The following is a 56,818-nucleotide window of genomic DNA, read 5'->3' on the forward strand; positions in this document are numbered from 1 at the left end:
CATAAATAACTATAGTAGCCAGCGGAATAACCCCCAGCAAAAATATGTGAGAAATAGCTACTACGGTAACGAGGGGCAATTTGAGGGATTAAACCCATTTTAGTTAACGAATTTTTCTCAAATTCAGCGGCATTATGAATGTCATTGTTTTTCAAGGTATGCCAATCTAAATCAAGATATGTCGCCGCCATATACTCAACGGTCGAAAATCCTTGATTGAATTGGCTTGCCGCTTGGATTTTGTCCACTAACTGTTGCGGAATAACTTCACCCGTTTGATAGTGTTTAGCGAATTGAGCCAAGACTTGAGGTTGAGTCATCCAGTTTTCCATAACTTGTGATGGAAATTCTACATAATCTCTTGGTACGTTAGTACCTGATTGAGAACGATATTTAACATTGGATAACAATCCGTGTAAAGCATGTCCGAATTCATGGAATAGGGTACTTGCCTCGTCAAAAGTTAATAAGGCCGGTTCACCTACCGCGGGACGTGGATAGTTTAATACGTTTACTATGATAGGTTTAGATTCCACACCATTCATCTTGTATTGTTGACGATAAGCATTCATCCAAGCTCCGCCACGTTTTGAACCGCGAACAAAGTAATCCCCCATAAAGATCCCGATTAAACTGCCATCTTTATCATAAACCTCCCAAGTGCGCACATCTGGGTGATATTTAGGTAAGTCGCTGCGCTCTTTAACTGTGATACCAAATAGACGGTTAGCTGTGTGGAAAACGCCATCAAGAGTGCTTTCTAATGAGAAGTAAGGCTTTGTTTGCTGTTCATTAAAGTCATATCTTGCTACTCGGATTTTATCTGAGTAATACCACCAATCCCATGCTTCAAGCTTGAAACCGCCATTTTCACTGTCAATCACTTTTTGTAAGTCGCCAGCTTCTGTTTTCGCTTGTTCTAAAGCAGCAGGCCAGACTTTATTTAAAAGGTTATAGACATTTTCAGGGGTTTTAGCTGTTCGATTTTCAAGTACAAAATGGGCGTGCGTTTCGTAGCCCATTAATTTTGCGCGCTCAGCACGTAAAGCTGCAATTTTAGCTAAGGTTGTTTTGTTGTCGTTAGCATTATCGTTATTGGCTTGTGAGATGTAGGCTTTGTATATTTTTTCACGTAACTGTCGATTATCTGCGTAGGTTAAAAAAGGTGTAATCGATGGGCGATGAATAGTGAATAACCATTTTCCATCATGACCGAATTTACTGGCTTTTTGAGCGGCGGTGTTAATCGCATCATCGGGTAAGCCGGCTAAATCTTTTTTGTTATCGATAATTAATTGAAAGGCGTTGTTCTCTGCCAGTACATTATCGCCAAAGACTAAGTTTAATTTACCAATTTGTTCGTTTAAATCACGCAGTTTTTGCTTGTCTTCAACCGACAAGTTTGCGCCACCACGGGTAAATGATTTATAGGTATCTTCCAATAACTTGGTTTCAGCCACATTCAAATTCAATGAGTCTTTTTGTAAATAAACAGTTTTTACACGTTGAAATAACTGATTATTGAGGAAAATATCATCGCTGGCAGAAGATAACATTGGCGAGACTGTTTTTGAGATCTCTTGTAATTCAGGATTGGTATGCGCGCCAGTGAGGTTATAAAACACACTGATAACCTTGGTAAGCAGATCTCCTGAAAACTCCATGGCCTCGATAGTGTTGGCAAAAGTAGCTGGTTGAGGATTCTGAGCAATTTTTTCTATTTGCAGCTTTTGTTCGGCAATGCCAGCCTCAAATGCGGGTAAGTAATGTTCCGGCAGGATTATATCAAAATCTGGGATACCAAAAAAAGTATCATACGGTTTGAAAAAAGGATTATTCGCTTGTGCAAAGACCGCTGTATTTTCAATGCTAGTGTTTGATTGTGTTGAATTTGTATCTAAGACTGGATCTTTAGTTGAACAGGCACTTAATGCAAATGCCAAAGAAACCACAGTTACAATTGGTTTGAGGGTGAATCCCTGCATTATTATTCCCTTCTATAATTTGAATTTATTTTCAGGGATTATTTTAAAGCTTTTAGAATTTTTTTGAGGTTTAGTTTGTAACAAAAAAAACGATGTAATACACAATTGCATTACATCGTTTAGAAATAAGGTCATATTAATATGACCTTAAGTCATCAAGATCAAGGTTTTAAAATGACTTTTACAGTGCCATCTACATCAGCTTCATCAATATAACCAATAGCATTTGGGTTTGAAGCAACAGCGGCTTTCATCGCAGCAGCCGATGCAACTGTCGCTGGTGGGTTACCTTTACCAGTAAACACCTGCTTAGACCAAAATGCTTTTAATTGTGCATCAGATTTACCTGTAACTGTGCTGTGAAACTCTGAGCGAGTACCATTACCTTCATCTAATTCATAGACAACTAAACTATTATCACCTTTGCCTAAAAATGCTTTTTTAGCATCAGACATCGACATATCACCAGCAGCATTGTTACCAATAACCACAACACCTGCAGAGGCCGTAAATGCAACACCTAAACTGAGCGCGAATACAGATAGTAATTTTTTCATATCATCGCTCCTTTTTTAAAATACTGCATCGAATTTGACGGTGTACACTAAAGTATCATCGAATTGGAATTGTTTAGTGAATGGATTGATCACAGGGTTAGTGTCTAAGCCTCCATGTGTGTCACCAAAGTCTGTTGCATAGGTTAAATCAAATTTTATTGCAACATTATCAATGGCATCCCATCGTAAACCCAAACTGTAAGCTGTACGTTTCTCATTTAAGCCAAGAGAAAGTGGTAGGGCTAATTGTGGTGGCAGATTAGAACGGACATCGTCATCAGTGGTTTTAACATAGGCAATAGTAGCATAGGGGGTAAACGACTTAATTCGATACCCAACCGTTAAATAACCTGATTCGTGGTCAGATAATAAACCATCAATTTCAACGGTAGTCCATTCAGCAACAGCAATAATAGAACCATTGTCGAAACTGCCACCCAAACCGTTGAATACAGCTTGTTCATTATCAATCATTAAACCATTGGCTTCGCCGTCTAAGTCGGTTTGACCATATACGGCTCGGAAAGTCCATGTAAGATCTGTCCAAGAAACATTGGCACCCATGATGTTTGATAAATCGAGATCGCTATTGGGAACGGTTGATTCACCACCAAAACCTTGTAGGGTTAATGTCGAATCTTCAAATTCAAAATCGTATGAAATATCACCACCTGTGTAGGATGAGAAAGGAACTTGGTCATAGACTTCAGTAGGTGGACGAGCAAATGGCTGTGCATAACCCACATCTAAGTAATCAGAATACATAAACAAGGGGACGCGCAGTTTACCACCACGAATTTTGGTTCCATTATCAAAACGATGAGATAAATAAGCCCATTCTGCTTCGACATCCCAATCATTTTCGCCTTTCATCATCAACTGTAAAACAGCCTGAGTCTGGTTACTGATATTGAAAGTACCTTGAAAACCAATTTTGCTGTCTTGAGAAAAGTCAGCGCTAGAAGAGGCTCCGTTATAACCAGCATCATTATCAGAGCTGATGTAAGCACCACTGATAAAGCCGTTAAAGTTAAACTTTTCGGTTAAACTTTTGGTTTGTTGAGCTTGTAAAGCCTGAACTTGTTGCTCTAGTTTTGCTACTTTTGCATCGGTAGCTTCATCTGCAAACGCTGCAGCTGGTACTAATGCAATAGAAATCGCTATCGGGAGCGCTTTCACGTTAAAGTGCATAGGGGTTACTCCTTTATCATCACTCAAAGTGCCCAAAGGGCTTATTTTTATGTTTAGCTATACTTATATAGCTAATTTTTTGATAACTCACCAATTTATTAGCGAGTTAATGGAACTTTTTATTCACAAATTGATTCGCTTTTATCTAACATTTAATCAAACTATTCATGCCGCATTGATAGTCAACCTAATAGTAAGTTTTTGTAAATAATTGATTAATTTTAATTGTTAGTCAGTATTGTTTACTAAATTGTGGGCAATGTAATGCTGATGCCGACATTTTAGAAGTCATGAAAATATACGTGCACTTTTTTATCGACCAATTAGTGTATTTACTTTAATTGTAATTAACAAAAATAACACTTAATTAATATTCATTATGTTGGCAGATGATTTAGCAAGGAGACATTTACGCTGGTTAACACAAGAGGGATCACTTTTGAAATATAGCGGATTGTATATACTGGGCTAGCCATTTTACCTGAGATATGATGTCAGAGAGTATCTAGATAAACACTCTCTGACATTTTATTTCAAGGCTTAGTAACCTGATGCCGCAGAACCGGCTCTTCGAGGGTCGGATGAGCCATATTTTCCTTGTTCTGTCATCATAATAGATTGGGTGCTACCAATAGATTGTTGCACTTTCACCTTATGACCTTTGGCCTCAAGTAAGTCGATTGTGTCTTGATTTAAACTACGCTCAACCCATAAATAGTCAGGTAACCATTGATGGTGCACTCTTGCTGCAGCACTGGCTTCTGCAATGTTTAGTTGATGGTCAATCACATTCATAATGATCTGTAATGTTATATTAATAATTCTTGACCCTCCTGGACTACCTGTCACTAAAAAGGGTTTACCGTCTTTCATCACTATGGTTGGGCTCATGGAGCTAAGTGGGCGTTTATTCCCCTTAACCGAGTTAGCTTCCCCACCAATAAGGCCGTAACCATTGGGTACACCTGGCTTAACCGAAAAGTCGTCCATTTCATTATTGAGTAAAATTCCAGTGCCTTTGGCAACCAGCCCTGAACCATAACTAAAGTTAAGTGTGTAAGTGTTAGAAACCGCGTTGCCCCACTTATCAACTACTGAGTAATGGGTGGTTTGTGGACTTTCAACTCCATTGATTTTACCGGGCTTAATTTCGCTACTCGGGGTGGTTTTATTCAAGGCTATCTTGTTTGCTATGTTATGGGCATAGTCTTTGTTAATCAGGTTTTTGATGGGGACATCGACAAAATCTGGATCACCTAAAAACTCACTGCGGTCGGCATAGGCATATTTCATTGACTCAGCCATAACATGTAATGTTTGCGCGGTATTATGGCCAAATTTATCAATCGGGAATTGTTCCAACACATTAAGCATTTCAATGATGTGAAGCCCACCTGATGATGGCGGCGGCATAGATACTACCTCATAACCTCGATAAGTACCGCGAATAGGTTCTCGCTCAATGACCTTGTAATTTGCGAGATCCGTGAGCGTCATGACTCCACCTGCTTGCTGAACAGATGCCACAATTTTCTCGGCCGTTTCACCTTGGTAAAATCCTTTACTTCCAAGCTTTGAAATCAGTGATAAAGAATGGGCCAATTCAGGTTGAAGTAATTTATCACCGACCTCAAAATTGCTGCCATCTGGACGGTAAAAAATAGCTGTTGAACTTGGCCATTGGGAGATCCTATTTTTAGTGCCGGCCAACGAATTGGCAAGATCCGATGTTATCTCAATGCCATTTTTAGCCAGTTCTATAGCCGGAGCAACAATTTGCTGTAATGACATGGTGCCATATTGCTTTAACGCCAGTTCCATTCCCATAACGGTTCCAGGAACCCCAACGGCTAAACCGTGTTCTCGACTTAATTTATCAACAGCATTGCCTTTTTCATCAAGAAAAATATCTTTGTGTGCTTTACCGGGTGCGGTTTCGCGATAATCAATGGCTATGGTTTTGTTATCTTTTGCAATGTGAACGAGCATGAAACCACCGCCGCCAATATTACCCGCTCGTGGCAGGGTAACCGCAAGTGCAAAACCGACAGCGACAGCAGCATCAATGGCATTACCACCTTGCTTAAGGATATCAACACCAATTTGACTTGCGATAGCTTCTTGACTCACAACCATGCCATTTTTAGCAAAAATCGGCTGGGCCGTTGCCATTTCACTAAAGATGGAATCTTCGTTAGCGGCGACATGCGAAGGGTAAAAACTGGCTGTGGTAAAACTCAAACCTATAACAGCTGTCAGTAATAATGGGCTAAATTGGGTTGTTGGATACACGGGTAATCCTTAAGACGTTGCTTAGATAATTCGACTGTGCCATAGCTACAATAAAATTGGTATGCTGTAGCGGCAAATTGGTTAAAAAATAGGAGAAAAGCATTGCAGCAAGTATTTAACATAGCTGAAATCCATAATATTGATGAGATTGGTATAGCGCATTGGCAGCAATGTTTTAGCGATGATAACCCTTTTACTCGGTTTGAGTTTTTACAAGGGCTAGAAAGGACAGGTTGTGTGGGAGGCGCTTCGGGATGGAAGGTGAGTCATCTTGTTATCAAAGATGAAGTAACCCATAAAATTTGTGCCATTATGCCTATGTATGACAAAACCCATTCATGGGGTGAATATGTATTTGATTGGGCGTGGGCAGAAGCGTATGCGCGAAATCAACTTGATTACTATCCCAAATTAGTTACCAGCGTGCCTTTTATTCCAGCCACAGGGCAACGATTTGGCTTTCACATTGACGTACCTCAATCGGCTCGAAAAACAATATTGATTGCTATTTGTGAATACCTTGAGCAAAAAATGCTTAAACACCATTATTCATCTTGGCATGGCTTGTTTATCAATCATGACGAACAGGCGTTATGGCCGCAAAGTATTGGCATCACCCGAAAAGGTACTCAGTTTCATTGGCTTAACAAAGGGTATAAGAGTTTTGATGATTTTCTAGCTTCGATGACATCCAGAAAACGTAAAAATATCAATAAAGAGCGGCAAACGTTAGCAGCACAACATTTGAATTATACGTTTGTCTCAGGTGATGATGCTACCCTGGCACAGTGGCATCACTTTATACAATGTTATCAGTTAACCTATCAAAAACGTTCTGGGCATCAAGGATATTTAAATGAGGCGTTCTTTTTGGGGTTACGCCAATCGATGGGAGAAGTGATTCGATTATTGATTGTGACCGATAGCCATCAACAAATGCTTGCAGCAGCGTTATTTTTTGTGTCTAAAAGCCACTTATATGGTCGTTATTGGGGCACATTGGTTGAGGTTGATGGGCTACATTTTGAAACTTGTTATTATCAGGGAATAGATTATGCCATTAACCACAAGTTGTCAGTATTTGACGCCGGAGCACAGGGCGAACACAAAGTTGCAAGAGGATTTGAGCCCATAGCGACTTACTCAAAACACCTTGTTGCTCATTCAGGTTTTAATGAGGCAATTGGTCATTACTGTCAGCAAGAACAACAAAATATCACCCTATATATGTCACAAATTGCTCAGCAATTGCCCTTTAAAAATAAAGCTTAACGTCAGGAGAATAATTCTTTAAAAGGTGAGTGCAGTACATACCGTAGTGAACCGCAACAAAGGTCGATGAATAAAGTTTCAAAACTTATGTCATAGTTATAAAAAGAGTTAAAGCCATTAACCCAATGCCAGCCATATTCCAACCGATATCATTAAACTGCCCGCGATACGATTCATCCAGCGGATGTTATTCCCTCTAGATAAAAATAAACGCAGGCTTTTGCCTCCACTTGCATAAGCGAGCATAGACAAGGATTCGGTAACCATTATGATGCTGAGTAACACCAATAACTGCGGTGCTACTGGCTTATCAACACTGATAAATGGCGGCAATAAAGAAATCATGAATGCCCAACCTTTTGGGTTAGCTATTGCCGTAATGAATCCTTGGCTGATTAAACTGAACCTGCTGCTATTCACTTGCTGACCTTCTATCACGGCCATTCTGCCTCTAGCGCGCCACATATTTATACCGATATAACAAAGATAAGCACCACCAATCCACTTCAAAATATCAAACACCTGTGGATAGTTAAGCATAATACTGGCTACGCCTAATACAGCCGCTATGGCTACAATGGCCACGCCAACTAATTCACCTATCATCATCCATAAAGTACGGCGCACACCAATACTCATGCCCAACGTCATAGCTAACGTCATGCACATACCTGGGGTGATAGAGACAAAAAAGAAAGTCGGAATAAACACAGCGAGCAAAGCTAAATCAGGCATAAATACGGTCTAAGTTATAAAGTAAGATGTGAGTGTAATCGCCTATATAAACAAAAACCAGCACATGGCTGGTTTTTGTAAAACGTAGCATCGTTTTGATGAGCTTATAGCACACCACGACGAACTTGATCACGTTCGATAGATTCAAATAACGCTTTAAAGTTACCTTCGCCAAAGCCTAGGTTATTCTTACGTTGAATGATTTCGATAAAAATAGGCCCAAATAGATTTTTAGTGAAGATTTGCAATAAGTAACCTTCATCATCACCATCAACTAAAATCTGATGATGCTTGATACGTTCGCGATCTTCAGTCACTTGAGGTAATTTATCGAAAATCGTGTCGTAGTATTCAGGAATGATATCTAAGGTTTTAATTGCAGTGCCTTCCATAGCATCTAAAGATGCCACAATGTCGCGGCTTCTGAAGGCTAAATGTTGAACACCAGGACCATTATATTCGCCTAAGTATTCATCAATTTGGTTATTGTTGTTGCCTTTACCTTCATTGATTGGAATGCAGAAACTGCCATCCGGTGAACGTAGTGCATAGGATACTAATGCTGTTTGTGCACCGCTGATGTCAAAGTAACGGACTTCAGTGAAACCAAAAATATCTTTGTAGAAGTTAGCCCATTTATCCATAGTGCCTTTATAGACATTGTTGGTTAAGTGGTCGACTTCCATAAACCCTTTTTCAGGTGTAATAATAGGCTCTTCTAAGTCAACAAAATCAGTAGCATAAATATTATTATCTGCACCAAAGGTATCGATAAAATAGATCAGACTGTCGCCAATGCCATAAATAGCAGGGTAGGCCATGTCTTTTTCTGATTCTGCAGCAGGCTTTGCACCACGTTCAACAGCCAGTTTAAATGCTAACTGTGCATCTTCGACTCTCCAACCCATTGAACAAATTGCTGGGCCGTGTGACTTGGCAAATTCAGCTGAGAATCCAGCACGACTTTTGTTCAATAAAAAGTTAATGTCGTTTTGCTTGTAATAAGTGATGTCGTGATCTTTGGCTTTCTTTAACATAGAAAAACCAAAATCAATAAACACTTGATGCATGAAATCGGTATCTGGACTGGCAAATTCGGTAAATTCGATGCCTAAAAGTCCCAGTGGGTTTTGTTCGCTTGCCATGTTGTTATTCCTCGTTATATTTTCAACTCGCATTTACGCTGGTTATTTAGTTTTCTAACCAAGAGCGGTTGTAGTCTTCACTCATGCAACTTTTAACATGGGAAGTAAGATTAAGTGGGGCGAAGGTATCGACCATCACTGCGTATTCGTATGTGTCTTTCTTGCCGATAGAAGCTTCTGTTCGACCCGGCTGTGGTCCATGCGGCACACCTTTTTGATGTAAGGTCATAAAACCAGCTTCAATACCTGTTCTACTCATAAAATCACCATCGACATAATATAAGACTTCATCGCTGTCGATATTATTGTGGTAATAAGGTGCAGGAATTGACTTCGGATGGAAGTCATATGGACGCGGTACAAAGTTGCACACCACAAAATTATGCGCCGTAAACACTAAATGATCTGAAGGTGGTAAATGGATTTTACCTACTTTGGGTGCATACTCTTCGATATTAAATGCCCATGGATAAACACAGCCATCCCAACCTACAAGATCAAATGGATGCCATTCCAAAGTCATTTGCTGATATTTATCACCAAACTTACACACCAAAGGAAATTCACCTTTTTCAACAATGGCGTTGGCTAATTCTGGAACGCGAATATCACGCTCACAATATGGCGCTGATTCAAGTAATTGACCATATTCATTACGGAAATGTTTAGGGACTTCCACCATTGAAAATGACTCAATGACAAACAAACGCACATTGCTGTAATCATTGAAGGTTAATTGATAGGTAGTACCACGAGGGATCACCAAGTAATCCCATTTCTTCACCTCAATAACGCCATATTCGCTGAGTAACTGGCCTTCACCTTCATGAACGAATACCACTTCGTCAGCATAAGCGTTGCGATAAAATTCATCAGTACTATCGGTCACTTTTGCCGTGTAGAGAGCCACATCACTGTTATAGAATATTTTGTTACGGCTACTAAAAAAATTGCCTTCACAGTCTGCAATGCGCGAGTCTAACTTATAATTTTGAATCAGTGAATCTTGCCACTCTTGACCATGATCTACAGCATACGGCACCACATTAATCGCTTTAGTCGGCATATTGTGATGGTATTTATTGGAATAAATGTTTGAGAAACCATGGGTTGAGAATAATTCTTCACGGTAAAGCTCGCCATTGTCTTTTTCGAATGCGATATGGCGCTTTGTAGGGATCTCGCCTTGTTTTACATAAAATGGCATAACAGCTTCCTTAATCCGTTTGTACAACGTTCCAATCTCATCTAACGCATGATTAGCGAAAATAATGTGATCTATGTTGCATAGATTCATTCAATTTAGTTGCTCGGATGAACAAAAAAAAGAATAATAAACCGCTAGACTCAATCAAATTATTAGATTGTATTTAAATTGGTACAGCTGTGGCAGCTATTCGGTACAAAAAATGAATTTTCATCGAAAAAGGAAGGTTTTATGCGCATAGATGTAGATGCATTTAAGGTTTTACAGGTATTAGTCGAAGAAGGTAGTTTTGCTAAAGCGTCTGAAAAACTGCATAAAGCGCAGTCTGCGGTCAGTTATCAGGTTAAAAAATTGGAGCAGCATTTAGGCGTGAGTCTTTTTAATCGTGATCAGTATCGTGCAGAATTAACCCCTGAGGGACGAGTGATCCTGGCTGAAGGGCAGCGCTTGCTTCAACATTTGGCCAATATCGAGCATCTTGCCAGTCGCTTTAGTGAGGGCTGGGAGCCAAAGTTAGAGTTGGTCATTGATGGCGCATTGCCTATGGAGCCCATCATGACAGCATTGAAGCGCATGGCCGAGCATAAAGTACCTACTAAAATACAATTGAATATGGAGTTTTTGGGGGGAGTACAACATAGGTTTGAGCGCGATAATGCTGATTTAATGTTAGTAAAAGACTATCTCGCTGGCCCCAATTACCATCCCAAAGCATTGCCGACGATTACCAGTATTTTGGTTGCTAGCCGACATCATCCTCTTGTCACTGTTAACAATGTCAGTTTGACTGAGCTGCAACAACACGTAGAGTTGACGATTCAAGATTCTTCTCCGCAAAGATTAATTCGTGATGAAATGCAATTTGGTGGAGATAAAGTCTTTTATTTATCGGGGTTCATTATGAAAAAAAATGCCCTGTTAAAAGGACTTGGTTTTGGTTGGATGCCAGAGTTTTTAATTCAAGAGGAGTTACATGCATCTGAGTTAAAGCCAGTTGATTTTGTTGGTGGTAACCGATTTAGTTTTACGCCACAGTTAGTGTCAACACTGGAACGACCATTAGGTCGAGCCGGGCAGTTATTTACTGAGTTGATCCTTGATGAGTTCACTCGCTTTGAGTTTCAGGGTTCTAAAGAGTTTAATACAACAGGCTTAGGATGATTGAGATAAAGTCTTATTCAAATGGATTCAATGCCAAAGGTAAAATCAACCTAATTAACCGTGCAAATGCTTGCAGAAAGTTTATCAACAAGCTTTGAGCGTACGGATCTGAAATACAACGCTTGACATATTATGTCGACAACTTTAAGTTGTTTAGACAATCGATTTAGTCATCTTATGTTAAAGGAGTGACCAATGAGTAAGCAGTGCCATGAAGTGGATTTTGAAATCATCGGCTCAAGTATGCAGTTAGTTGAGATTGAACTCGATCCTCAAGAAACTGTTATTGCTGAAGCAGGTGCGATGAATTACATGGAACAGGATATAGCCTTCGAAGCAAAAATGGGTGATGGCTCAGAACCTGAGTCCGGATTTTTTGGAAAAATACTCGGTGCAGGTAAACGTGCCTTAACTGGTGAAAGTATTTTTATGACTCACTTTACAAATGAGGGCCAAAGAAAACGCAAAGTTGCTTTCGCAGCACCTTATCCTGGTAGTGTACTGGCAGTTGATTTATCAAAACACCAAGGTGAAATTATTTGCCAAAAGGACAGTTTTTTAGCTGCGGCATTAGGCACTAATGTCACAATGAAATTTAATCGTCGATTAGGCGCCGGATTTTTTGGTGGTGAAGGTTTTATACTGCAAAGCTTAAAGGGCGACGGTATGGTGTTTATTCATGCTGGCGGCACCTTGATTAAAAAAGAATTAAAAGGAGAAGTGTTGCGTGTAGATACGGGCTGTTTAGTGGGATTTTCACCTGGAATTGATTATGACATTCAACGTGCTGGCTCATTGAAATCTATGGTCTTTGGTGGTGAGGGGCTGTTTTTAGCCACGTTACAAGGTCACGGAACTGTTTGGCTACAATCATTACCTTTCTCGCGTATGGCCGATCGAATTATTGCTCATGCACCTTCAAAAGGTGGGATAACACAAGGCGAACAGTAATCTGCATTTATCCTATTACTGCTAAGGACTTGTTTAATAACTACTCATATGACTGACATTATGATAAGTCATATGAGTTGTTTTTTAACGATTTATAGCATCTTTTGCTCTCAAGTCGCTATTAATTTAATGCCTCATAGATTTAAAAGTTTATCGACTTAAAGACATAATATGATCAAATTCATCTGCTGTTACTGGCTGCACACTTAACCTAGCTCCTTTTGCCACTAATACCATATTAGTTAACTGAGGATCGGCTTTAAGCTGTTTTAGGGTTATTGGGTGCTCAAATTTGGCCATAAAATGTAATTCAACTTGAATCCATTTGGGATTGTTTAATGTAGATTTTGCATCAAAATATGCCGAAGCTTCATCAAACGCACTTATATCTATCGATGCAGCTTGGCTTATTTCTGCCAAACCTACTATTGCGGGTTCTTTACAGCTTGAGTGATAGAAAAACACTAAATCATTTTGCTTTACACCATCACGCAAAAAGTTCCTCGCTTGATAGTTACGAATTCCTTGCCAAGCGGTTTTTTGATGTTTACTCGATTTTAAGTCATCAATACTAAATTCATCAGGCTCTGACTTCATCAACCAATAATTCATAAATTTCACCAAAAAATGAGTCTGTACTATGCTTAAGGTATTAGTACTTTATATCTGCTTTGAGTAACTGACTATAAAAAGTTATCTGTTGCAGTTTTATAAATGTTTTTATGATTATATCACTGAGCCATCAAAGATATGTTACTAAGGAAGCAATGGTTTTATTCCACAGTCTAAACAAACTTGCTTTTAGAGCATGTATCATCTTAGCGCTGTTTCCGCATTCGGTAACGGCTGATACGCTTGAGCTTTCAACACTTGAGTGGCCGCCGTTCACTGGAGTGAATCTAATTGAAAATGGCGTCACTAGTCAGATTGTGCAGCAGGCACTTAGTTATGAGGGCCATGACTTAAAGGTGACGGTATTGCCTTGGAACCGGGCAATTAGAGTCGCGAAAAAGGGGGGCAATAGTGGTTATTTTCCCGAGTATATTAATGCCACCAACGATTTTATATTTTCAAACTCACTTGGTAATAGTCCAATAGGCTTATTAGAGCGGAAAAATAATCCAATAAAATGGGATATCGTATCAGATTTAAACAAATATACCCTTGGCGTCGTGAAGGGGTATGTTAATACCGAAGAAATAGACAAAATGATTGTAAATGGACAGCAACCTTTTGAAGCCGCAAGTGATGAACGGCAAAATATTCTAAAATTAGCTGCTGGTAGAATTGATGCCATAGTGATTGATTACAATGTCTATCAATATCTTCAACATGAGCCTAAGATTGCAGATATTGCCGATTTACTTCAAATGAATACAAAGCCGTTAGAGCTAAAAAGTTTACATATTGCCTTTAGCAAAACTCGCAAAGGCCGTGAATGGTTGGACATTATTAATAGAGGCTTATCTCAGTTTGATGCGCAACAGATGATGGATGCTTACCTGATAGAATCAAGTAAGCATCAAAACCATTAATATTGTTCATTAGGAACAACTGTTTGACCAATAGGGGTTAAACTTAACAAAGCCAGCTTTAGGTGCTGAATACCAAATGGAATACCAATAATGGTAATAAAACAAGCTAAGGCGTGGGTTAGATGACCGATGGCTAACCAAATTCCGAAGAATAAGAACCAAATAATATTACCAACCATTCCCATAGTGCCAGTGCCTAAATCATGCTCACCAGTCAAATGCCTTCTATTAACGGTTTGCTGACCAAAAGGCCAAAATGCCATTTCACCTATCACGAAACAAGCACGACCAAATGGAATACCAATAATACTGATAAAACACAATATTCCTGCCAACCACCAAGCGAGTCCCATCACAAAACCACCTAGTACAAACCATGCAATATTAAATATCAGCCTAAAAATAGCCATGTTAGTTCCTTTTTACAGTTTCAATTCAATCAATGTTTATTGAAAGCAGTAATTGTGCCAATATTTAAGCGATTGATATTATGGTTATATTAGTATTTCTCTAACTCTAGTCAGCCAAATGAAATGAGCAATTAGACTAAATATGGCGGTTTTTAACTAAAGTTAGCTACAATGTCGTTATTGATGACACCATGATTGAAATTGATGCTAACTAACAGCCGCACAGACGTAATGTACTTTACTGGAAGACAAGTACATATTAAACGAGATGATTTGCTGCATGCAGATTTTAGTGGCAATAAAGCCCGCAAATTTTATCATTTTTTAATTAATGATTTTCCAGGTGTTTCTCATATCGTGGGCTCAGGTTCCGCGCAGGCAAATTCATTATATTCTCTGTCGGTTTTGGCAAAAATAAAGGGCTGGAAATTAGATTATTATGTGAGTCATATTGCTGATTATTTAAAGCAACAGTTGAGCTTGTCGTCAGGGATCAGATCTAATTATTCTCAAGCAATTAAAAATGGTGCTAATGTCATTGAAATTGATTGGTCTTCAAATCGGTATCATGCCTGTCATCATTTAGATGATGCCATTAATGTATTGAAACAAGATTGTCTTAGAAAAAGTAACTTTCAAGAAACCTTATTTATTCCTGAAGGCGGGCGTTGTGAATATGCTAAAACGGGGATTTATATACTAGGTAAAGAAATAGTAAATTGGGCCATTTCTCAAGGTATTAATAAGCTATCAATATTTTTACCATCAGGAACAGGTACTACAGCTTTATATTTGCAAGAGTACTTTGTCACACAAGCACAGAAAACCACTTTAGATATTCAGGTGTTAACCTGTAGCACTGTTGGAGGTGATAGTTACTTAATAAGTCAATTTAATGAGTTATCTTCAAATAGTCAACTTCACCCCCAAATAATAAGTGATGGTAATAAATACCATTTCGGCAAGCTTTATCTTTCATTATTTCAACTATGGCAACAGGTATTAGATTCAAGCGGAATAGAATTTGATTTACTTTATGATCCCATTGGATTAAATGTGCTTAAACACGCTATTGAGTCTGGGGAGCTAAAAGACCGTGAAATACTTTACATCCATCAAGGTGGCTTATTAGGCAATGCGACAATGTTGCCCAGATACTTGAGAAAGCAGGCCTTAACTAAAAATGATTCAGTAAAGATAAATAGGTAAGGTTGTGATTTGCAGTGTTTTTGACTGGAATGGAATAGTGTATCGAATTAGAGATATTTATCAGTTTGCTCTGTTGTTAATAAACGTACGGTAAATGAGAGGAGAATACCGTTAGCCAAGTTTATTAAATAACAGAGCAAATGATGTACGCAAAGCGTAGAGGTTTACTTATTAGAACTGATTAACCATTTCATAAAATTCAACGCTTCGATGCGTTTTGAAAAGGTTGTTTTGTTTTTACCTTGTGAATCAGTAAAAGCAATTGAATTCTTATTTGATGAAATAGAATTAACTGGGAAGTTAACTGTAATTTCGTGTCCATTAAATTGGTATGACATTATCATACTCCTTCTATTATAATTTTCTCACCCTTGGGTGATGTAAGTTTTAACAATAAAATTCCTTAACATTTTTCGTGTTGCGAAAGATTTAAGTTAGCTTAGTTAACTTACCCTATCAATCCTACACTAATCAAGTATTTATATGAGTAATCTGAGGGTTTAATCATAATTTTAGATTAAATATAGTTCATCATTTTACTCAAATAGTTAACATTTATAAAAAAGTTAACTACTTGATTGGACTAGTTGACCATAGGTTTATGACAAGCGAATGACAAAAATAACACTAATAGTTAAATATATTTTTATATTTAATCTTCACAGCAAAAGTATTTTTGTAGCTTGTGATGGTTTACGAAAGGAAGTTGAGCAGACTCACGATAGGTAAACAAAATAAACAAGGTAATTAAACTTTCGCAAGCATATACTGAGTTTGTATGGTTGGCAACAAATATTTATAATTTATTTATTGCCAACACTTTGCAGTTAAAATATTTACCTATATTAGCCAAAGAAACAACCTAGTTAGTAAAGTAACTCACCAATAGGGTTTAGTAACTTACTGAATCCTTTCGTAAAATATAATGGCGCATCGACTATTGTATAACATAGGCAACCAGTCATTGTTTTTGGTGAATGCTGATGATTTTCATCTAGTAGCATGAAATCACCGGGTCTGTAGGTATTATATTCATCACTGAATTCACCTGCTAGTAGTAGGGTAAGTTCTGAACCTTTGTGTGTGTGTTCAGGGATCTCGCCTTGTGGTGCAATGTGCAACAAGCTTGCTCTTGCGTGTTCCTCACCAGTATTGAGACGTAACCGACTCACTTTACCAATGCCTTGCCACTGTGCATTGATTTGATGTCTAAATGCACGGGGTAAGGGATAAGATTGGTCTTTGACTGTGACTTCTGTTACCCCTTCATTGACGGGTGCTGCGGGTTTAGCATCCAGCTCATCTAAGGTGTTTTGCATCATCTGCGCTAACAAGAAAGACATTTTTGAGTCTAAATCAACACTAATATTTGGCTCGACATGATTATCAAATACATCAGCAGATTCAGATGCAGTCATAAGGTTCAGTTTATGCTGACATGTGCCACACAGTTCCGCGTGGGCTGATATTGCCAAAGACATAGATAAAGGAAGCTCACCTTTAATGTGGAGAGACAATAATTCTTGTTGTGGATGGTACTTAATCATAATGTTTCTCCATAAATCCCTTTAACTTTTCTAAGCCTAATCTTAATCGTGATTTGACTGTGCCTATGGGGATGTCGAGTTTGTCAGCGAGTTCTTGTTGGGTCATTTCCTGCATATAAATACCTTGCACAATTTGTCTTTGTAGTGGAGGTAGTTCATCTACATGACGAAGTAGTGTGCCAGACAATTTGAAATCATCTTCGTTACTTTCGGCATCGTCCGACTCAAAAAGAGGCCAGATATCGTCACCGAAAGAATCTTCTTTGTTGTGCTGAACTTTACGAAGCATGTCGAAGCACTGATTTCGCATTACCGTGAACACCCAAGTACTGACAGCAGCTTTATCTTCACTGTATAAATGAGCTTTTGTCCAAACACGTGTCATGGTTTCTTGCACTAAATCCATTGCAAGGCCTTGTTGATGCAATCTTTGATTACCAAATGCGCTTATCTTTGGGCCGAAATGGTTGAACAGTTTGGCGAAAGATACTTTACAGCGTAAGTTGGCTACCTTAAGCATTAACTCTGCTAATTGTTCTGCATCGAGTTCATTTTTATTAGACAATTGTATTGCACCGTTATTTTTAGCAAGTCTTGCTTTATCATAACGATTTTGCGCAGTTTGTGATTGAAAATTTTCCATTATCTTCACTCGCGTCGTATTATTTGCCGATAGTGAACATATATACGTCGTTCAAAAATAATCAGATCACTTTTTATGGGTTATTTTTTCTGTAAACCTTAAACAGTTAACTTTAGCTTGGGATTGGAGTTACTTGATGATATTGCTTAGGTAATCCTGGGCCATTTTATGGTCATGATTATTGATGCAATGGTACTTTTCCGCGGCACTTAAAGGAATTATCTCTAACCATCGCTGGCATACCCATGAAATATCGTTAAAGTGTTCATTTTGGTATTGGGCCAGATGTTCAGGATATTGGTTTAAAATATCTCGCAAGGTATCACTGAGCATTTTTTCAGTTGTCTGATTTTGATTGCTTTTTTTACATTCGGTTAAGCTAATAACTGATTTTGGCCAATCATCTATTATCTCTATTGTGCCTCGCTTTAATCCGTCAGCTTCTATGATAAAATCTTTTAAATGGAATTTTTTCTCGCCCTCAATACTGATCCCAAGAAGACCATCATCTAAGGTTTCAAAGTCGATAATTTTACATAGCGTGCCAATTGGTAGCATTTGTTTTTTGTCATCGCTTAACATACATAAACCAAAGCCACTGTTTGTTTTAAGTGATTCAGTGACTAGGCGTTTATACCTAGGTTCAAATATTCGTAGTTGACTGAAACCATGGGGCAACAGGCACATCGACAATGGGAATAGTGGGATAATCATAATTCGCCTTATATCATTCAATTGCATTAATAATTAATACGAATTGATGGTGATGTTTGATCACATTATCCCTGTTGATTTACCCATATGATATTGCTAGTTAGTATGCCTAATTTCTCCATTTTCATGACAAATCTTTGTTTCGTTTCAGGGGCAATTTGTTTGTTACGGGACAGAATCCATGCATAGCTATTATCGGGTCCGATAACCAATGCGTCTGTATATAGTCCATTGGCATCTTGGGTGGCATCATGAATTTGATACGCGCCGTAAAATGGGCCAAAAAAAGATACTTTTAATAAGCCTTTGTCACTGCCCTCAATAAAATAGGCTTTGCCATTCGCTTCTTTCCAAACTTGTTTATCTACATAGTAACCACGGTTTGTGACGATCACTTTGTCGCCATCTAATTGATAACTTGCGGTAACCTTATCCATGCCTCTTTCGAATGAATGATCTAATCTAGCGATTTCATACCAAGTACCAAGGTAATTATTAATTGTAAAATTATCTACAACGTCCACTTTTTCATCAATCATGGTGCAAGAGGTTAAAGATAATGCTGTGAGTAAAGTCAGTATGAGTCGCATATATGCCCCGTGAAACAATTAATGGTCTTAGAAAACTAAGCTAATATTATACTTTACGTATAAAATTGCCTTGTAGATCTTAGTTAGATGAGATTGCTACCCATGTTTTTATTTGTTTTTTGTTTATAATAGTCATTAGACGCGTGCTGACTAATGCTTGATGGATAATATTTAAAGATTGGTGGTAAGTTTAATGAAGAAAATGCTCGATACAGTAGATCAACGTACCAATCTAGTAGGTGAAAACCGGCTGGAGTTACTCCTTTTTCGCATCAATTCCACTCAACTATTTGCTATTAACGTTTTTAAAGTCAAAGAAGTTGTTAAAGTTCCGCCTTTGAGTGCCATGCCAGGTAGTAATCACAGTATCGCAGGTGTCGCTAATATCAGGGGCACGTCTATACCTGTGATCAATTTACGTGGTGCTATTGGTTTCTCTCCTTTACCTATTACCGACGATTGCAATCTGATCATCACAGAATACAACCGCAGTATTCAAGGGTTCTTGGTTGGAAAAGTTGAGCATATTGTTAACATGACCTGGGGGGATATTATGCCCCCGCCAAAAACCGCAGGCAAAAATAATTATTTAACGGCTATCACCCGCCTTGAAGATCAAGGGCAGTCTCATTTAGTGTCCATTATTGATGTAGAAAAGGTATTAGCTGAAATTATTAATTATGACATCCGCTTATCAGAAGGGGTGTTAGATGAGGCATTAGCGCCGGAAATGCCAGGCCGTAAAATATTAATTGTTGATGACTCAAGTACTGCCAGAAAACAGGTGAGAGAGACATTAGGACAATTAGGCATTGAGATCATTGAAGCGTCCGACGGTTTACAGGCGTTGAATTTGCTTAAATCCTGGGCCAATGAGGGCAAAAATGTTGCTACTGAATTATTAATGATGATAACAGATGCTGAAATGCCCGAGATGGATGGTTACAAACTCACGGCAGAAGTGCGCTCAGACCCACGGATGGCATCATTATTTATCACACTCAATACTTCATTAAGTGGCAGCTTTAATAATGCCATGGTCGAAAAAGTGGGTTGTGATGCGTTTATCTCTAAGTTTCAGCCTGATTTACTGGTGACCGAAGTTCAAAATAGGTTAAGAGACATTCTGTAATAATGTTAAAGCCTGATTTTAAGCCGAATTTATTACTTTAACTATATGTCTAAATCCTCAATGAGTTCATTGAGGATTTTTTGTTGCATCGATTTGGTGATCCCAATATTAAGTCTGGCAAGCTTAATTGCATGAGCAAACTGATCTTTCCCCAATAAGGTCACTAACTGCTGAAGGAATGTGGCATCTAAAGCCAAGACTTCACTGTAATGTTTTATCCCTTGGTTAAGATTATTAAATTGCAGACTATCAAATTCAAACCTCAATGTGTTACTACCCGCAAATAATGGATCCTCGTCAAATTGAAGCCCATCAATACTCAGTATCCAGCCAGGGGCATTAATCCTTTTTTGAGCAATTTGGTACATCATCCAGGCACTTTTCTTGAAACCACCAAAAATCTTACATTCAAATTCAGAATCTTCAAGTTCTTGTTCGGTCCAATTGATACCAATTGCGAGGTCTTTACTGTAACGCTGCATTAATTGATCTTTAACCGCTTCTCGACATTCCCAAATAGAGGTCAATAATTGTTTTTTTGCGAGTAATGAACATTCTTTGCAGGCTGGTACGGTTAACGATGGGTGAGGGGTATGGGCCATACGCCAATAGGATAATTCGGCGTTGCAAGGCTCATCACAAAACCAGCACATATGGCGTTTTTCAAAAGGAATATCTACGGTTATTGGACTTGTCATTAAAAGCGGCTTAGTAGTGGAGGGACGTTAACGCGCTGAGCGATACAACTAAACTCATTCGAACTCAACGCGCTATTGCTCAGCGTTATTCTTTTTCGATATCAACTAAGCTTTTAGCCAGTACAATAGGGTCGATTTCAAGACATTCTTGATCGCTTTCCCAATCAACACCTACTAATACACCATCGTCGTTTAAATCGCTCACCCAATACTCAAGGAAGTCAATCAGCGTAATGCTAACCGCCTTATATTCAGACCATTCTTCAGTACAATGAATTTTTGCCGCTGACTCTGATGACCAAAGTGGCATAACGTCAGTATCTTCATATTCTGACGAATCACACACAACCCATCCTTCACCAGTTTCGTCTTGAAGGCCCCAAACGATTTGGTGTTCTTTTACACTTTCGATGAAGCTTGTTAACGCTGGGCTTAGTTCGGACATGATTATTCTCTTTAATTGGAATTAAAAACGTTTTCATTATACTGAATACCCGTCGTAGCTCAAGGTAGGATTAAGAAATGACGTCTGCATTGTTTATTAACACACCTTTTAACACAAAATCAGCCTTTTTATGGTGATAACCCTCTTGTGAAGTTGAGGCTGATCAGTCACGATTATCCCATACTAACTTTCGTGATTAATTGGGTGCATTTTGAGTCGTAAACGCGTTTATTTATCCATTCCAGCCTTATTGTTCAGTATCAGTTTTCCTCATCAGGTTATGGCTAACGAAGATTTTGCCCAATGTGTGAGTCAATTACAGGTAACTGCAAAGCAAAAGGGGATCTCTCAGCAAACAATTGACTCTACAGTGGCAAACCTATCTTTCGTGCCTAAAGTCATTGAGCTTGATAATCAGCAACCTGAATTTACCACTACCTTTAAAGATTATTATGGTAAACGGGTCACCGATTGGCGAATCAAAGAAGGGCGAAAACTGTTTGCCAAGCATCGTAAGTTGTTAAATCAATTAACGGCACAATACGGTGTACCAGGCCAATATATTGTTGCTTTTTGGGGACTTGAAACCAATTACGGTAGCTATAAAGGTAAGATGTCGGTGCTAAACTCGTTGGCAACGCTTGCCTGTGATCCTAGGCGCAGTGAGTATTTCACTCAGGAGTTAATGCAAGCATTAACGCTAAAAGAGCGATACCAATTTGTTGATGAAGACATGGTTGGCTCATGGGCTGGGGCGATGGGACACACCCAATTTATGCCAACTAACTATCTTAAATATGCCGTTGATGGTGATGGTGATGGTAGAGCGGATTTATGGAACAGCACAGCTGATGCGTTAACTTCAGCCGCGAATTTTTTACAGCAACTTGGCTGGCAAGCCACCGAACGTTGGGGCCGTGAAGTCAAGCTGCCCTCCAATTATGATTTTGCGTATATGGGCAGTAAAGACAGCCAACCTTTAGCAAAGTGGGCAGCGTTAGGTGTTAAACAAGCTAATGGAAAACCACTATCCACACCTGATATGAAAGCCGCTTTATATGTACCCGCGGGACATACAGGACCTGCCTTTTTAGGCTATGAAAACTTCAATGTCATTATGCGCTGGAATCGCTCTGAATTTTACGCCGTGTCAGTTGGCCAACTTGCGGATCAAATTAATGGTGGCAGTGGTATTGTTAAAGCCTTACCTAATCACCCGCGCTTAAATCGTGAAATGGTCAGCGCACTGCAGCAAAAATTACTGGATGCAGGTTTTGATGTTGGCAAACCAGATGGTATTCTAGGCCGTAACTCAGTAACAGGGCTACAAGCATACCAACGTCAACAAGGCTTGATTGCAGATGGTTACCCAGATAATGCCACCTTCGAAAGATTAGGGATTAGCTTAAACAAATTGCCGACACAATAAGCATTTGTTAAGCTCTTGCGACTTTTTATTGCTTAGTACAGATTATTAGCACTGTATTCAGCAACACCAATTAAATTTAAAGGATAAGCAATGAGCATTAATGACAATATGGTTGTGCAGTTTAATTACACTCTGCGCGATGAAAAAGGCGAAGTGCTTGAGTCAAACGAAGGCCGCGATCCTATTGCGTACCTTCATGGCAATGACAACATGATGCCTGGTATTGAAGATGCCATTACCGGTAAAGCTGTGGGTGATAAGTTCACCGTTACGCCACCAGCAGCAGATACCTACGGAGAGCGCCAAGAAGGTGCTGAGCAACGTGTATCTGTGAAACATTTAGTTGGCGCTAAAGTGTGGAAACCGGGTATGGCAGCGGTTATCAATACAGATCAAGGCCAACGTCAAGTCACCATTTTGAAAGTCGGTAAGTTTATGGCAACTGTAGATGTAAACCATCCATTAGCTGGCCGAGAACTTACATTCGATATTGAAGTGGTTAGTGCTCGTGATGCAACTGATGAAGAAATTGCTCACGGTCATGCGCATGGTGTTGGTGGTCACCACCACTAGTCAGATATCTTTTACACTCCATCCGTGAATAGGGTGGAGTGTTCTCTCGCTTGTCCTCTAATTAAGTACTCCTATGATCCTCGAATTTTCTCAAGGCAAACTCATTATTACGCCTAATGAAATACAGTGCCGCCTTTTTCTAAATCACATTATTTTGAGCGCCGCAGTTGATGATATTAGCTGCTTTCATCATGGCTTAGTTATCGCTGCTGATGCTGGCACAGTGAAGTGGACGATCAAATTAGATACGCCACAGCAGTTTGACCTGTTATTACAAGAAACGGGCATTCAGGCTCAGTAGATAACAATTTACCCATTAATTAAGGAATCACATGACTCAATCAACTTTGGATGCCATTTTTGTTGAACCAAGCAATACGGCCACATCATGCGTGATCTGGTTACATGGTTTAGGTGACTCTGGTGCGGGGTTTGCGCCTGTAGTGCCTGTCTTAGGCCTACCCGCAGGCCATGCTATACGTTTTATTTTCCCCCATGCGCCTGAGCAGGCAGTTACTATCAATGGTGGTTATATCATGCGTTCTTGGTATGACATTAAAAGTATGGATTTACATGACCGTGCTGATATTGAGGGTGTTTTGGCATCTGAGTTACAGATTAAGCAACTTATCGACCAACAAATTGCCTTAGGGATCCCTGCAAATAGAATTATCTTAGCGGGCTTCAGTCAAGGCGGGGTAATGAGCTTGTTTACTGGGTTACGGTTTGAGCAATCCCTTGCTGGCATTATGGCGCTTTCTTGCTACTTGCCTGGTGGCGAACATTTACCTGAGCAGTTATCTGTCGCCAATAAGCAAACGCCCATTTTACAAAATCATGGTGATCAGGATGAAGTTGTGCCGTTATTTGCCGGTAAAATGGCATTTGATGCATTAAATAATGCCGGCTACAACACAAGATGGAAGACCTATCCCATGGCTCATAGTGTTTTACCTAACCAATTATCTGAGATTGGTCAATGGATAAATAATTTATTGAATTAACATGCGCTAGCTATAGATTGGGCTTGTTCTGTATATAAGACAGTCTGCAGTATTAGGTTAAATAAATAAATAGTACGGTATTTAAAGGCTTAATCCTGTTTATGGATTAAGCCTTTTTTATTGGCCACTGTTAATGATTCGCTTGAGGTTTTACTTGTTTTATTTTGCGGATAATATGCATTCTAACTCTTTGTTAATATTGCACTAAATGTCATTTTTTTGTCATAAAGTTGTCACGTTGCAGTCCCATTCTTTGCTATTATTTTCGGGTGAATTAAAAAGTTCGCTTATCAAATTTAGATAAATAAATACAAGATAACTAATAAATGGGGTTACAAATGTCTAAAATGTTAATGAAAGGGCTCTTGGCATCTGCCGTGCTTGCGGCGCTAGTTGGGTGTAACAGCGATAATGATGTAAAAGTCCCGACGACCTGTGCTGAAGCAGGATCTGAATGTAAAATCTTTACTGTATTGCATACTAATGATAACCATGGTCGTTTTTGGGAAAACAAAGACGGCGAATATGGCATGGCTGCTCGCAAGGCATTAATTGACCAAATCCGTGCACAGGTTAGCGCCAACGGTGGCGAAAGTATTTTGTTATCTGGTGGTGATATCAATACAGGTGTGCCTGAGTCAGATTTACAAGATGCGATCCCTGACTTCATTGGCATGAATGAAATCCGTTATGACGCAATGGCAGTGGGTAATCATGAGTTTGATAATCCATTAGCTGTGCTTGACTCACAACGCTCTATTGCTAACTTCCCAATGCTTGCTGCCAATATTTATCATGCAGATGGCACCACACGTTATTTTGAACCATACAAAGTCTTTGACATTAATGGTGTGCGTATCGCCGTTATTGGTTTAACAACAGAAGATACCGCTAAACTGGGTAATCCTGAATTCATCAGCGATATCGTATTTACCGATCCTAAAACCGAAGTGGCGAAAGTCATTGCTGAAATCAAAGCTAACAATGAAGCTGACTTAATTTTTGCTACGACTCATATGGGGCATTATGAAGATGGTAAACATGGTAGCAACGCTCCAGGTGATGTAGAGCTTGCTCGTGCATTAAATGAAGGCGATTTACACGCTGTTATTGGTGGTCACTCACAAAATCCAGTGTGTATGGAACCGGGCACAAATGAATACGCTGACTTCAAACCAGGTGATGATTGTGCACCAGATATGCAAAATGGCACTTATATCATGCAAGCCCATGAATGGGGTAAGTATGTAGGTCGTGCGGATTTCGAATACTTCAATGGTAAATTAAACCTAGCAAGCTATAAATTGATCCCTGTTAATTTAAAGAAAACCGTGGAAGATACGGCAGGCAATAAAACTAAAGTGTATATTGGTGAAGAAATTGTACCAGATGCAGATTTGAAGCAATTACTGTCTTATTACCAAGAACGTGGTCAAGGTCAATTAAGTGAAGTCATTGCTGAAACCGATGCTCGATTAGAAGGCGACAGAAGTATTGTGCGTGGCGAACAAACTAACCTAGGTCGTTTAATTGCTGAAGCGCAACGGACTAAAGTCAATGCTGATTTCTCAGTCATGAACTCTGGGGGCGTGCGTGCTTCAATTGATGCTGGTGATATCTCTTACCGCGACGTATTAACTGTCCAACCATTTGGTAATATGGTCACCCTAAATACCTTAACGGGCGCAGAGGTTGCTGATTATTTAAGTACAGTGGCAACGTTCCAGCGTGGTTCAGGTGCTTATGCACAAATTACCGGGGTTAAAATGAGCGTGGACTGTGCTGCCAATACTGTTGATATCAGTGAAATTAATGGTAAAACCTTCGCCGCAGACAGTAGCTATACCTTTACGGTACCAAGCTATAACGCTGCAGGTGGTGATGGTTATCCAAAACTTGAGTCAGTGCAAACAGGTTATGTCGATGCCGAAGTACTTTATACTTACTTGAAAGGTAAAGGCATGATTGTTGCTGCAGACTATGCTCCTGTTGGCGATATTATCTACACTAACTCTAATAGTGTTTTAGGCTGTGAATTAAACTAATTTAGCCGTTTATCGCGTATAACAATCTAAGAACAATCCATTAATTGAGTGGGTTGTTCTTTTTTTTGCAATTTTTTATTGATTACTCTTGAATTTAACCTCGCAACCCACATATCTAATTTGTAGCAAGATGACACACTAGAATGCTCAATTGAGGTTTTAACATCTTGCAACCCATTGCGCCGAAAGGGCAATGCACACATGCCAATACTGGCTTAATTATTTACATATTGCTTTAGACAAGGATATGATTATGCGTAATTTTTCTATTTCTCCAGATTTAACTCCTCTTTACCGCAGTGCCATCGGGTTTGATCGTTTAGCGCAACTTGCTGAACATGCCGCCGCCAATAATGGTAACAATGGCTATCCGCCATACAATATCGAATTATTAGGTGAAAACCGTTACCGCATTACCATGGCCGTGGCTGGCTTTAGTATGACTGAACTTGATATTACCAGTGAAGGCGAAAAACTTTTGGTTAAAGGCAGTAAAGCGAACCAAAAAGATGAACGTAAATATTTGCATCAGGGTATTGCCGAACGCGGCTTTGAGCGCACATTTCAGCTGGCCGATCATGTTAAAGTGATAGGGGCTGAATTAGAAAATGGGTTGTTGAATATTGATTTGGAACGTGAAATTCCAGAAGCAATGAAAGCACGTAAAATTGAAATAACTCGAGCTCGACTTATCAGTGATTAAGCTTGTTTGATTGTTGTCAATCTTCCCCCCATTAGATGATTATTTTCATCAGGGTTTAGTCAACAGACTAAACCCTTTTTCATTTGTTTCTTGCCAGTAATACTGCGCCATCGCCTTTAGTGGCTAAGGTGTCATTAGGGTTATACAGCGGACAATTGGTCATCGATAAACAACCACAGCCGATGCATCCCTCGAGTGAATCTCTTAAGTCTTCCAAGGCACTAATTTGGGCATTGAGTTGGTTTTTCCATGTTTGCGACAGTTGACTCCAATCATCTTTATTGGGCGTACGTTGATTTGGTAAATGACTGAATGCCTTTTGGATATCTTGCAAACTAATACCAAATTGCTGCGCAGCTTTAATGACCGAGACTCTTCTTAAAACATCACGTTGATAACGCCGCTGGTTACCTTGATTACGTAATGATTTTATCAATCCCTTTTGTTCGTAAAAGTGTAACGTCGATACTTTTACCCCGCAGCGTGTCGCTACTTGTCCGACAGATAAGTCATATTCGTTGAGCATAAAAGTCCTTAATAATTTATTTATAAAATAACTAAAAAACCGCTTTACCTCAAGTTAACTTGAGGTTTTATGCTGTATTCCGTGATTGAATCCATTTATTAAAAAAGGAATACGTATGTACTTAGAACATTTGAATATAGTCGTTAAAGATTTACAGCAAACATTGGCATTTTACCGAGCTGCTATGCCTCATTGGCGGGTGAGAGGTGGAGGAGAGTCCACATGGTATGGTGTACCGCGTAAATGGCTGCATTTTGGTGATGATAATCACTATTTGTCATTTAATGATTCAGGTACCGGTAAAGTGCGGGAATTAACCTCAAATGAGCTTGGTGTAGCCCACTTTGCCTATGTGGTGAATGATTTAGATGGTGTGATTGGACGCTTAAATGAAGCTGGTTTTGAGGTAAGAATTTGGGGCGGTAATGAGCCCCATGCTAAAAGCGTCTATTTCATTGACCCGAACGGTTATGAAGTTGAGTTTGTTCAATATTTAACGGATATACCCAGTGAACGAAATATCTATCAATAATCAAATATTGGTTGATTAAATATAAATAAATAGGCCGTGTTTATCGCAGCATTATCATAAATTTTTTAGCAACCCGTTGGTAAACCCTATATGTTAACCATTTAAATTTATAATCGAGAATATTATGGCGTTTAACGATAGGTTTCGGCTGAGTGCCCATGCTGTGATAACCAATAGTCAAAAGCAAGTGTTGCAGGTCAGGGCAACTTATGGTGACAAAAATTGGGGTCTACCTGGTGGCGCGTTAGAGTTAGGTGAAACGATACATCAAGCTGTTAAACGCGAATGCTTAGAAGAATTAGGCTGCGAGGTGAAAGTTGATTACCTATCGGGTGTGTATTATCACAGTGCGTATCAATCTCAGGTGTTTATTTTTAAATGCACACTTGTTGAACCTACAGCCATTAAGCTAAGTGATGAACACAGTGAATATCAGTATTTTGATTTATCAGCTTTGTCGTCGGTGCAGTTATGTCGAGTTAAAACCTGTATTGAGTTTGATGGCGAAGTTGATAGTCGAGTTTTTTAAATAGCAGATAAACATGATTCGATTACGTTAACTAGTCTATTAAAATTAAAAATAAACAAAGCCGATAGACATCAGTGTCTGTCGGCTTTATATGAACCACAAATAGATTAATTACCTTTTTATCCATGCGGATAGGATGTTTCAAGCTATGCCGTTAAATTATGCGTTAATCATGCCTTTTAATACAATATCATCGTAAGTCACAAACCCTTTGATGTTGTTGTCCTCTAATACTGGCGCTTTATTGATGTCAAAACGTTCAAATAGTCTTGCGGTATAACGTACGTCCATATCGGCCGAGACAGAAAAAACTGGTTTGATCATAATTTCGTATACGTTGGTTCGATCCGGTGATTTGTCTTTAGCTAATACTTTTCGCGCGATATCACTCATCAAGACTAAACCGTACTCGTCATGTTCAGTACGCTTGTTTACCACTAGCACTTTGACATTTTTAGCGACAGCAGTCGCAATCGCCTCTGAAACCGTAATCGTGCCCTCTACCATGGCATAGTCTTGGTTTAACACATCGCGGTTTCTGACAGGAGTTTTAGCGTTCATATCTGATCCTCAATTTCTTTTGTCAGTTCTTGTACTTGATGGGCAACCCCAACAGCGTCTTCCACATCAATTTGAATGGCAATACCACGACCTTTGTTGGTGTCAAATTTACCCACTTGGGCGATAGTTTCTAAAATGTGGCGTGACATGTGTTCTTCAACTAACCATAAAATAACATCTCGCTGTACATCTAAACCTAAGCCCATAAAGGTTTTTTTCTTGATTAACCCTTCACCGCGAGCGTGATTAATTACCGTTGCGCCAGTAGCGCCGGCTTCACGGGCCGCATCTAAAATTTCATCAGTACAGTCGTCATCAACAAAGGCGACAATTAATTTAAAGCGCATCTGTATGCTCCTCTTGCTGCTCAGCGACAGCTTTTCGTTTAGAGATATATTCGACTATTTGGGCATAGGCCATCACGGAAATAATCGGAAATAAACTGGCAAAAGCGATAAGGCCAAAGCCATCAATTAAAGGGTTGCGACCATCCACATTAGTGGCTAAACCTAAGCCTAATGCGGCAACAAGCGGCACTGTAACGGTGGAGGTAGTGACTCCTCCCGAGTCATATGCCAATGGAATAATCATTTTAGGGGCGTAAAAGGTTTGAATGACCACAATAATATAGCCGCCCATAATGTAGTAATGAATGGGATCGCCCACCACAATACGAAAACAACCTAAAGAAATCCCGAATGCCACCCCAATAGCGACCGAAATACGTAACCCTTGAATGCCGATGGTGCCACCTGATACTTCGTTTGCTTTAATCGCCACCGCTATTAGCGATGGCTCGGCAATTGTCGTACTAAACCCAATTGCTGCGGCAAAGATATATACCCATAAATAGTCTTGCCAGATAAAAGGGGTTGGCTCGCCATCAGGATGTAAAAATTCTGGCGTGGTTAATTGATTTGCCATGCTTTCGCCGATGGGAAATAAGGCCAGTTCAAGTCCGACCAAGAAAAATGTCAGTCCAATAATGACATACACAAAGCCCAGCGCGACTTTACGCCAGTTAGGTATAGGGCGTTTAAGTACCCCTAATTGAAAACCAAATAAGATAACGGCAATGGGCACAACGTCTCTGGCTGTCAATAATAAGGTTTCCAATAACTGATAAAACATCTTGGCTCCTTATAAAAATATCATTCCATAAACCATCACAAAAATCATCGGTGTGAGGCTGGCAAAAGCAATTAAACCAAAACCATCCAGCATGGGATTACGCCCTTTAATGACTGTGGCTAAACCCACACCCAGTGCAGTAACTAAGGGGACGGTAATCGTTGACGTAGTAACGCCGCCGGAATCGTAAGCGATACCGATTATGCTGGGTGGTGCAAACGAAGTGAGGATCATCACTAAAATATAGCCACCAATGATAATGTAATGAATTGGCCAGCCTTTTAAAATTCGAATTACGCCGAGTAAAATGGCTAATCCCACAGATATGGCTACCGTTAAGCGTAATCCCATGGCGTAATCAGCTAATGACGTTTCATCATTAGCGATCGCACCCGATTCGGCAGCAACCTTTGCGGCTTCATTGGCTACCGCGGTGAGAGCTGGTTCGGCTAGAGTCGTACCAAAACCGAGAGAAAATGAAAATATTACCAACCAAAAAACACTGCCTTTACGGGCTAGGGCTTCAGCAAGAGACTCTCCAATTGGAAATAACCCCATTTCAAGGCCGAATACAAAAAAGGTCAACCCAAGCACAATGAATACCAAGCCAATTAAAATTGAGCCTAATTGATCGGGCGCTTGTTTTAGGATAAAAATTTCGAAAAAACCAACAACTAAGATAATGGGCACCAAATCTTTAAAACTACTGAACATTGAGGTTAAAAGCTTCAACACTGCAGACATCTATCCTCCATAAAAATCAGTATGTAATTTATTCAGTGTGCCTTACAAATTGATAATCTCAACAAATTGTTTACAAAAGTCGTCATTTGTTTGATGTTAATCAATAAATATGCAATTGGTGTGAGATAGGTAACTTTGTTGATTATTCACATTTAAATCATTCAGGGTATTATCACTATTAGGCCTACAAAGGAGTTTCGTGATGTGGAAAATATTTAACAGTTTGATTTTAGCTGGTGTATTGGGATTCAACAGTCCTGCTATGTGTGCAGAAAGCAGTATTGAAAATGGCACAGACAATAGGGAAATAAAGAATACCCTAAGCCAGTCAGATGGTTATTTACAGGTGCTAACATTAAAAAATGGCATGTCAGTCGTCATTGAAGAAGGGCGCTTAGAGCCGCGCTCAATCGGTAGCATCAGTGTAAAACTGTATCGTAATTTAGACGTCGGTGACTTTGCTTCTGCAATGACCTTTATGCGTGACGGTACGATCATCAGCACAGCGTTAACAGACAATCTTGATGGGGGGAGCCAAATCAAAATTACTACCGTCACCGCAGGTAGTGGCCAATATCAGGCTATCCATCAAATCTGTATCACGGCTGAGTTAGTTGGGTTCTGTCAGGTTGCACCATGAATAACGTTCTCATTGCAGGCGTCGGAATGACGCGATTTTGCAAGCCTGGTCAACATCAGCCTTATCGGGTCATGGCCGCCAAGGCGATTAACTCAGCTTTAGCTGATAGTGGTTTATCTGCAGGCAATATTCAGCAGGCATTTGGTGCTTATATTTATGGTGACAGCACCTGTGCCCAACATGCCTTTTATGATGTGATCCAAAGTGGCATACCAATTATTAACATAAACAATAATTGCTCTAGTGGTTCCACTGCTCTGTATTTAGCCAGACAGGCAGTGTTATTGGGGGAAATCGATTGTGCGTTAGCATTTGGCTTTGAAGAAATGCAACCTGGTGCTTTAGGTTCGCATTGGCAGGACCGTGAAAGCCCATTCATTAGAATTGATCCCGTATTATCGACATTTAATGCGCCCGATGGTCCAATTGCCTTGCGTGCTTTTGGCGCGGCGGGTAAGCACTATATGGATAAATACCATGTGTCGTCAAAGCTGTTTGCTCAGGTGGCGGTAAAATCTCGTCGTCATGCCATCAATAACCCCTACGCATTACTCAGAATGCCACTGTGTGCTGATCAGGTGTTAGCCGACAAGGTTATATATGATGGGTATTTAACCCGTCTAATGGCTTGTCCGCCTACTTGCGGCGCAGCAGCAGTAATTGTATGCAGTGAGCGCTTTGCAAAACAGCATAACCTTGCAGCAGCGATAAAGATTTTGGCTCAATCTATGGCCACCGACACTGAGTGTTCATGGCAAGATCCTATTAATGCTGTTGGCAAGTCAATGACAATGATGGCCGCCGAAAATGTGTATAATGCAGCGGGTATTGAACCGCAAGACATTGATGTAATAGAATTACATGACTGTTTCACCCCAAATGAAGTGATCACCTACGAGGCATTAGGCCTGTGTCCTGAGGGGGAAGCTGAGCAGTTTATCAACTCGGGTAATAATACCTATGGCGGTAAATTTGTGATTGGCCCGTCTGGTGGACTTATGTCAAAAGGCCATCCCATTGGGGCAACGGGTTTAGCACAATGTGCAGAACTTGTGTGGCATTTACGCGATCAAGCAGGTGATCGTCAGGTGCCAGGCGCGCTTAGCCTTACAACATAATGTGGGTTTAGGTGGGGCGGTTGTGGTGACGTTATACGGTAAGTGATGTTGCCGTAAATATTGGTAAATTATGCCTTTTTAGTGATAAGTTTAGTGACTTTACACAAATAAATACAGAATGGAATCTACATGAAACATAAAACTCTTCAGTTCAACTCGAATATTATTGCTGCAAAAATAAGAATGTGTGTTTACGGCAGTATTTTAGTGTCGAGCATGGTTTCACCTTTGGCACAAGCGGCTGATTTTTCATCAAGTTATCAAGCTTATCAACAAGCCGTTGCAGCAAAAGATGTTGAGCAAACATTAGTGTATGCACAGCAAGCTTTTGATTTAGGCAAAGTCAGCTTTGGTGAACACCATATAGATACAGCGAAGTTACTCATGAACCTTGCCAATGTGCAACGTGATAGTGGTGATAACGTTTCCGCAAGCCAGAACTATGACAAGGTATTGGCCAGCTATCTTGCACATTATGGAGAAGATAGCCTTGAAGTGTTAGATCCTATGTTACTAGCTGCAGAGTCAACAACCAATGACAAAAAGGCCCAAGCACTTTTTGAAGATGCCATTAATGTGGCAAAGTCATTAAATGAGCCTCTAGTATTAGCTGAAGTTTATACGGCTGCTTTTAAGCACTTATATAAAACCACTGAATATAATCACACCATAAAAAATTATGGTTTAAAGGCGTATGACATTTACAGCAAACATCTTCCTGAGGATGCAATTTTGCGGGTTGATGCCACTTATCTCGCTGCATCAATCCAGTTTGCTGAAAAACAATATGACGCTGCAGAGCGGTTATTTCTTGAAGTGATAAAACAGTATCAAGCCCTTGATTATAGTCATCCATCAGAGTTGCATGCCCACGCTGTTTTGGTTGAGTTGTACGAGAAACAAAATAATAGCCAACAAGCCACGGCACACTGTATTGCGATTGGTAAAATGAAACCTTGGTCAGATGATCAGGATCAAGTGCCTTTATTTAGACATCACCCTAATTATCCCAAGTCCTATGCAATAGACAGAAAACAGGGATGGGTTGATATGGCGTTTACCATTGATGTAAATGGCTTTGTTAAGTCGGCATCGGTAATAGATTCTAAGGGCGGAAAACGTTTTGAAAAAGAATCGCTAGAGGCCATTCAAAAATGGCGTTATGCCCCTAAGTTTGTTGACGGTAATCCGGTCGAAGCACAAGCAAAAGTACGTCTTGATTTCACTATTGCTAACGGCTAAAACACCATGTAAAAAGTGAGTAGCGAGAACAGCATACACACCAAGCCAGCCTCGATGAGTCGCTGGCTTTTTTGTAGCTGATTTTTACCTTGCTTCAGTACAGTGACTAAATTTTGTTGGTTGTAAATTCTGCATGTTAGTAGGTCAGTTTGTGGATCAACTAACAATTGTAAGTTATATTTTTTACCATTTTTCAATAAGATATCGTGACTACTTAAAATGCCGAAATTGAATTTTTGCGATACCACCTTGCCATTAAGCAATACTTTTTCTAAGCCACACCAGTTGCTGGCTTGCAATTCAAAATTGTCCTGATTTAAAAGATAACTGAATTTAATCATGGCATCGCTCCATTGCATTTTACTCTTCCAAAAGTGTATTAATCTAAGCAGAGTAAAGTGACAGTTTCCAGTACCAAAAGATGAAGGTTTTAAGAATATGGGCTAATTGATTGGTGGCTAAACGAAAAATATTTTTAACTATTTTTTCTTGCAAAATGGCTGGCTATACACTTATTTGAGATTGCGGAGATTGGCCTCTATTTAGTCGTTTTCACTATAAGCTCTGAGTAAATCCTTCCAGGTGATAATGCCGACTAAAGCACCATTATCTAATACGGGTAAACTGCCAATGCCGTGTTCAAGAATAATTTCACAAGCTTGTTTTAAGCTGGTATGAGGTGCAACAGTAATCGGGTTGTGGGTCATGACTTGATGCACGCGTTTATTGAGGGTTTCTGTGTCTCTGATCAGTTCAGCGGCCGTACCAATATTTGGACTAAGGGCTTTTAAAAAGTCGCGGTGAGACAAAATACCTTGCAAAGTGTCATCTTCATCAATGGCTAACAAATGATGAAAGCTCACATTGTCGAAAATGTGTTTAGCAACAGATAAACGATCATCAATTGAAATAGTGACAATTCGCTTGGTCATAATGTGGCTAACAAGTGTAATGGCTGCTGGCATGTTTATCCTCTTTAACTCGGCATCTTTAAAGTTACTTTGCCTCGTTATTAATTTATAGCAGATAAACTATAGTACAACAATGAGTTAGCCACATAGTAAACTCAGTCAAGTCAATTTTATGGAGTAAATCCAAGGTATTTTTGCGCCTTATGGGGCTTTAATTGATGAATGTCCACTAAGACTAAACCATCAATACAATCACCAAATTCAGTATCAATGCCAAAATCAATAAACTGCACGCCCTGTTCTTCACACAGTTCACCATATTGTTTAAATAGTGTTGGTACCGATACGCCCATGTTTGCTAATGTCCTTTTAAGAATTTTAAAATTGTCAGCATAATTATCCCCGTTAAATAGGCGGTGCAATTGATGTGACCGTTCATCAGTTATAAAGTACGCGTTATTTGATTTGGCTAATTCAACCTGACTTGGAAATTGGCTTTGATAGAAATAGATAAGTAATTCTTTCGCCGTTTCAGGATAGTTGTTACTTATTGTCACTGGGCCAAATAAATATCTATATTGTGGGTGTTTAGCTAAAAAGGCTCCAATACCTTGCCAAAGATATTCAAGGCTTCTGCGCCCCCAATATTTTGGTTGTACAAAACTTCTACCTAGCTCCAGCCCTTGTTCAAAATAGGGCGCGAAATTGGCATGGTAAGTGAACAAGGTTTCGCTATATAAGCCATTATCTGAAATTTGCCGATGAATATGCTGTGCGCTAGCAAAACGGTATGCACCGACAATCTCTAAATCGTCTTTGTCCCATAACACTAAATGCCAATAGTCATTGTCATATTTATCAATGTCTCTACGTTTGCCTGTACCTTCACCCACAGCCCTGAAAGCGATTTCGCGTAAGCGGCCAATTTCACGCATTATGGCGCTGCTCTGTTTATGCTGGTAAAGGTAGATCACTTTATTGTCTGAAGTGTGTCCCAATGGCTCGCATAATTGTAATTCCTGTTGCAAGCAGGTGCGAGATTCAGGATGAGCAACGGCATTTTGGGTACTAAACAACGGCGGCCTATTTTTACCAATCCGATAAAGGTGGTTTTTGAGTAATGTCACTTGCGTTTTTAGCGGAAAGTCATTGTTTGCAATGGTTTCCTTGGCAATCAATTTACCTATTCGAACAGGCATCACTTGGTTAACCTGGCGAAACATCTCTTTGACCAGTAATAAGGTCGCTAACGGTTTATACAACATAGATGCGCCATAGAAGGTGGCCGAGTTTTTAGCATCAACAAACATAGGCAGCAACGGGGCGTTACAGGCTTTGGCCATTTTTACAAAACCCGTTTGCCAAAGTAAATCAGTAACACCGCTGGGGCGTAAGCGAGACACTTCACCTGATGGGAATATTAATAACGCTCCTTCAGATTTTAAATGCTGGTGGATTTTGTCTAAATGCTGTTTTGGGGTGCCGCCCGTCATGTTTCTGACGGGCAGTAAAATTGAATGTAATGGCTTTATAGCCATGAGTAATTCATTTGCGACGACTTTGATATCAGGTCTTACTTTACTGATTAATTTTATTAATGCCAGTGCATCAAGCGAGCCGATAGGGTGGTTGGCATAAATCACCACTCGACCGTCAATGGGAATATTTTCTATTTCATTGTTGGGAACGCTATAACTAAAATTAAAACTGCCGAGAACCTGCTCAACAAAATCAACGCCGGTGAGATGTTGATGCTGTAGCGCAATATCATTGCACTGCTGCTCGTGCAGTAAGTAGCGAAGCATGGCTTTAGTGGGTTTGGCTAACCAAGGTTTATTGGCTAATTGCGGCAGGTTTTGCGCTACCATTTGCTCAACAGTAAACATCATTTGGTTTGACTTCATTATGCCACCTTTTGTTTAGGCGGTTGTGATTGCTCAAACATGGCCGCAGAAAAAGGCTGATCCGTTTCAATACGTTGGATAATATGGGTGCTTTTACTCTGTTCATCCCATTTTAATAACTGAAACTCGCCTAATAAGGTTTCTGCAACTAAGGTGCAGTTTTCGACCCAATCTCCGTCATTGGCATAGATGATGTGCCGTTCACCTGAGCCATGAACCGATAGCTCAGGTTGGTGAATATGGCCACAAATAACCATGTCGACCTGTTGCTTAACGGCAAACCGAATAACAGCAGTACGAAAACTATTTATGGCCTGTTGTGCTTTGTTAACCCGCAATTTTATGTAACTTGCTAATGACCAATAAGGGTACCCCAGTTGACTTCGCACTTGGTGTAGATTGCGATTTAGCCACAGCAACACATCATATAAATGGTCGCCTAATTGGGCATAGGTACGACTGACACACACTTCGGAATCAAATTGATCACCGTGCAACATTAAGCATCGTTTCCCCAAGATAGACTGATGTACATAATCGGCCGCAATGGTGATCCCCCTAAAGTGACTGTCAACATAGGCTTTAAACAATTCATCGTGATTACCGGGTATATAAACAACTTGCGTGCCGTTCTGTGCTAATGCGAGTATTTTGGCTAAAACAGCTTGATGGCTATCAGGCCAAAATACGCGTTTTTTCAATGCCCAAATATCAATAATATCGCCGACCAGATATAAATACTGACAATGGGTATGATCCAAAAAGTCTAATAAAAGCTCTGCTTTGCAATCGAGACTGCCTAAGTGGATATCGGATAACCATACAGCATAAAAATCTTGCGGGTGTTGTGAACCTAAAGCGGTTTTTTCTGGTGTGGGTGATGAGGGGGGGAAGACCGGTGACACATAAGGGGATGACGTATTTTTAGCTTGAGTCACTGGTTTAAATAATGTGCTTATTTTATCCATTTGCTTACTCTCTACCAAATAGCACTGTATTAACTTGGGTACAGCTTAATGGCAGAAATTGACTAAACGGTGACGGAAATATTGCAATTGGATGAATAATATCGGCGATATGCTGATGGAGTTGATAATAAAAAAGGGAAGCTTAGCTTCCCTGATAATGGTGTTAACGTCACCGACGTAGTGTTACTCAATAGCGATTAAGCTAACGACTATGCACTAGCGTGCTGCATCAATAATGGCTCTTGCCATTTCATCAGCTACTGAACCTGTGGTGCGATCTTCAGCATCAGCACGAGTAAAGATGGTGAGCAAGGTTTGGTAGATTTGTTCAACCTTGGCAACTGACGCGGCTTTGTCATAGTTATTTTCAAAAGACACGTTGATAATACCGCCGGCGTTAATGACATAATCTGGTGCATATAAAATGCCCATCTCTTTTAACTTTTCACCGTGACGAACTTCAGCAAGCTGGTTGTTGGCACAACCAGCAACAATAGTCGCTTTAAGTAATGGTAAAGTAATGTCGTTTAAAGTTGCTCCTAATGCGCATGGTGCATATACATCAACATCTTGATTGTAAATATCTTGTGGTTCAACCACGGTTGCGCCAAATTCACTGGCAACACGATCTAATGATGCTTGATGAATGTCGGTCACCACTAATTCAGCACCTTCTTCATGCAAATGCTTACAAAGGTAATAACCCACGTGTCCTACGCCTTGGACTGACACCTTAATACCTTTAAGGCTACCAATACCACGTTGATGTTTTACCGCAGCTTTGATACCTAAGTAAGTACCTAAAGCGGTAAGTGGTGACGGATCTCCTGATTTGCCCTCTAAACCTGCGACATAGGGAGTTTCGCGGTTAGCAATCATCATATCTGAGGTAGAAACACCCACGTCTTCGGCTGAATAATATTTTCCGCCTAAACTATTAACGAAACGGCCAAATGCGAGGAATAATTTTTCACGGTCAGTGGTTTTTGGATCGGCAATAATAACAGCTTTACCTCCACCCATAGTTAACCCTGCAAGGGCATTCTTGTAGGTCATACCGCGCGACAGGCGCAATACATCTGTCAGAGCTTCATCATCAGATTGATAATTCCACATTCTACAACCACCAACGGCAGGGCCTTTGTTGGTGTTATGCACTGCAATAATAGCTTTTAAGCCACTTTCTTTATCATGACAAAACACAACTTGTTCGTGCTCATCAAACGAGAGATGATTAAATACAGCCACGTAAATTCTCCACTTGCTTTATGGTCGTGTGTTAGTTTTGACTAACACTTAATTATTAACGCTTTAGTTGTTCATTCTGGCATTTAATGTAACAGATATATCAAAACCACAGTAGAGTAGATTGAGCTACAACGCTGGCTTGGTGATACTTTATACCCAGTTAAAATTAAATACTGTAAATGAATCAAATTCGATATTTGTTATTGCAGCACGATAGCATTTAGCGATACTCTCAACAAAGCTTGATTCAGTTATTTTTGTGATCAAGCTGGCAATTTTGCTTGCCACTTTACGTAAACGTAAAGTATTTTAGTATTTAGATTGAATTCCAGCATCGTGGCTGAATAAAAAACAACCATGTATGCTTAATAACAATAAGATAGGAAGTGTTATGGCTGATGAAGTAGTTGAACAGGTTGCAGAGCCTACTGTTGATCAAGAAGCATTAAGACAACAATGGGTTAAAACACAATTCCAAAAAGCAAATCGCTTTCTTGCGGAAAAAGGCGTGATCCCCAATAAGGTTTTTGCTGATGAAAGTCGTTATCTTGCACCGTATCTCGCCATTTGGAAAATGGACTCGAAACAACCCTCAAAGCAAACATTTTGGGTGATGTCTGGTGATTTACCGTCTGACTATGTTGATGTTAAAGTTGCACAAACCGCTCGTGAAGCCATTCGTCATTTTTCAATGATGTGGCAACTAAAAGCAGAAAATCTGCATAAATCTGGCGCGACACGCGATGCTACGCAGTTGAAATTTGCTAATTTATTAGTTTCACGCGCAGAAAGCTTATATAAAATGCATGAAGATGAAAAACTCTGGTCTTAATCTTAAGGCTCACAAGATAAAAAAGGCACTTAATGTGCCTTTTTTGTTGGTATCGAGAATGGTTATTACTCTGCTAGGTAATACAAACCTTGATTGAGAAGCTCAACTAGCAGTTGTCCAATAGATGCATTTGCCAATAAATCAGTGGCGTTTACGCTATCTAAAGTCATGGTGTTTGCTAATATCAATAACTGTGCCTCAGTAACATCTTCAAGTGGGTACACTTCGCCGTTTATGAATAAACGACATTGTTGGTCGTTCTCTAAACGCAGCACTTTTAAACCGCCAATACGCGCGATGCTGGCATTGTCTTGCACCATTTCTTGTAATTCTTCGAGTGTAACGGGTTCTTCACCTTCACAAATATCAAGTTCAAAACGGTTTTGGCTGAGCAATTTACCTAACATGGTTTGATATTTTTCAGGCTGAGTGGCTAACTCTGCCAGTAACTGCATAATACCTTGCTGCTGAGTTTCACTGACCACACCTGGATCTGAGGCCTCAGATGCAGATGTAAAACGTTTATGACCGCTGTTATTATCAATCAAGGAGTCAGCAAGCTGGGTTAGCAGCTCTTGCTGGCTAGGGGCTCTAAAGCCAATTGAATAGCTTAAGGCTAGCGATAAAGTCTCACCACAATGTGGATAGCCAGGAGGGATATATAATACGTCACCCTTTTTTAATACAACGTCGATAATAGGTTCAAAATCATCGACTAATGGTGATGTTGCATCACCACCGCGACGTTGGTGATGACCTTTGTCGCCCACTTTCCAACGACGTTCACCTTCACCTTGAATAATGAACACATCATAATTATCAATGTGTGGGCCTACACCGCCCTCGGGCGTAGCAAATGACACCATTAAGTCGTCAAAGCGCCAATCGGGTAAAAAGCGAAATGCATCCACTAGTGGTTGGGAGTCGGGATACCAATGGTTTACGGCCTGTACTAGCAGCTGCCATTTAGTTTCGCCATATGCATCGTAATCTTCAAATGGGCCTTGGATCACGTCCCATTGATTGTCTTTAGTGACAACAATACGCGATGAAATCTCTTCTTCGCAAGCAAGACCAGCTAATTCATCTGCGGCAATCGGGTCAACAAAGTCGGCGAAAGCTTGTGTTAATACCACAGGGGTTTGCTGCCAGTGCTGTTTAATGAAGGCTTGGGTGTCAAAAGTTAATTGATACATGGTCTTACTCTCTGATTAGTGTGCATGTAATGTAAAACAAAAGCGGCAACTCGAATGTCGAGCTGCCGCTATTTTAAGTGAGGCTTTTTAACCTCAGCTGACAAGTTATTTTAAATCGTCAACAAATGCTTCAGCACGGCCAATGTAGTTAGCTGGAGTCATTTTTTTAAGTTCAACTTTAACGTCCGCGGGCAATTCAAGTCCGTCGATAAATACCGCTAACTGTTGCGCGTCAATTCGTTTGCCACGAGTTAACTCTTTAAGTTTTTCGTATGGTTTTTCAATGCCATAACGACGCATTACTGTTTGAACTGGCTCAGCTAGCACTTCCCAGTTTACGTCCAATTCCGCACGTAAATGCGCTTCGTTAACTTCTAACTTGCTGATCCCTTTTAAGGTAGCTTGGTAAGCAATCAATGAATGAGCAATACCGACACCTAAATTACGCAATACGGTTGAGTCAGTTAAATCACGTTGCCAGCGAGAAACAGGTAGTTTAGCGGCTAAATGCTGCATTAGCGCATTGGCGATGCCTAAGTTACCTTCAGAGTTTTCAAAGTCGATTGGGTTAACTTTGTGCGGCATGGTTGAAGAACCAATTTCGCCAGCAATTGTGCGTTGTTTGAAGTGACCTAAAGCAATGTAGCCCCAAATGTCACGGTCGAAATCGATTAAGATGGTGTTGAAACGTGCCATAGCATCAAATAATTCTGCAATGTAATCATGCGGCTCAATTTGTGTTGTGTAAGCGTTCCAGTTAATGCCTAGGCTAGTAACAAAACGCTGTGACAACGAGTGCCAATCCACTTCTGGGTAAGCAGAGATGTGAGCATTGTAGTTACCTACAGCGCCATTAATTTTACCCATAATTTCAACTGCTTGAATTTGCTTCAATTGACGCTCTAAACGCACGACTACGTTAGCCATTTCCTTGCCTAAGGTACTTGGTGAAGCAGGCTGACCATGGGTACGTGACATGAGTGGTACAGTTTTATTGTCATGGGCTAACTTTTTAATCGCATCAACGATTTGTTGGCACTGTGGTACAACAACAAGTTCACGGGCTTCTTTAAGCATTAAACCGTGTGATAGGTTGTTAATGTCTTCTGAAGTACAGGCAAAGTGAACAAATTCATCGATTGCAACTAACTCAGCGTTGTCAGCAATTTTTTCTTTGATGAAGTATTCAACCGCTTTCACGTCATGGTTAGTGGTGCTTTCAATGGTTTTAACACGTAGTGCGTCTTGCTCACTGAAGTTATCTTTAATGCTGTCTAGTAATGCTAATGCTGACTCGCTAAACGGTGGCACTTCTTCAATTTCTGGGCAGCTAGATAATAATTTTAACCAGTTAATCTCAACTTGTACGCGGTACTTAGTAAGACCGAACTCGCTGAAAATCCCTCTTAATGACGCGGTTTTACTACCATAACGACCGTCTACCGGAGAGATAGCAGTTAGTGCGGAAAGATCCATTTGAAGCTCCTTGGTGAACTTTTATTGTAGGGTGATTCGATTATTTATTTTTGTTGGCTGTTAACAGCCGTATCAAATATTGCTTTTCGTGCAAAGACTAAGTGGCGACGTTTACCGCCTAATTGGCGCCATAACACGGCACTGCGCATGGCTGATAGTAGCAATGCGCGAATTTTGTTTTGCACGTTAGTTTGTTTTAAAAAAGCTGGATTACCAGAAATTTGTAGTTTAGGCCCAAGCGTACTAATCACATCGCTGTAAATGCTAGCTAGGTTAGCTAGGACTTGTTCATCGGTAATCGAAAAGTGGGCTAATTGACGATGCACCTGATTAATCCGCTCAGCCAGCATGCCTAAGCCATTAGGTGAGCGAGAAAGTTTGCGCTCTAACGCCAATACACCGACTAAATAACGAGTGGTTTCGACATCTTTATTACTGCCATCACCAAGTTGATTTTGGATCAGCTGATAGCCTTTATCCAATAACTCTTTATTGGGATACACGTCAGCTGTGCTCTCAGGGTTAGTGACTAAAATGGTATTCAGGCTAGCCGCTAACGCTTGTTCGTCACCTTCACCATGACGGGCGATGTATTGCACTTGTCCAATGGCCTGTAAAATGCCAGCAAATGCCATGGTGCGTTCATATAAGATATTGTCAGTCACGATGTGGCTTACCTATCCTTTAATTAACATGTCGATGATACCGCCGCCTAAGCAAACTTCACCATCATAAAATACAGCTGATTGCCCAGGTGTGACTGCGGCAACAGGCTCATCAAAAAGCACTTCAATCGTGTCTTGATTAATATGCTTAATTTGACATTGTACATCGCGTTGACGGTATCGAGTTTTAACGCTTAGCTGGCTAGCATCGGCTGGGCCTTTACGGTCAACCCAATCTAATTGTTTAACCCTCATGCCTACAGACATCAATCGTGGATGATTACCACCTTGGGCAACCACTAATACATTGCGGTCTAGGTCTTTATCAACCACGTACCAGGGATCGTCATTACTGTTTTTCAAACCGCCAATGCCTAAGCCTTTGCGTTGACCTAATGTATGGTACATCAAACCTTGGTGAGTACCGATCACTTCGCCTTCAGCGGTTTCTATATCGCCAGGCATAGCCGGTAAATAGGTGGCTAAAAAGTCGGTAAATTTACGTTCACCAATAAAACAAATACCTGTGCTGTCTTTTTTATCATGGGTGATAAGGCCCATCTCTTTAGCAATATCACGCACTTGATGTTTTTCAAGTTCGCCAACAGGGAACAAGCTACGGGCCACTTGCTCATGGCTAAGGGTATATAAAAAGTAGCTTTGGTCTTTGTTGTTATCGACACCGCGTAACATTTGCGTGCTGCCATCGGCATTGTCACGACGACGGACATAATGGCCCATGGCAATGAAATCTGCGTCTAATATCTCATCAGCAAATTCTAAAAATGCTTTGAATTTAATTTCTTTGTTACACATGATATCTGGATTGGGTGTACGACCGGCTTTGTATTCCGCGAGGAAGTACTCAAAAACATTATCCCAATATTCAGAGGCAAAATTGACTGTATGCAGTTTTATGCCGAGTTTGTCGCAAACCGATTGAGCATCTTTTAAATCTTCACTGGCAGCGCAGTATTCATCCGTGTCATCTTCTTCCCAATTCTTCATAAATAGACCTTCAACTTCATAGCCTTGCTGGATAAGCAAATAAGCTGAAACTGAAGAGTCCACACCGCCAGACATGCCAACGATGACTTTTTTACCATTAGTGGGTGTGATTGATGTCATAGATCCTATAAACCGTTCTGTATGCCGATGAAATGCCAAAAAACGCGGCGTTTCAAAAGAGAAATTATCTGTAAATTCTGCGGCGCGTATTCTATCACGCATTCGCATTAGGGGCTATCTTAGGGTGGTAAATGTTGCATTCAATTCAGGGCTGATCATAAATAGTCTGCATTTAGCAGACGAACCGAATAATGTTTGCCTTGCTGTTTAATGAAATCATCAATCGATTTAAGCACTAACGGGCTTCGCATTTGCTCTGATTTCTTGGCTATTTGTTCTCTGCTAAACCAATGGGTGCGGGTGATCGCAGGGTCCAGAGGTTCGCATTTGACTTGGATCGGTAATTCAGCACAAAAAGTGAAACGTACAAAAGCCAACTCTGGATTTGCGGTAAATTGATAAATGCCCACCAATGAAAAAGGGGTAATTATCAAGCCCGTTTCCTCTAGTATTTCACGTTTGCATGCTTCAATAATTGACTCGTCGGCCTCAAGGTGGCCGGCAGGTTGGTTATAACGCACTTCACCGTCGATGAGCTCTTCTACCAATAGGAATTTACCGCCACAGTGGATGATTGCGGCAACCGTGGTATTGGGTTTATATCGTTCACTCATTGGATTAACTCTTGGCGGATGCAGTTTGATTAATCACTTGGTATTCACCATTGGCTAAATTATCTAGACTCCATTGGCCTATTTTATAGCGGATTAATCTGAGTGTGGGATAGCCAACATGCGCTGTCATTCGTCTAACTTGGCGGTTTTTACCTTCGCATATTTGAATTTCTAACCAGCTGGTTGGAATGGCTTTACGCTCTCTCACCGCCGGTGTGCGCGGCCAGACATCAGGCTCAGGTATAATACGCACTTTAGCAGGTAAGGTTTTACCGTCTTTTAATACAACACCTTGTTGAAGTGATTCAATCGCTTGTTGGCTCGGCTCACCTTCAACCTGTACCCAATAGGTTTTGAATGTTTTCTGATTTGGCTGGGTGAGTTTGGCTTGTAATTGACCGTCATTGGTTAGCAGCAATAGACCTTCACTGTCTCTGTCTAGTCTTCCTGCGGCATAAACGTCTGGGATTGCGATAAAATCTTTTAAGGTTTTTCTGCCGGCTTCATCGGTAAATTGGCATAACACATCAAATGGCTTATTAAATAGCACAATAACGGGATTGGCAGGCCGAGGTTTGGACTTAGGTAACGACTTATTTGTCAATAATCTGTTCGACGATGACTTCGATGAGCGCGTAGCCACATTTTTGTTTGGGCTTGTCTTAAAACGCGTGTTAAATGATGGTTTTTTTACAGGGGTTGCCATAGTGAAAGCTAGATGCCTTTGCGTTCAGTTATGCGACTGTTCTAGATTACTTTGAAACTTACCCAAGTGGGAAACCTTTCAATATTGAATCAGCTTGGCATAAAAAATTTACGTTAAATATGCGTAAAAAGGGTTAAAAAATCGGAACAATGACCAGTTTACTGCTTATTCGCCATAAGTGGAATTTGAATATTATTCAGAATGCTCTATGATGTTGGCCTGAAAATTGTGATCTGTACCTAATTTTTTCTTAAATTGGCTAGTGGCAACATATTTAACTAGCTGATTTTTCATTGTTTAGAGTAAAGCAATGAAGGAAGTATTAATAAAAATAAAAAATGGGATAGGGGATTTCACAAATGTTGTCGCATAAAACCCTCACTTGGGGCGTGTGGCACAACGTTTCATCACAGCAAACAGGTAATCATCTTGCTTGATGACATCATCGTGAGATCGTCAACATATCCGCACCAAATATTCTAATAAATTATTAATTTACAATAATGTAGGAAAAACCATGAAAGATAACTCTCCAACGATTATTTATACTGAAACGGACGAAGCGCCAGCATTAGCAACACTTTCTCTGTTACCTATTATTCGTACTTTTACCAACGCTGCGGGCGTTAAAGTTGAAACACGTGACATTTCTTTGTCTGGCCGTGTGATTGCAAACTTCCCAGAAAAATTAACTGCAGAACAAAAAATTGCTGATGCATTAACTGAACTCGGTGAATTAGCGAATCTTCCTGAAGCGAACATTATTAAGTTACCTAATATCAGTGCTTCAATTCCTCAGTTGAAAGCGTGTATTGCTGAGCTTCAAGCGCAAGGTTATGACATCCCTAACTATCCGGATGAGCCTAAAACTGATGCTGAAAAAGAAACTCAGTCACGTTATGACAAAATCAAAGGCAGCGCAGTAAACCCTGTATTACGCGAAGGTAACTCAGATCGTCGCGCGCCAACGTCTGTGAAAAACTATGCTAAGAAAAACCCACATTCAATGGGTAAATGGGCAAGTGATTCTAAGTCACACGTTGCCCATATGTCTGAAGGCGATTTCTACGGTAGCGAGCAGTCAGTGACGTTAGCGGCAGCAGATAAAGTTAGCATAGTGTTAGCCAAAGCTGATGGGAGCGAGCAAGTATTAAAAGCGGGCTTAGCATTATTAGCTGATGAAGTGATTGATGCTGCTGTAATGAGCAAAAAAGCACTTGTAGATTTCTATACCCGTGAAATTGAAGCTGCTAAATCAGAAGATATTTTATTATCACTGCACTTAAAAGCGACCATGATGAAAGTGTCTGACCCAATCCTATTTGGTCATGCAGTTAAAGTCTTCTTCAAGGACGTATTCGACAAGCACAGTGCATTATTTGCTGAGCTAGGCGTTGATGTTAACAATGGTTTTGGTGATGTGTATGCCAAAATTAAATCATTACCTGAAGCGCAACGTGCTGAAGTAGAAGCGGATATCGCAGCGGTTTATGCAGCACGCCCAGCACTTGCAATGGTTGATTCAGACAAAGGCATCACCAACTTACATGTACCAAGCGACATCATTATTGATGCTTCTATGCCTGCAGCTATTCGCTCTTCAGGTCAAATGTGGGGCCCAGATGGCCAATTGAAAGACACTAAAGCAATGATCCCAGATCGTTGTTATGCCGGTGTTTATCAAGAAACCATCGCTTTCTGTAAAGCGAACGGTGCTTTCAACCCTACAACAATGGGCAGCGTACCAAACGTAGGTTTGATGGCTCAAAAAGCTGAAGAATACGGTAGTCACGATAAAACATTTGAAATCAAAGCCGCCGGTACAGTTAAGGTTGTTAACCAAGCGGGTGACGTTTTAATGAGTCACGCTGTTGAAGTTGGTGATATTTATCGTATGTGTCAGGTTAAAGATGCGCCTATCCGTGACTGGGTGAAACTGGCAGTTAAACGTTCACGTTTAAGCAACACACCTGCGGTATTCTGGTTAGACAGCAATCGTGCACACGACGCTGAATTAATCAAAAAGGTAAACACCTATTTAGCAGATCATGACACTGCAGGGTTAGAAATCAGCATCATGTCACCAGTTGATGCAACGCGTTTCACTTTAGACCGTATCATTAAAGGTGAAGACACAATCTCTGTAACGGGTAACGTGTTACGTGACTACTTAACTGACTTGTTCCCAATTCTTGAATTAGGCACCAGTGCTAAAATGCTATCAATTGTGCCTCTGATGAATGGCGGTGGCTTATTTGAAACAGGTGCAGGTGGTTCAGCGCCTAAGCATGTTCAGCAAGTTGAAAAAGAAAACCACCTACGTTGGGATTCTTTAGGTGAATTCTTAGCACTTGCTGCATCTTTAGAGCACCTAAGCCAAACTACAGGCAATACTCAAGCACAAGTTCTTGCTGATGCGCTTGATGTTGCTATTGGTCAGTTCCTTGATAGCAACAAGTCTCCTTCACGCCGCGTGGGTGAATTAGACAACCGTGGTTCACATTTCTTCTTAGCGCTTTACTGGGCACAAGCTCTTGCAGCGCAAACATCTGATGCAGAGTTAGCCGCGAAGTTTACCAAGCTGGCAACGGATTTATTATCAAATGAAGCCGTGATTGTGGCTGAGTTAAATGATGCACAAGGCCCAGCAGTAGATTTAGGTGGTTACTATCGCTTAGATGCTGCTAAATCTGAAAAAGCCATGCGCCCAAGCAAGACGTTAAATAGCTTTATCGTGGCATAAACCACTTTCTTAGCTAATCAAAAACGCGCCTTAATGGCGCGTTTTTTGTTTTTTGAAGCTTTATTTTGGCTAAATAAAAAGACAGGGATTAAAATCCCTGTCTTTTTGCTTTATAGTCTCACCTAACTAATTAGTTGGTGAAATGGCTGATGCATGCATCCCTTTAGGGCCTGCTTCTACCTCAAAAGAAACCGGTTGTCCCGCTTTAAGCGTTCGATAACCTTCCATTTCTATGGTTGAATAATGTGCAAAAACATCCTCGCCACCCTGATCTGGGCAAATAAACCCGAATCCCTTGGCGTTGTTGAACCATTTTACAGTTCCGCTTGCCATACTTCCACTTCCTTCTTTTGTCTACTTACCAGTAAGATAGTAAAACTTATTATTCAGCGGTCTTGAATTGCCGCCTGACAAACAGAATGAAATTTGTACGAAAAGAAGTCAAGCATAAATTAACAAAAAGACAACATTTAATTAATTTAATATTATCATGTGGTCGGCATTGAAATGAGAGGCTAGTATTAGAGCATGGCTAAAATAGGCAGCATTGAAAAAACCGAAGAAAAAGTTGAATCAGACTTACAAAGACCCAACTTATATAAAGTGGTTCTGAATAACGATGATTACACACCAATGGATTTTGTTGTTGAAGTCCTACAACGTTTCTTCGATAAGAATGAGCAACAGGCCGTAGATATTATGTTGGCCATTCACCACAAAGGGAAAGGATTATGCGGTGTGTATCCATTTGGCATTGCAGAAACTAAAGTTTTACAAGTAAATCAATTTGCAAGAGAAAACCAACATCCGTTACTGTGTAGTTTAGAGAAAGAATAATCTTACTCTGCTGTTTGTGGTTAATTTAGGGGGTGCTTATGCTGAACAAAGACTTAGAGGTCACTTTGAACCTAGCGTTTCAGCAAGCTAGAGATTCGCGTCATGAATACATGACGGTAGAACATTTATTATTAGCGTTATTAGATAACCCAGCCGCTTACGAGGCGTTAATTGCCTGTGGAGCCGATATTAATAAATTGCGTGATGAAGTACATAATTTTATTCAACAAACCACGCCAATTATTGCAGAAAACACCGAAGACAAAGAAACTCAACCGACATTAGGATTTCAGCGTGTGCTTCAGCGCGCCGTATTTCATGTTCAATCATCAGGTCGCAATGAAGTCACAGGCGCTAATGTGCTAGTGGCCATTTTTAGTGAGCAAGAGTCACAAGCTGTTTATCTGTTGCGCCGCTGCGAAATCACCCGTTTGGATGTGGTTAACTATATTTCCCATGGTTTTTCAAAAGATGAAGACAAAGCGGAAGACAGTGATAATTCAAATATCGATGATTCAACCGATGCTCCAGAAGAGCGTAGCATGTTGTCGCAATTTGCGGCTAATTTGAATCAGCTGTCAAAAGACGGTGTGATCGATCCATTAATCGGCCGTGATGCAGAGGTTGAACGAGCGGTACAAACCTTATGTCGCCGTCGTAAAAACAACCCGTTGTTAGTGGGCGAAGCGGGTGTCGGTAAGACCGCAATCGCCGAAGGTCTGGCGTATCGTATTGTGAATGGTCAGGTGCCTGATGTGATGGCCGATGCGACGGTATACTCACTTGACATGGGATCTTTGTTGGCTGGTACAAAATACCGTGGTGATTTTGAGAAACGTTTTAAAAGTTTACTCAAAGAATTAGCTGCGGATCATCATGCGATTTTGTTTATTGATGAAATTCATACCATCATTGGTGCGGGCGCGGCTTCGGGTGGGGTAATGGATGCCTCAAACCTGCTAAAACCATTATTGTCCAGCGGTAAATTACGCTGCATGGGCTCAACGACTTTCCAAGAATACCAAAGTATTTTTGAAAAAGATCGTGCGCTTGCTCGCCGATTCCAAAAAATTGATGTCAATGAGCCTTCAGTGGCTGAAACCACTAAAATTTTAATGGGGCTAAAATCAAAATACGAAGAGTACCATGGCGTTCGCTATACCCAGGCGGCTATCAGCAGCGCAGCCATTTTATCTGCAAAGCACATTAATGATCGGCATTTACCCGATAAAGCCATTGATGTGATCGATGAAGCGGGTGCGAGAATGGTGATGATGCCAGCCAGCAAGCGCAAAAAAACCATAGGGCAGGCTGAAATCGAATCCATTATTGCTAAGTTAGCCCGTATTCCGGAAAAATCCGTGTCATCGTCTGACAAGGACTTACTCAAAAACCTCGAGCGTAACCTTAAGATGGTTGTGTTCGGTCAAGATAAAGCGATTGAGAGCTTGTCAGCTGCTATTAGATTGTCTCGTAGTGGTTTAGGTAGCGATAAAAAGCCCGTGGGCAGTTTCTTATTTGCAGGGCCAACAGGTGTAGGTAAAACCGAAGTCACTAATCAGCTAGCTGCTGCGTTAAGTTTGAAGCTAGTGCGATTCGATATGTCCGAGTACATGGAGCGTCATGCCGTTTCTCGTCTTATTGGCGCGCCTCCAGGATATGTTGGTTATGATCAAGGTGGTCAATTAACCGATGCGGTGATTAAAAACCCACATTGCGTGGTGTTACTGGATGAAATTGAAAAGGCGCATCCTGAAGTTTATAACTTGTTATTACAGGTAATGGACCATGGTACCTTGACCGATAATAACGGCCGCAAAGCAGATTTTCGCAATGTGACCTTAGTGATGACCACTAACGCCGGTGTGCAGGAAACTATTCGCAAGTCGATTGGATTCCAGCAACAAGATCATACTCAAGATGCGATGGCGGAAATTAATAAGGTATTTTCACCAGAGTTCCGTAATCGTTTAGATTCTATCGTATGGTTTAACCACTTAGATATGACGGTAATTGCCAAAGTGGTTGATAAGTTCTTAGTTGAACTGCAAGCGCAATTAGATGATAAGCGTGTGGTACTTGAGGTGAGCGATGAGGCGCGTACCTTGTTAGCTGAGAAAGGTTATGACAAAAACATGGGTGCTCGTCCTATGAGCCGTGTGGTGACTGAATTGATTAAACGTCCATTAGCGGATGAGATTTTATTCGGAAAACTTGAAGCGGGTGGTATTGCACATATTGACGTTAAAAATGGTGAAATTCATATTGATTGTGAAACGCCGGAAAAAGTGTCTTAACGGAAAATGTGTTAATGAAGAAAGATGGCTTAAGCCATCTTTTTTTTGCTTTAGATTAAGGCTATTTATTGCCATCAATTTCATTCACCTTAACTCGGAAGATGAAATACATATTAGCCACTGACAGTGTTGACCTGAATTGCAACAGGCCAGCAATTGACGTGTAAATAAGCTTTGTTATCAGCACAAAACTCAAGTTTGACTGTCGATGACTGAATATTAGCGCGCTAAATTAAGGTTATTGTACTGTTAATTCGAGTTAAGACTATAAAGCCGGGGTTATGGATTAGAGTGCAGTAGTTTAAACAAAATAAACACTAAAAAAAGGGCATAAAAAAACCGACATTTGTGTCGGTTTTTTTCATACGAAAACTATAATCATTAACGTGCGCGGAAGACGATACGTCCTTTAGATAAATCATAAGGAGTCAACTGAACAGTGACTTTATCACCCGTTAAAATACGGATGTAGTTTTTGCGCATTTTGCCAGAAATGTGGGCTATCACCACATGTCCATTTTCAAGCTCTACGCGGAACATTGTGTTTGGCAAGGTCTCAAGGATAGTGCCTTGCATCTCAATGTTGTCTTCTTTCGCCATTAATAAATTATCCCATTAGCCTTCAAATATGAAAATCGGGCGTATCATGCCGTAAAATCGCCTTGCTGTAAAGGCCGTTAACACGAAAGAGGGTTAACTAGTTCACCATTTTGCCAACCTTCTGGGGTTAAAATTTGGTATGGGCGATATTGACGCTTGTAAGACATTTTTCGGTTTTCATCGATTTGATAGCCCAGATAGACAAAGTGTTTTCCTAAAGATTTTGCTAATTGACATTGGATTAAAATCATTAATGACCCTAATGAATGTTTTTCATATTCTGGGTCGAAATAGCTGTATATGGCGGATAGACTATGGGTTAGGTTGTCGGTCACCGCAACACCGATCAGTTTATCTGCATCATAAAGTTCGATGAAAGTAGGCGGTAACCAATCACATAGCAAAAAATCGTCAAACTGGGATTGGCTAGGGGGATACATAGGCCCATCATGATGCCGAGCATTGATGTAACGAGCATACAGTGCGTAATGTTCAAGTGTTGTTTTTGTCACCACTTTCCAATGTAAAAGTTGGTTGTTTCGTAATGTCCTTTTTTGCCTTTTAGACAATTTGAAGCTGTGAACTGGGACTCTTATCGACTGGCAAGCTTGGCATTGTGGGCAACGAGGTTTGTATATGGCATTACCATTTCGTCTAAATCCCATCGACAACAATTGCTCAAATAGCTGGGCATCAAGCTGATCTTCTTGAATAACCAGAAGCTGCTCTTGATTGCCATCGATGTAGCTGCAATCGAATGGTTTGCTTATGCCAACTGATATGGATTTAGAGTTCAAATTTTACCTCTTGTTTTAGCCACATTTCGGGGGCAACCAAGTTATTGCGCGTTTGCCTTAAAATTGACAGAAATGATTCTCGACTAATCGCTTTTGCACCTAAGTTGACTAAATGAGGGTTAATAAGCTGCGCATCAATCAATGCAAAGTCATGTTTTGCTAAATGCTGATTTAACAGGGTAAATGCCGCTTTGGATGCATTTGTTTGTCGATGAAACATGGATTCACCACAAAATACATTCCCTATCGGGATGCCGTATAAACCACCGACTAATCTATCCGCGTCCCACACTTCAAATGAATGTGCAAAACCTTGTAAATGCAGTTCGTAATATGCCATTTGGATCTGAGGTGTGATCCAAGTGCCTTGTTGATTGGCTCTTGGTTGAGCACAACCGCTCATTACATCTAAAAAAGCATGATTAATGGTGTACTTCCATGCTGCATTTTTGAGGGTTTTCCTTAAACTCTTGCTGCCAAAGTCTAACTTGGGTACAAAAACAGCCCTAGGACTAGGAGACCACCATAGGATGGGGTCATCGGCATTAAACCATGGGAAAATACCGTGATAATAAGCCTCTAGAAGCCTTGCTGGGGATAAATCTCCGCCAACAGCAAGCAAGCCATTGGGTTCCGCTAATGCCTCTTCAGGGGCGGGAAAGTTGATTAATTCATTTAAATAAGACAGTGAATTCACAATTGATTATAGTTAGCATATAAACCTTATTATTAAGTTAGCGGAAAAAGTCTATGTTGAACATCTTAGGTCGTAAATTAACTGCTTTTTTATTGATAATATTATGCGCTGGCAGTGTAAACCTGCCTGCACTGTCGGCCTACGACAGAAACCAAGCTGTTCCAGTTGAAAAGGTGTTATATGGCCATGTTGAGTCGATTAAAAATATCACCGAAAAGCAACTGGTAGAGGATAGGAATCAAGGCTGGCGGACCTTTGGTGGTGCCTTGGTTGGTGGTGTTATTGGCCATCAATTCGGTGGTGGTTCGGGACAAGATGTGGCTACTGTTCTTGGGGCGTTATTGGGTGGCGGCATTGCGAATCAATATGGTAATCAAGAATATTATCTTGAATACAAACTAGTCGAAATGATGATTAAACAAGAAGATGGGACCCAGATCATGATCATTCAAGACCTTGACCCTGGCATGAGGTTTAATGCAGGGGATGAAGTCAGAGTGGTTTATTTACAGGGTTATGTCAGAGTCGACTTGGCAATGTAAGTTGTTAAAAATGTAATAAAAAATAATAAAGGCGCATAAAGCGCCTTTATTACAGGTGTTCAAATCAGCTTAAAAACCCCGTGGCAGGGTATTTTTGCCTTTGGCATTTTCAAGTTTGGCGCGCCAGAGTTCCTTTGGGGTTAACCCTGAACCTTTACCTGTTTGGGCAGATTTTGCAGGGGCTGAAGCGCTTTTTTTAGTCGCAACGGACTTGGTTTTTGTCACCGCGGCTTTTTTTGCTGCAGGTTTTGTTGCCGTCTTCGCAACAGTTTGTGAACCGTTACCCATTTCAGCGAGCATAGACTCAAGCTCACTAAAACGAACGGATTTTCCGCCGTCAATTTTATACCAACTTCCTGATTGCTCAATATTAACCGCAGTGCCTGACTGTTTTTCCAATGCTGCCTGCAATGAACTGATCACGTCTTCCTTTGATAATGTTGTCATAATTTAACCTATTTTTATCTAACTGACTTTTTTGGTTTCAGCTAATTTTATAGGTTAAATAGCCTAAAAGTCCAATTTAGGGCAGTTTTAGTGTTACAAGGTTACACTTTTACTTAACAAATCCCTTAACTTGAGCGCAGGTTAGTGAGGAATTTGGTAGACGCTTTTTTACTATAATAAGCCCCCAAAACAACACCTCGAATAATATGCCTAAGCCAATAAAAGCGCTGATACCAGATGAGAACCCCATTGCATAACAGGTTATCGCAGCAAGAATGCTGAACATTAATATCCAAAATCGTCCTAAATGTTTCATATACCGTCCCTGACACAATTGAAAAAATTAATTCATACTAGGCTTAAGCATTAACGTACTCAAATGAATCATTTTTCATGCTTTGGGCTTGTTAACCTTCCAAGGTTATTGTTGTTGCATATAACTGGTCATTTTAACAAGGCTGGGACATAGCGATGTTATTAACTTAACAGTCGATAACGCAGAAATGGCCAACAAATGCAGCACTAAGGGAGCGGCAAAAAAGAGTTTTATTCTTTGTTGAATGGATCTTTGTGTATGCACCTTTGTGAATGAAGAGTTGCTTAAATGACTAAGCATAAATTCACTGATTCAATTCAGATTTTTATTCGAAGCATTTCAACGAGCAAAGATCAACAGGCTTCAGGTAGAGGGTGTTACTTGATTAGTGGATACGCTAAAATGGTTTAAGCAACCCAGGATAAAGAACGGATTACCAGCATGACTAATAACGAAATAGATCGTCATTCACTGTCATCGTACTTGAATGAGTTTTTGAATGTAGCCAAATTTAAAGATTATGCTCCAAATGGATTACAAGTGCAGGGCAAAGACAGTGTGCGCACAATCGTTACCGGGGTGACGGCTTGTCAGCCGTTAATTGAACAAGCTATTGCGTTAAATGCCGATGCGATATTGGTTCACCATGGCTTTTTTTGGAAAAATGAGCCTGAAGTGTTAACCGGAATGAAGTACAAACGCATTAAAGCCTTAATGGATAATGACATCAGTTTATTTGGCTATCACTTACCCTTAGATGCACATCATGGGGTAGGGAATAATGCTCAGCTGGCACAACAGTTAGGTATTTTAAATCCAGCCGTATATGAAGATGTTCCGCAAGATTTGTTGTGGCATGGTCATCTAATGCAACCTATGTCTGCTAACGACTTTAACACTCACATTAGTCGAGTTCTCCAGCGAGAAGCATTACATATTGGTGATTGCACTAAGCCTATTCATACGGTTGCTTGGTGTACGGGTGGTGCGCAGGACTATATTGATCATGCTGTAGCTATGGGGGTTGATGCCTTTATTAGCGGTGAGGTTTCAGAGCGAACTTATCACAGTGCAATGGAGCAGAATATTCATTATTTTGCAGCAGGACACCATGCGACTGAACGTTATGGGATACAAGCTTTAGGTGAGCACATCGCGGAGAAGTTTGGCTTAATCCATCATTTTGTCGATGTAGTGAATCCAGTTTAAGCGACTAGATGTAAGCCCTGCGAGTGTAAGTGTGTAGCTTGCTGGCTAATGTCGATTAGCCAGCAGGCTTAATTTACTTTCGGACTTGCCATTGACCATTATTATCCTGATAAACATGGCCTTTATCTGTCGCAGCGATAGCTTTTTCTGCAGCTAATTTGGCAATGCTTGCAGTACTTAAGCCGTTTTTAGTTGCGATACGTTGATAGTGTTGTAAACGTTTTGCATTGATATCTTTGACCAGAGCTTCAATTTCAACTGAAGATTTAACCACTCCTAAATATCCATCGGTTTGTTCCCCGACTAATGCACTAGATTTAGCTTCTTGCAGTGTCATTGCCCAAGCATTTACACAAAATAGTAGACTGATTAATAGCGTCGAAAAGGCGGATTTCATATGTATTCCTATTAAAATAGTTGTTCATTTTCTAATAAGTTATCGAGTTCTTTATCGACTTTTATTCTGATCTCATGCTCAATTTTGACGTT

Annotated in this window: 61 protein-coding genes (2 of these 61 cut by a window edge); 23 read left to right on the forward strand and 38 right to left on the reverse strand. The window is 40.3% G+C overall.

Annotated features, from left to right (window positions below):
• From IEY03_RS01050 to ggt, 4 genes are all read right to left on the reverse strand, one after another.
• Positions 1–1,985 carry the 5' portion of a M3 family metallopeptidase gene (locus tag IEY03_RS01050; RefSeq protein WP_188839485.1) on the reverse strand. It extends 202 nt beyond the left edge of the window, so only the first 1,985 of its 2,187 coding nucleotides appear in the window; its start codon is at positions 1,983–1,985; the stop codon falls past the left edge of the window.
• A 161-nt stretch (positions 1,986–2,146) separates the two neighbouring features.
• The gene (locus tag IEY03_RS01055; RefSeq protein ID WP_188839486.1) at positions 2,147–2,542 is read right to left on the reverse strand and encodes a type 2 periplasmic-binding domain-containing protein; all 396 of its coding nucleotides are present in this window, start codon (positions 2,540–2,542) and stop codon (positions 2,147–2,149) included.
• A 15-nt stretch (positions 2,543–2,557) separates the two neighbouring features.
• Complete coding sequence (locus IEY03_RS01060) at positions 2,558–3,733, reverse strand: hypothetical protein (protein ID WP_188839487.1); 1,176 nt, start codon at positions 3,731–3,733, stop codon at positions 2,558–2,560.
• 540 nt (positions 3,734–4,273) lie between these two features.
• Entirely contained in the window at positions 4,274–6,025 is a 1,752-nt protein-coding gene (ggt, locus tag IEY03_RS01065) for a gamma-glutamyltransferase (protein ID WP_346055529.1), read from the reverse strand.
• Positions 6,026–6,127: 102 nt separating this feature from the next.
• Between ggt and IEY03_RS01070 the strand changes: the two genes are divergently transcribed.
• A complete protein-coding gene (locus IEY03_RS01070; RefSeq protein WP_229778166.1) occupies positions 6,128–7,297 on the forward strand; it encodes a GNAT family N-acetyltransferase in 1,170 nt (389 codons plus the stop codon).
• A gap of 117 nt (positions 7,298–7,414) precedes the next feature.
• Here IEY03_RS01070 and IEY03_RS01075 read toward each other — a convergent pair whose 3' ends face one another.
• The 3 genes from IEY03_RS01075 to IEY03_RS01085 form a co-directional block, all read right to left on the reverse strand.
• Positions 7,415–8,032 (reverse strand): LysE family translocator, encoded by a 618-nt coding sequence (locus tag IEY03_RS01075; RefSeq protein WP_188839488.1) that lies wholly within the window; start codon positions 8,030–8,032, stop codon positions 7,415–7,417.
• 104 nt (positions 8,033–8,136) lie between these two features.
• On the reverse strand, positions 8,137–9,177 hold the full coding sequence (gene hppD, locus IEY03_RS01080) for a 4-hydroxyphenylpyruvate dioxygenase (RefSeq protein WP_188839489.1): 1,041 nt from the start codon (positions 9,175–9,177) through the stop codon (positions 8,137–8,139).
• Positions 9,178–9,223: 46 nt separating this feature from the next.
• Positions 9,224–10,384, reverse strand: a complete 1,161-nt coding sequence (locus tag IEY03_RS01085) for a homogentisate 1,2-dioxygenase (RefSeq protein ID WP_188839490.1) — start codon at positions 10,382–10,384, stop codon at positions 9,224–9,226.
• A 231-nt stretch (positions 10,385–10,615) separates the two neighbouring features.
• On the opposite strand from IEY03_RS01085, the gene IEY03_RS01090 reads away from it, so the two are divergent.
• Together IEY03_RS01090 and IEY03_RS01095 are read left to right on the forward strand one after the other, a co-directional pair.
• Entirely contained in the window at positions 10,616–11,545 is a 930-nt protein-coding gene (locus IEY03_RS01090; RefSeq protein WP_188839491.1) for a LysR family transcriptional regulator, read from the forward strand.
• Positions 11,546–11,740: 195 nt separating this feature from the next.
• Positions 11,741–12,496 (forward strand): TIGR00266 family protein, encoded by a 756-nt coding sequence (locus IEY03_RS01095; protein WP_188839492.1) that lies wholly within the window; start codon positions 11,741–11,743, stop codon positions 12,494–12,496.
• 150 nt (positions 12,497–12,646) lie between these two features.
• On the opposite strand, the gene IEY03_RS01100 is transcribed toward IEY03_RS01095, so the two are convergent.
• Entirely contained in the window at positions 12,647–13,108 is a 462-nt protein-coding gene (locus IEY03_RS01100; protein WP_188839493.1) for an EVE domain-containing protein, read from the reverse strand.
• 155 nt (positions 13,109–13,263) lie between these two features.
• On the opposite strand from IEY03_RS01100, the gene IEY03_RS01105 reads away from it, so the two are divergent.
• Positions 13,264–14,031 (forward strand): substrate-binding periplasmic protein, encoded by a 768-nt coding sequence (locus IEY03_RS01105; protein ID WP_188839494.1) that lies wholly within the window; start codon positions 13,264–13,266, stop codon positions 14,029–14,031.
• Here IEY03_RS01105 and IEY03_RS01110 read toward each other — a convergent pair.
• Complete coding sequence (locus IEY03_RS01110; protein ID WP_188839495.1) at positions 14,028–14,441, reverse strand: YccF domain-containing protein; 414 nt, start codon at positions 14,439–14,441, stop codon at positions 14,028–14,030. The two genes, IEY03_RS01105 and IEY03_RS01110, sit on opposite strands and share 4 nt — an antisense overlap.
• Positions 14,442–14,645: 204 nt before the next feature.
• On the opposite strand from IEY03_RS01110, the gene IEY03_RS01115 reads away from it, so the two are divergent.
• Positions 14,646–15,650, forward strand: coding sequence for a 1-aminocyclopropane-1-carboxylate deaminase/D-cysteine desulfhydrase (locus tag IEY03_RS01115; protein WP_188839496.1), 1,005 nt, complete (start codon positions 14,646–14,648; stop codon positions 15,648–15,650).
• A gap of 866 nt (positions 15,651–16,516) precedes the next feature.
• Here IEY03_RS01115 and IEY03_RS01120 read toward each other — a convergent pair.
• The 4 genes from IEY03_RS01120 to IEY03_RS01135 all read right to left on the reverse strand — a co-directional run bounded on the left by IEY03_RS01120 (position 16,517) and on the right by IEY03_RS01135 (position 19,144).
• Positions 16,517–17,197, reverse strand: a complete 681-nt coding sequence (locus tag IEY03_RS01120) for a ChrR family anti-sigma-E factor (protein WP_188839497.1) — start codon at positions 17,195–17,197, stop codon at positions 16,517–16,519.
• Positions 17,190–17,840 carry a sigma-70 family RNA polymerase sigma factor gene (locus IEY03_RS01125; RefSeq protein ID WP_188839498.1) on the reverse strand — a complete coding sequence of 217 codons (651 nt, stop codon included), beginning with the start codon at positions 17,838–17,840 and terminating at the stop codon, positions 17,190–17,192. The genes IEY03_RS01120 and IEY03_RS01125 overlap by 8 nt, the downstream gene beginning before the upstream one ends.
• Before the next feature lie 129 nt (positions 17,841–17,969).
• On the reverse strand, positions 17,970–18,554 hold the full coding sequence (locus IEY03_RS01130; protein ID WP_188839499.1) for an LON peptidase substrate-binding domain-containing protein: 585 nt from the start codon (positions 18,552–18,554) through the stop codon (positions 17,970–17,972).
• A gap of 65 nt (positions 18,555–18,619) precedes the next feature.
• Entirely contained in the window at positions 18,620–19,144 is a 525-nt protein-coding gene (locus tag IEY03_RS01135) for a lipocalin family protein (protein WP_188839500.1), read from the reverse strand.
• Between the two features lie 193 nt (positions 19,145–19,337).
• On the opposite strand from IEY03_RS01135, the gene IEY03_RS01140 reads away from it, so the two are divergent.
• On the forward strand, positions 19,338–20,276 hold the full coding sequence (locus IEY03_RS01140) for a chemotaxis protein CheV (RefSeq protein WP_188839501.1): 939 nt from the start codon (positions 19,338–19,340) through the stop codon (positions 20,274–20,276).
• 41 nt (positions 20,277–20,317) lie between these two features.
• Here the strand turns inward: IEY03_RS01140 and IEY03_RS01145 are convergent, their stop codons facing one another.
• Both IEY03_RS01145 and IEY03_RS01150 read right to left on the reverse strand, forming a co-directional pair.
• Complete coding sequence (locus IEY03_RS01145; RefSeq protein WP_188839502.1) at positions 20,318–20,974, reverse strand: hypothetical protein; 657 nt, start codon at positions 20,972–20,974, stop codon at positions 20,318–20,320.
• A gap of 85 nt (positions 20,975–21,059) precedes the next feature.
• Entirely contained in the window at positions 21,060–21,419 is a 360-nt protein-coding gene (locus tag IEY03_RS01150) for a DUF2750 domain-containing protein (RefSeq protein WP_188839503.1), read from the reverse strand.
• 280 nt (positions 21,420–21,699) lie between these two features.
• Between IEY03_RS01150 and IEY03_RS01155 the strand changes: the two genes are divergently transcribed.
• The 6 genes from IEY03_RS01155 (at position 21,700) to IEY03_RS01180 (ending at position 27,173) form a co-directional block, all read left to right on the forward strand.
• Complete coding sequence (locus IEY03_RS01155) at positions 21,700–22,848, forward strand: lytic murein transglycosylase (protein ID WP_188840014.1); 1,149 nt, start codon at positions 21,700–21,702, stop codon at positions 22,846–22,848.
• A 90-nt stretch (positions 22,849–22,938) separates the two neighbouring features.
• Positions 22,939–23,421 carry an FKBP-type peptidyl-prolyl cis-trans isomerase gene (locus tag IEY03_RS01160; protein ID WP_188839504.1) on the forward strand — a complete coding sequence of 161 codons (483 nt, stop codon included), beginning with the start codon at positions 22,939–22,941 and terminating at the stop codon, positions 23,419–23,421.
• A 73-nt stretch (positions 23,422–23,494) separates the two neighbouring features.
• Positions 23,495–23,722 carry a DUF3389 family protein gene (locus IEY03_RS01165; protein WP_188839505.1) on the forward strand — a complete coding sequence of 76 codons (228 nt, stop codon included), beginning with the start codon at positions 23,495–23,497 and terminating at the stop codon, positions 23,720–23,722.
• Between the two features lie 31 nt (positions 23,723–23,753).
• Positions 23,754–24,425, forward strand: a complete 672-nt coding sequence (locus tag IEY03_RS01170; RefSeq protein ID WP_188839506.1) for an alpha/beta hydrolase — start codon at positions 23,754–23,756, stop codon at positions 24,423–24,425.
• Between the two features lie 338 nt (positions 24,426–24,763).
• A complete protein-coding gene (gene ushA, locus IEY03_RS01175) occupies positions 24,764–26,470 on the forward strand; it encodes a bifunctional UDP-sugar hydrolase/5'-nucleotidase UshA (RefSeq protein WP_188839507.1) in 1,707 nt (568 codons plus the stop codon).
• A 253-nt stretch (positions 26,471–26,723) separates the two neighbouring features.
• A complete protein-coding gene (locus tag IEY03_RS01180) occupies positions 26,724–27,173 on the forward strand; it encodes an Hsp20 family protein (protein ID WP_188839508.1) in 450 nt (149 codons plus the stop codon).
• 79 nt (positions 27,174–27,252) lie between these two features.
• Here IEY03_RS01180 and soxR read toward each other — a convergent pair whose 3' ends face one another.
• Positions 27,253–27,699, reverse strand: coding sequence for a redox-sensitive transcriptional activator SoxR (gene soxR, locus IEY03_RS01185; RefSeq protein WP_188839509.1), 447 nt, complete (start codon positions 27,697–27,699; stop codon positions 27,253–27,255).
• 115 nt (positions 27,700–27,814) lie between these two features.
• On the opposite strand from soxR, the gene IEY03_RS01190 reads away from it, so the two are divergent.
• Complete coding sequence (locus tag IEY03_RS01190) at positions 27,815–28,231, forward strand: VOC family protein (protein ID WP_188839510.1); 417 nt, start codon at positions 27,815–27,817, stop codon at positions 28,229–28,231.
• Positions 28,232–28,355: 124 nt separating this feature from the next.
• Positions 28,356–28,760, forward strand: coding sequence for an NUDIX hydrolase (locus tag IEY03_RS01195; RefSeq protein WP_188839511.1), 405 nt, complete (start codon positions 28,356–28,358; stop codon positions 28,758–28,760).
• 159 nt (positions 28,761–28,919) lie between these two features.
• On the opposite strand, the gene IEY03_RS01200 is transcribed toward IEY03_RS01195, so the two are convergent.
• The 4 genes from IEY03_RS01200 to IEY03_RS01215 are packed head-to-tail and all read right to left on the reverse strand — an operon-like array spanning position 28,920 to position 31,196.
• Positions 28,920–29,321, reverse strand: a complete 402-nt coding sequence (locus IEY03_RS01200) for a CBS domain-containing protein (RefSeq protein ID WP_188839512.1) — start codon at positions 29,319–29,321, stop codon at positions 28,920–28,922.
• On the reverse strand, positions 29,318–29,668 hold the full coding sequence (locus IEY03_RS01205) for a P-II family nitrogen regulator (protein ID WP_188839513.1): 351 nt from the start codon (positions 29,666–29,668) through the stop codon (positions 29,318–29,320). The genes IEY03_RS01200 and IEY03_RS01205 overlap by 4 nt, the downstream gene beginning before the upstream one ends.
• A complete protein-coding gene (locus tag IEY03_RS01210) occupies positions 29,658–30,452 on the reverse strand; it encodes a DUF1538 domain-containing protein (protein ID WP_188839514.1) in 795 nt (264 codons plus the stop codon). The genes IEY03_RS01205 and IEY03_RS01210 overlap by 11 nt, the downstream gene beginning before the upstream one ends.
• A gap of 9 nt (positions 30,453–30,461) precedes the next feature.
• Positions 30,462–31,196: a DUF1538 domain-containing protein gene (locus IEY03_RS01215; protein WP_188839515.1), complete on the reverse strand. Its 735-nt coding sequence runs from the start codon at positions 31,194–31,196 to the stop codon at positions 30,462–30,464.
• A 202-nt stretch (positions 31,197–31,398) separates the two neighbouring features.
• On the opposite strand from IEY03_RS01215, the gene IEY03_RS01220 reads away from it, so the two are divergent.
• The 3 genes from IEY03_RS01220 (at position 31,399) to IEY03_RS01230 (ending at position 34,196) form a co-directional block, all read left to right on the forward strand.
• Complete coding sequence (locus IEY03_RS01220) at positions 31,399–31,836, forward strand: PliI family lysozyme inhibitor of I-type lysozyme (protein ID WP_188839516.1); 438 nt, start codon at positions 31,399–31,401, stop codon at positions 31,834–31,836.
• Complete coding sequence (locus tag IEY03_RS01225; RefSeq protein ID WP_229778167.1) at positions 31,833–32,954, forward strand: thiolase C-terminal domain-containing protein; 1,122 nt, start codon at positions 31,833–31,835, stop codon at positions 32,952–32,954. Before IEY03_RS01220 ends, IEY03_RS01225 begins: the two co-directional genes overlap by 4 nt.
• Positions 32,955–33,083: 129 nt before the next feature.
• Complete coding sequence (locus tag IEY03_RS01230) at positions 33,084–34,196, forward strand: TonB family protein (protein WP_188839517.1); 1,113 nt, start codon at positions 33,084–33,086, stop codon at positions 34,194–34,196.
• Here the strand turns inward: IEY03_RS01230 and IEY03_RS01235 are convergent.
• The 5 genes from IEY03_RS01235 to IEY03_RS01255 form a co-directional block, all read right to left on the reverse strand.
• Positions 34,193–34,537: a hypothetical protein gene (locus tag IEY03_RS01235; protein ID WP_188839518.1), complete on the reverse strand. Its 345-nt coding sequence runs from the start codon at positions 34,535–34,537 to the stop codon at positions 34,193–34,195. The genes IEY03_RS01230 and IEY03_RS01235 overlap by 4 nt on opposite strands.
• Before the next feature lie 201 nt (positions 34,538–34,738).
• Entirely contained in the window at positions 34,739–35,161 is a 423-nt protein-coding gene (locus IEY03_RS01240; RefSeq protein WP_188839519.1) for a CBS domain-containing protein, read from the reverse strand.
• Between the two features lie 116 nt (positions 35,162–35,277).
• Positions 35,278–37,011 (reverse strand): bifunctional ornithine lipid synthase OlsF, encoded by a 1,734-nt coding sequence (gene olsF, locus IEY03_RS01245; RefSeq protein ID WP_229778168.1) that lies wholly within the window; start codon positions 37,009–37,011, stop codon positions 35,278–35,280.
• On the reverse strand, positions 37,011–37,979 hold the full coding sequence (locus tag IEY03_RS01250; RefSeq protein ID WP_188839520.1) for a UDP-2,3-diacylglucosamine diphosphatase: 969 nt from the start codon (positions 37,977–37,979) through the stop codon (positions 37,011–37,013). Before IEY03_RS01250 ends, olsF begins: the two co-directional genes overlap by 1 nt.
• A gap of 216 nt (positions 37,980–38,195) precedes the next feature.
• Positions 38,196–39,227, reverse strand: coding sequence for a Glu/Leu/Phe/Val dehydrogenase dimerization domain-containing protein (locus tag IEY03_RS01255; RefSeq protein WP_188839521.1), 1,032 nt, complete (start codon positions 39,225–39,227; stop codon positions 38,196–38,198).
• 391 nt (positions 39,228–39,618) lie between these two features.
• On the opposite strand from IEY03_RS01255, the gene IEY03_RS01260 reads away from it, so the two are divergent.
• The gene (locus IEY03_RS01260; RefSeq protein WP_188839522.1) at positions 39,619–40,059 is read left to right on the forward strand and encodes a DUF4826 family protein; all 441 of its coding nucleotides are present in this window, start codon (positions 39,619–39,621) and stop codon (positions 40,057–40,059) included.
• Between the two features lie 65 nt (positions 40,060–40,124).
• On the opposite strand, the gene IEY03_RS01265 is transcribed toward IEY03_RS01260, so the two are convergent.
• The 6 genes from IEY03_RS01265 to IEY03_RS01290 all read right to left on the reverse strand — a co-directional run bounded on the left by IEY03_RS01265 (position 40,125) and on the right by IEY03_RS01290 (position 45,844).
• Positions 40,125–41,255: a ribosomal protein uL16 3-hydroxylase gene (locus IEY03_RS01265; RefSeq protein WP_188839523.1), complete on the reverse strand. Its 1,131-nt coding sequence runs from the start codon at positions 41,253–41,255 to the stop codon at positions 40,125–40,127.
• 105 nt (positions 41,256–41,360) lie between these two features.
• On the reverse strand, positions 41,361–42,731 hold the full coding sequence (gene purB / locus IEY03_RS01270) for an adenylosuccinate lyase (protein WP_188839524.1): 1,371 nt from the start codon (positions 42,729–42,731) through the stop codon (positions 41,361–41,363).
• A 44-nt stretch (positions 42,732–42,775) separates the two neighbouring features.
• A complete protein-coding gene (gene hflD, locus IEY03_RS01275) occupies positions 42,776–43,396 on the reverse strand; it encodes a high frequency lysogenization protein HflD (RefSeq protein ID WP_268238945.1) in 621 nt (206 codons plus the stop codon).
• 12 nt (positions 43,397–43,408) lie between these two features.
• Entirely contained in the window at positions 43,409–44,524 is a 1,116-nt protein-coding gene (gene mnmA, locus IEY03_RS01280) for a tRNA 2-thiouridine(34) synthase MnmA (RefSeq protein ID WP_188839525.1), read from the reverse strand.
• Between the two features lie 155 nt (positions 44,525–44,679).
• Positions 44,680–45,138, reverse strand: a complete 459-nt coding sequence (locus IEY03_RS01285) for an NUDIX hydrolase (protein ID WP_188839526.1) — start codon at positions 45,136–45,138, stop codon at positions 44,680–44,682.
• Positions 45,139–45,142: 4 nt separating this feature from the next.
• The gene (locus IEY03_RS01290; RefSeq protein ID WP_188839527.1) at positions 45,143–45,844 is read right to left on the reverse strand and encodes an rRNA large subunit pseudouridine synthase E; all 702 of its coding nucleotides are present in this window, start codon (positions 45,842–45,844) and stop codon (positions 45,143–45,145) included.
• A gap of 517 nt (positions 45,845–46,361) precedes the next feature.
• Between IEY03_RS01290 and IEY03_RS01295 the strand changes: the two genes are divergently transcribed.
• Positions 46,362–48,587 (forward strand): NADP-dependent isocitrate dehydrogenase, encoded by a 2,226-nt coding sequence (locus IEY03_RS01295; RefSeq protein WP_188839528.1) that lies wholly within the window; start codon positions 46,362–46,364, stop codon positions 48,585–48,587.
• Between the two features lie 126 nt (positions 48,588–48,713).
• Here IEY03_RS01295 and cspD read toward each other — a convergent pair whose 3' ends face one another.
• Positions 48,714–48,920 (reverse strand): cold shock domain-containing protein CspD, encoded by a 207-nt coding sequence (cspD, locus tag IEY03_RS01300; protein ID WP_188839529.1) that lies wholly within the window; start codon positions 48,918–48,920, stop codon positions 48,714–48,716.
• Positions 48,921–49,115: 195 nt separating this feature from the next.
• Between cspD and clpS the strand changes: the two genes are divergently transcribed.
• Together clpS and clpA are read left to right on the forward strand one after the other, a co-directional pair.
• Positions 49,116–49,424 (forward strand): ATP-dependent Clp protease adapter ClpS, encoded by a 309-nt coding sequence (gene clpS, locus IEY03_RS01305; protein ID WP_188839530.1) that lies wholly within the window; start codon positions 49,116–49,118, stop codon positions 49,422–49,424.
• 38 nt (positions 49,425–49,462) lie between these two features.
• Positions 49,463–51,721, forward strand: coding sequence for an ATP-dependent Clp protease ATP-binding subunit ClpA (gene clpA / locus IEY03_RS01310; RefSeq protein ID WP_188839531.1), 2,259 nt, complete (start codon positions 49,463–49,465; stop codon positions 51,719–51,721).
• 381 nt (positions 51,722–52,102) lie between these two features.
• Here the strand turns inward: clpA and infA are convergent, their stop codons facing one another.
• The 3 genes from infA to aat all read right to left on the reverse strand — a co-directional run bounded on the left by infA (position 52,103) and on the right by aat (position 53,815).
• Positions 52,103–52,321, reverse strand: a complete 219-nt coding sequence (gene infA, locus IEY03_RS01315; protein WP_011496276.1) for a translation initiation factor IF-1 — start codon at positions 52,319–52,321, stop codon at positions 52,103–52,105.
• A 77-nt stretch (positions 52,322–52,398) separates the two neighbouring features.
• Positions 52,399–53,118 carry an arginyltransferase gene (locus IEY03_RS01320; RefSeq protein ID WP_188839532.1) on the reverse strand — a complete coding sequence of 240 codons (720 nt, stop codon included), beginning with the start codon at positions 53,116–53,118 and terminating at the stop codon, positions 52,399–52,401.
• Positions 53,108–53,815 (reverse strand): leucyl/phenylalanyl-tRNA--protein transferase, encoded by a 708-nt coding sequence (aat, locus tag IEY03_RS01325; protein ID WP_188839533.1) that lies wholly within the window; start codon positions 53,813–53,815, stop codon positions 53,108–53,110. The genes IEY03_RS01320 and aat overlap by 11 nt, the downstream gene beginning before the upstream one ends.
• 53 nt (positions 53,816–53,868) lie before the next feature.
• On the opposite strand from aat, the gene IEY03_RS01330 reads away from it, so the two are divergent.
• Positions 53,869–54,357, forward strand: a complete 489-nt coding sequence (locus tag IEY03_RS01330) for an outer membrane lipoprotein (RefSeq protein WP_188839534.1) — start codon at positions 53,869–53,871, stop codon at positions 54,355–54,357.
• 69 nt (positions 54,358–54,426) lie between these two features.
• On the opposite strand, the gene IEY03_RS01335 is transcribed toward IEY03_RS01330, so the two are convergent.
• Positions 54,427–54,804, reverse strand: a complete 378-nt coding sequence (locus IEY03_RS01335) for a hypothetical protein (RefSeq protein WP_188839535.1) — start codon at positions 54,802–54,804, stop codon at positions 54,427–54,429.
• A 772-nt stretch (positions 54,805–55,576) separates the two neighbouring features.
• Between IEY03_RS01335 and IEY03_RS01340 the strand changes: the two genes are divergently transcribed.
• Entirely contained in the window at positions 55,577–56,329 is a 753-nt protein-coding gene (locus tag IEY03_RS01340) for a Nif3-like dinuclear metal center hexameric protein (RefSeq protein ID WP_308424614.1), read from the forward strand.
• 73 nt (positions 56,330–56,402) lie between these two features.
• Here IEY03_RS01340 and IEY03_RS01345 read toward each other — a convergent pair whose 3' ends face one another.
• Positions 56,403–56,726, reverse strand: a complete 324-nt coding sequence (locus tag IEY03_RS01345; protein WP_188839537.1) for a YdbL family probable chaperone protein — start codon at positions 56,724–56,726, stop codon at positions 56,403–56,405.
• A gap of 11 nt (positions 56,727–56,737) precedes the next feature.
• Positions 56,738–56,818, reverse strand: partial view of a YnbE family lipoprotein gene (locus IEY03_RS01350; RefSeq protein WP_188840017.1) — the 3' portion only. Its footprint extends 63 nt past the window's final position; the window shows 81 of its 144 coding nt (coding positions 64–144); its start codon lies beyond the right edge, outside the window — the gene reads right to left on this strand; the stop codon is at positions 56,738–56,740.

Source organism: Shewanella aestuarii (genome assembly GCF_014647215.1).
In the GTDB taxonomy this organism is placed as follows: Bacteria; Pseudomonadota; Gammaproteobacteria; order Enterobacterales; family Shewanellaceae; genus Shewanella; species Shewanella aestuarii.

What these genes read in the sequence shown, in the direction of transcription:
- IEY03_RS01055 (WP_188839486.1), bottom strand. Translation starts at nt 2,542, where the DNA reads ATGAAAAAATTACTATCTGTATTCGCGCTCAGTTTAGGTGTTGCATTT.
- IEY03_RS01060 (WP_188839487.1), bottom strand. Translation starts at nt 3,733, where the DNA reads ATGCACTTTAACGTGAAAGCGCTCCCGATAGCGATTTCTATTGCATTA.
- IEY03_RS01075 (WP_188839488.1), bottom strand. Translation starts at nt 8,032, where the DNA reads ATGCCTGATTTAGCTTTGCTCGCTGTGTTTATTCCGACTTTCTTTTTT.
- hppD (WP_188839489.1), bottom strand. Translation starts at nt 9,177, where the DNA reads ATGGCAAGCGAACAAAACCCACTGGGACTTTTAGGCATCGAATTTACC.
- IEY03_RS01085 (WP_188839490.1), bottom strand. Translation starts at nt 10,384, where the DNA reads ATGCCATTTTATGTAAAACAAGGCGAGATCCCTACAAAGCGCCATATC.
- IEY03_RS01090 (WP_188839491.1), top strand. Translation starts at nt 10,616, where the DNA reads ATGCGCATAGATGTAGATGCATTTAAGGTTTTACAGGTATTAGTCGAA.
- IEY03_RS01095 (WP_188839492.1), top strand. Translation starts at nt 11,741, where the DNA reads ATGAGTAAGCAGTGCCATGAAGTGGATTTTGAAATCATCGGCTCAAGT.
- IEY03_RS01100 (WP_188839493.1), bottom strand. Translation starts at nt 13,108, where the DNA reads ATGAATTATTGGTTGATGAAGTCAGAGCCTGATGAATTTAGTATTGAT.
- IEY03_RS01105 (WP_188839494.1), top strand. Translation starts at nt 13,264, where the DNA reads ATGGTTTTATTCCACAGTCTAAACAAACTTGCTTTTAGAGCATGTATC.
- IEY03_RS01110 (WP_188839495.1), bottom strand. Translation starts at nt 14,441, where the DNA reads ATGGCTATTTTTAGGCTGATATTTAATATTGCATGGTTTGTACTAGGT.
- IEY03_RS01115 (WP_188839496.1), top strand. Translation starts at nt 14,646, where the DNA reads ATGCTAACTAACAGCCGCACAGACGTAATGTACTTTACTGGAAGACAA.
- IEY03_RS01120 (WP_188839497.1), bottom strand. Translation starts at nt 17,197, where the DNA reads ATGATTAAGTACCATCCACAACAAGAATTATTGTCTCTCCACATTAAA.
- IEY03_RS01125 (WP_188839498.1), bottom strand. Translation starts at nt 17,840, where the DNA reads ATGGAAAATTTTCAATCACAAACTGCGCAAAATCGTTATGATAAAGCA.
- IEY03_RS01130 (WP_188839499.1), bottom strand. Translation starts at nt 18,554, where the DNA reads ATGATTATCCCACTATTCCCATTGTCGATGTGCCTGTTGCCCCATGGT.
- IEY03_RS01135 (WP_188839500.1), bottom strand. Translation starts at nt 19,144, where the DNA reads ATGCGACTCATACTGACTTTACTCACAGCATTATCTTTAACCTCTTGC.
- IEY03_RS01140 (WP_188839501.1), top strand. Translation starts at nt 19,338, where the DNA reads ATGAAGAAAATGCTCGATACAGTAGATCAACGTACCAATCTAGTAGGT.
- IEY03_RS01145 (WP_188839502.1), bottom strand. Translation starts at nt 20,974, where the DNA reads ATGACAAGTCCAATAACCGTAGATATTCCTTTTGAAAAACGCCATATG.
- IEY03_RS01150 (WP_188839503.1), bottom strand. Translation starts at nt 21,419, where the DNA reads ATGTCCGAACTAAGCCCAGCGTTAACAAGCTTCATCGAAAGTGTAAAA.
- IEY03_RS01155 (WP_188840014.1), top strand. Translation starts at nt 21,700, where the DNA reads ATGGCTAACGAAGATTTTGCCCAATGTGTGAGTCAATTACAGGTAACT.
- IEY03_RS01160 (WP_188839504.1), top strand. Translation starts at nt 22,939, where the DNA reads ATGAGCATTAATGACAATATGGTTGTGCAGTTTAATTACACTCTGCGC.
- IEY03_RS01165 (WP_188839505.1), top strand. Translation starts at nt 23,495, where the DNA reads ATGATCCTCGAATTTTCTCAAGGCAAACTCATTATTACGCCTAATGAA.
- IEY03_RS01170 (WP_188839506.1), top strand. Translation starts at nt 23,754, where the DNA reads ATGACTCAATCAACTTTGGATGCCATTTTTGTTGAACCAAGCAATACG.
- ushA (WP_188839507.1), top strand. Translation starts at nt 24,764, where the DNA reads ATGTCTAAAATGTTAATGAAAGGGCTCTTGGCATCTGCCGTGCTTGCG.
- IEY03_RS01180 (WP_188839508.1), top strand. Translation starts at nt 26,724, where the DNA reads ATGCGTAATTTTTCTATTTCTCCAGATTTAACTCCTCTTTACCGCAGT.
- soxR (WP_188839509.1), bottom strand. Translation starts at nt 27,699, where the DNA reads ATGCTCAACGAATATGACTTATCTGTCGGACAAGTAGCGACACGCTGC.
- IEY03_RS01190 (WP_188839510.1), top strand. Translation starts at nt 27,815, where the DNA reads ATGTACTTAGAACATTTGAATATAGTCGTTAAAGATTTACAGCAAACA.
- IEY03_RS01195 (WP_188839511.1), top strand. Translation starts at nt 28,356, where the DNA reads ATGGCGTTTAACGATAGGTTTCGGCTGAGTGCCCATGCTGTGATAACC.
- IEY03_RS01200 (WP_188839512.1), bottom strand. Translation starts at nt 29,321, where the DNA reads ATGAACGCTAAAACTCCTGTCAGAAACCGCGATGTGTTAAACCAAGAC.
- IEY03_RS01205 (WP_188839513.1), bottom strand. Translation starts at nt 29,668, where the DNA reads ATGCGCTTTAAATTAATTGTCGCCTTTGTTGATGACGACTGTACTGAT.
- IEY03_RS01210 (WP_188839514.1), bottom strand. Translation starts at nt 30,452, where the DNA reads ATGTTTTATCAGTTATTGGAAACCTTATTATTGACAGCCAGAGACGTT.
- IEY03_RS01215 (WP_188839515.1), bottom strand. Translation starts at nt 31,196, where the DNA reads ATGTCTGCAGTGTTGAAGCTTTTAACCTCAATGTTCAGTAGTTTTAAA.
- IEY03_RS01220 (WP_188839516.1), top strand. Translation starts at nt 31,399, where the DNA reads ATGTGGAAAATATTTAACAGTTTGATTTTAGCTGGTGTATTGGGATTC.
- IEY03_RS01225 (WP_229778167.1), top strand. Translation starts at nt 31,833, where the DNA reads ATGAATAACGTTCTCATTGCAGGCGTCGGAATGACGCGATTTTGCAAG.
- IEY03_RS01230 (WP_188839517.1), top strand. Translation starts at nt 33,084, where the DNA reads ATGAAACATAAAACTCTTCAGTTCAACTCGAATATTATTGCTGCAAAA.
- IEY03_RS01235 (WP_188839518.1), bottom strand. Translation starts at nt 34,537, where the DNA reads ATGATTAAATTCAGTTATCTTTTAAATCAGGACAATTTTGAATTGCAA.
- IEY03_RS01240 (WP_188839519.1), bottom strand. Translation starts at nt 35,161, where the DNA reads ATGCCAGCAGCCATTACACTTGTTAGCCACATTATGACCAAGCGAATT.
- olsF (WP_229778168.1), bottom strand. Translation starts at nt 37,011, where the DNA reads ATGAAGTCAAACCAAATGATGTTTACTGTTGAGCAAATGGTAGCGCAA.
- IEY03_RS01250 (WP_188839520.1), bottom strand. Translation starts at nt 37,979, where the DNA reads ATGGATAAAATAAGCACATTATTTAAACCAGTGACTCAAGCTAAAAAT.
- IEY03_RS01260 (WP_188839522.1), top strand. Translation starts at nt 39,619, where the DNA reads ATGGCTGATGAAGTAGTTGAACAGGTTGCAGAGCCTACTGTTGATCAA.
- IEY03_RS01265 (WP_188839523.1), bottom strand. Translation starts at nt 41,255, where the DNA reads ATGTATCAATTAACTTTTGACACCCAAGCCTTCATTAAACAGCACTGG.
- purB (WP_188839524.1), bottom strand. Translation starts at nt 42,731, where the DNA reads ATGGATCTTTCCGCACTAACTGCTATCTCTCCGGTAGACGGTCGTTAT.
- mnmA (WP_188839525.1), bottom strand. Translation starts at nt 44,524, where the DNA reads ATGACATCAATCACACCCACTAATGGTAAAAAAGTCATCGTTGGCATG.
- IEY03_RS01285 (WP_188839526.1), bottom strand. Translation starts at nt 45,138, where the DNA reads ATGAGTGAACGATATAAACCCAATACCACGGTTGCCGCAATCATCCAC.
- IEY03_RS01290 (WP_188839527.1), bottom strand. Translation starts at nt 45,844, where the DNA reads ATGGCAACCCCTGTAAAAAAACCATCATTTAACACGCGTTTTAAGACA.
- IEY03_RS01295 (WP_188839528.1), top strand. Translation starts at nt 46,362, where the DNA reads ATGAAAGATAACTCTCCAACGATTATTTATACTGAAACGGACGAAGCG.
- cspD (WP_188839529.1), bottom strand. Translation starts at nt 48,920, where the DNA reads ATGGCAAGCGGAACTGTAAAATGGTTCAACAACGCCAAGGGATTCGGG.
- clpS (WP_188839530.1), top strand. Translation starts at nt 49,116, where the DNA reads ATGGCTAAAATAGGCAGCATTGAAAAAACCGAAGAAAAAGTTGAATCA.
- clpA (WP_188839531.1), top strand. Translation starts at nt 49,463, where the DNA reads ATGCTGAACAAAGACTTAGAGGTCACTTTGAACCTAGCGTTTCAGCAA.
- infA (WP_011496276.1), bottom strand. Translation starts at nt 52,321, where the DNA reads ATGGCGAAAGAAGACAACATTGAGATGCAAGGCACTATCCTTGAGACC.
- IEY03_RS01330 (WP_188839534.1), top strand. Translation starts at nt 53,869, where the DNA reads ATGTTGAACATCTTAGGTCGTAAATTAACTGCTTTTTTATTGATAATA.
- IEY03_RS01335 (WP_188839535.1), bottom strand. Translation starts at nt 54,804, where the DNA reads ATGACAACATTATCAAAGGAAGACGTGATCAGTTCATTGCAGGCAGCA.
- IEY03_RS01345 (WP_188839537.1), bottom strand. Translation starts at nt 56,726, where the DNA reads ATGAAATCCGCCTTTTCGACGCTATTAATCAGTCTACTATTTTGTGTA.